Annotated in this window: 59 protein-coding genes, 4 tRNA genes, 1 pseudogene and 1 riboswitch (2 of these 65 only partly in view); of the genes and pseudogenes, 23 read left to right on the plus strand and 41 right to left on the minus strand. The window is 69.5% G+C overall.

All coding sequences use genetic code 11. The annotated features are described in order from the left end of the window. A protein-coding gene (locus tag ACAG20_RS12925; protein WP_112683468.1) for a HAMP domain-containing sensor histidine kinase crosses the window boundary here: on the plus strand, positions 1-996 show its 3' portion. The gene continues 339 nt to the left of window position 1, outside the view; 996 of the gene's 1,335 nt are visible here — the last part of the coding sequence; the start codon falls outside the window, past its left edge; the stop codon is at positions 994-996. A 16-nt stretch (positions 997-1,012) separates the two neighbouring features. Here ACAG20_RS12925 and ACAG20_RS12930 read toward each other — a convergent pair whose 3' ends face one another. The 8 genes from ACAG20_RS12930 to pdxH all read right to left on the minus strand — a co-directional run bounded on the left by ACAG20_RS12930 (position 1,013) and on the right by pdxH (position 6,894). Next, entirely contained in the window at positions 1,013-1,357 is a 345-nt protein-coding gene (locus ACAG20_RS12930) for a hypothetical protein (RefSeq protein ID WP_370492807.1), read from the minus strand. Further along, positions 1,357-1,509, minus strand: a complete 153-nt coding sequence (locus ACAG20_RS12935) for a hypothetical protein (RefSeq protein ID WP_165824875.1) — start codon at positions 1,507-1,509, stop codon at positions 1,357-1,359. Before ACAG20_RS12935 ends, ACAG20_RS12930 begins: the two co-directional genes overlap by 1 nt. Before the next feature lie 12 nt (positions 1,510-1,521). Further along, positions 1,522-2,508: an OmpA family protein gene (locus tag ACAG20_RS12940; RefSeq protein WP_370492808.1), complete on the minus strand. Its 987-nt coding sequence runs from the start codon at positions 2,506-2,508 to the stop codon at positions 1,522-1,524. Positions 2,509-2,692: 184 nt separating this feature from the next. Next, complete coding sequence (locus ACAG20_RS12945; RefSeq protein WP_370492809.1) at positions 2,693-3,166, minus strand: BON domain-containing protein; 474 nt, start codon at positions 3,164-3,166, stop codon at positions 2,693-2,695. Continuing rightward, positions 3,167-3,535, minus strand: coding sequence for an FKBP-type peptidyl-prolyl cis-trans isomerase (locus tag ACAG20_RS12950; protein ID WP_112683439.1), 369 nt, complete (start codon positions 3,533-3,535; stop codon positions 3,167-3,169). A gap of 5 nt (positions 3,536-3,540) precedes the next feature. Continuing rightward, positions 3,541-4,836: a citrate synthase gene (locus ACAG20_RS12955; RefSeq protein ID WP_112683440.1), complete on the minus strand. Its 1,296-nt coding sequence runs from the start codon at positions 4,834-4,836 to the stop codon at positions 3,541-3,543. Positions 4,837-4,946: 110 nt separating this feature from the next. Further along, the gene (locus ACAG20_RS12960; RefSeq protein WP_370492810.1) at positions 4,947-6,218 is read right to left on the minus strand and encodes an MFS transporter; all 1,272 of its coding nucleotides are present in this window, start codon (positions 6,216-6,218) and stop codon (positions 4,947-4,949) included. Positions 6,219-6,234: 16 nt separating this feature from the next. Next, the gene (gene pdxH, locus ACAG20_RS12965; RefSeq protein ID WP_286167695.1) at positions 6,235-6,894 is read right to left on the minus strand and encodes a pyridoxamine 5'-phosphate oxidase; all 660 of its coding nucleotides are present in this window, start codon (positions 6,892-6,894) and stop codon (positions 6,235-6,237) included. A gap of 86 nt (positions 6,895-6,980) precedes the next feature. Between pdxH and ACAG20_RS12970 the strand changes: the two genes are divergently transcribed. Continuing rightward, positions 6,981-8,096, plus strand: coding sequence for a citrate synthase 2 (locus ACAG20_RS12970; RefSeq protein ID WP_370492811.1), 1,116 nt, complete (start codon positions 6,981-6,983; stop codon positions 8,094-8,096). A 26-nt stretch (positions 8,097-8,122) separates the two neighbouring features. On the opposite strand, the gene ACAG20_RS12975 is transcribed toward ACAG20_RS12970, so the two are convergent. Together ACAG20_RS12975 and ACAG20_RS12980 are read right to left on the minus strand one after the other, a co-directional pair. Next, positions 8,123-9,823, minus strand: a complete 1,701-nt coding sequence (locus ACAG20_RS12975; RefSeq protein WP_370492812.1) for an FAD-dependent oxidoreductase — start codon at positions 9,821-9,823, stop codon at positions 8,123-8,125. 20 nt (positions 9,824-9,843) lie between these two features. Beyond that, positions 9,844-10,884: a diiron oxygenase gene (locus ACAG20_RS12980; RefSeq protein ID WP_205868782.1), complete on the minus strand. Its 1,041-nt coding sequence runs from the start codon at positions 10,882-10,884 to the stop codon at positions 9,844-9,846. A 185-nt stretch (positions 10,885-11,069) separates the two neighbouring features. On the opposite strand from ACAG20_RS12980, the gene serC reads away from it, so the two are divergent. Next, a complete protein-coding gene (gene serC / locus ACAG20_RS12985) occupies positions 11,070-12,188 on the plus strand; it encodes a phosphoserine transaminase (RefSeq protein ID WP_370492813.1) in 1,119 nt (372 codons plus the stop codon). A gap of 101 nt (positions 12,189-12,289) precedes the next feature. Further along, complete coding sequence (gene sepH, locus ACAG20_RS12990) at positions 12,290-13,066, plus strand: septation protein SepH (protein ID WP_112683446.1); 777 nt, start codon at positions 12,290-12,292, stop codon at positions 13,064-13,066. Here sepH and ACAG20_RS12995 read toward each other — a convergent pair. Together ACAG20_RS12995 and ACAG20_RS13000 are read right to left on the minus strand one after the other, a co-directional pair. After that, positions 13,057-13,332, minus strand: a complete 276-nt coding sequence (locus ACAG20_RS12995) for a DUF2537 domain-containing protein (protein WP_112683447.1) — start codon at positions 13,330-13,332, stop codon at positions 13,057-13,059. The genes sepH and ACAG20_RS12995 overlap by 10 nt on opposite strands. Then, positions 13,329-14,156, minus strand: a complete 828-nt coding sequence (locus tag ACAG20_RS13000; protein ID WP_112683448.1) for an RNA methyltransferase — start codon at positions 14,154-14,156, stop codon at positions 13,329-13,331. The genes ACAG20_RS12995 and ACAG20_RS13000 overlap by 4 nt, the downstream gene beginning before the upstream one ends. A 39-nt stretch (positions 14,157-14,195) precedes the next feature. Between ACAG20_RS13000 and ACAG20_RS13005 the strand changes: the two genes are divergently transcribed. Genes ACAG20_RS13005 through ACAG20_RS13015 form a run of 3 tightly spaced genes read left to right on the plus strand, consistent with a single transcriptional unit; the run spans position 14,196 to position 15,601 of the window. Then, positions 14,196-14,477: a DUF2530 domain-containing protein gene (locus ACAG20_RS13005; protein ID WP_112683449.1), complete on the plus strand. Its 282-nt coding sequence runs from the start codon at positions 14,196-14,198 to the stop codon at positions 14,475-14,477. Positions 14,478-14,506: 29 nt separating this feature from the next. After that, positions 14,507-14,962, plus strand: a complete 456-nt coding sequence (locus ACAG20_RS13010) for an SRPBCC family protein (protein WP_370492814.1) — start codon at positions 14,507-14,509, stop codon at positions 14,960-14,962. 60 nt (positions 14,963-15,022) lie between these two features. Continuing rightward, positions 15,023-15,601, plus strand: coding sequence for a hypothetical protein (locus ACAG20_RS13015; RefSeq protein ID WP_370492815.1), 579 nt, complete (start codon positions 15,023-15,025; stop codon positions 15,599-15,601). Positions 15,602-15,845: 244 nt separating this feature from the next. On the opposite strand, the gene ACAG20_RS13020 is transcribed toward ACAG20_RS13015, so the two are convergent. Then, positions 15,846-16,874 (minus strand): DUF3027 domain-containing protein, encoded by a 1,029-nt coding sequence (locus ACAG20_RS13020; RefSeq protein WP_370492816.1) that lies wholly within the window; start codon positions 16,872-16,874, stop codon positions 15,846-15,848. Between the two features lie 221 nt (positions 16,875-17,095). On the opposite strand from ACAG20_RS13020, the gene ACAG20_RS13025 reads away from it, so the two are divergent. Then, a complete protein-coding gene (locus tag ACAG20_RS13025; RefSeq protein ID WP_370492961.1) occupies positions 17,096-18,682 on the plus strand; it encodes an MFS transporter in 1,587 nt (528 codons plus the stop codon). 7 nt (positions 18,683-18,689) lie between these two features. Next, on the plus strand, positions 18,690-19,199 hold the full coding sequence (locus ACAG20_RS13030; RefSeq protein ID WP_165824877.1) for a DUF2771 domain-containing protein: 510 nt from the start codon (positions 18,690-18,692) through the stop codon (positions 19,197-19,199). A gap of 22 nt (positions 19,200-19,221) precedes the next feature. Here the strand turns inward: ACAG20_RS13030 and ACAG20_RS13035 are convergent, their stop codons facing one another. After that, positions 19,222-20,226 (minus strand): glutathione S-transferase family protein, encoded by a 1,005-nt coding sequence (locus ACAG20_RS13035; protein WP_370492817.1) that lies wholly within the window; start codon positions 20,224-20,226, stop codon positions 19,222-19,224. A gap of 65 nt (positions 20,227-20,291) precedes the next feature. Here ACAG20_RS13035 and ACAG20_RS13040 point away from each other — a divergent pair. Continuing rightward, positions 20,292-20,425: pseudogene (locus tag ACAG20_RS13040) on the plus strand (SRPBCC family protein); the annotation flags it as partial. Between the two features lie 5 nt (positions 20,426-20,430). On the opposite strand, the gene ACAG20_RS13045 reads toward ACAG20_RS13040, so the two are convergent. Continuing rightward, positions 20,431-22,371 (minus strand): acyl-CoA dehydrogenase family protein, encoded by a 1,941-nt coding sequence (locus ACAG20_RS13045; RefSeq protein ID WP_370492818.1) that lies wholly within the window; start codon positions 22,369-22,371, stop codon positions 20,431-20,433. 97 nt (positions 22,372-22,468) lie between these two features. Then, positions 22,469-22,879 carry a cold-shock protein gene (locus ACAG20_RS13050; RefSeq protein ID WP_112683455.1) on the minus strand — a complete coding sequence of 137 codons (411 nt, stop codon included), beginning with the start codon at positions 22,877-22,879 and terminating at the stop codon, positions 22,469-22,471. Between the two features lie 217 nt (positions 22,880-23,096). Between ACAG20_RS13050 and moaA the strand changes: the two genes are divergently transcribed. The 3 genes from moaA (at position 23,097) to ACAG20_RS13065 (ending at position 25,978) form a co-directional block, all read left to right on the plus strand. Beyond that, positions 23,097-24,233 (plus strand): GTP 3',8-cyclase MoaA, encoded by a 1,137-nt coding sequence (moaA, locus tag ACAG20_RS13055; RefSeq protein WP_370492819.1) that lies wholly within the window; start codon positions 23,097-23,099, stop codon positions 24,231-24,233. Between the two features lie 4 nt (positions 24,234-24,237). Continuing rightward, on the plus strand, positions 24,238-24,516 hold the full coding sequence (locus ACAG20_RS13060; RefSeq protein ID WP_370492820.1) for a MoaD/ThiS family protein: 279 nt from the start codon (positions 24,238-24,240) through the stop codon (positions 24,514-24,516). A gap of 265 nt (positions 24,517-24,781) precedes the next feature. Then, a riboswitch (cyclic di-AMP (ydaO/yuaA leader) is annotated at positions 24,782-24,964 on the plus strand. A 9-nt stretch (positions 24,965-24,973) separates the two neighbouring features. Continuing rightward, positions 24,974-25,978: a transglycosylase family protein gene (locus ACAG20_RS13065; RefSeq protein WP_370492821.1), complete on the plus strand. Its 1,005-nt coding sequence runs from the start codon at positions 24,974-24,976 to the stop codon at positions 25,976-25,978. 60 nt (positions 25,979-26,038) lie between these two features. Here the strand turns inward: ACAG20_RS13065 and ACAG20_RS13070 are convergent, their stop codons facing one another. From ACAG20_RS13070 to ACAG20_RS13085, 4 genes are read right to left on the minus strand one after another with little or no spacing between them, the layout of a single operon-like run. After that, positions 26,039-26,476, minus strand: coding sequence for a molybdenum cofactor biosynthesis protein MoaE (locus tag ACAG20_RS13070; RefSeq protein WP_370492822.1), 438 nt, complete (start codon positions 26,474-26,476; stop codon positions 26,039-26,041). Then, a complete protein-coding gene (locus ACAG20_RS13075) occupies positions 26,473-26,955 on the minus strand; it encodes a molybdenum cofactor biosynthesis protein B (protein WP_013827735.1) in 483 nt (160 codons plus the stop codon). The genes ACAG20_RS13070 and ACAG20_RS13075 overlap by 4 nt, the downstream gene beginning before the upstream one ends. Then, on the minus strand, positions 26,952-27,425 hold the full coding sequence (gene moaC, locus ACAG20_RS13080; RefSeq protein ID WP_370492823.1) for a cyclic pyranopterin monophosphate synthase MoaC: 474 nt from the start codon (positions 27,423-27,425) through the stop codon (positions 26,952-26,954). Before moaC ends, ACAG20_RS13075 begins: the two co-directional genes overlap by 4 nt. An 11-nt stretch (positions 27,426-27,436) precedes the next feature. Then, entirely contained in the window at positions 27,437-27,634 is a 198-nt protein-coding gene (locus tag ACAG20_RS13085) for a hypothetical protein (RefSeq protein WP_041317158.1), read from the minus strand. Positions 27,635-27,688: 54 nt separating this feature from the next. On the opposite strand from ACAG20_RS13085, the gene ACAG20_RS13090 reads away from it, so the two are divergent. Genes ACAG20_RS13090 through ACAG20_RS13105 form a run of 4 tightly spaced genes read left to right on the plus strand, consistent with a single transcriptional unit; the run spans position 27,689 to position 32,775 of the window. Next, positions 27,689-29,995, plus strand: coding sequence for a helicase-associated domain-containing protein (locus tag ACAG20_RS13090; RefSeq protein ID WP_370492824.1), 2,307 nt, complete (start codon positions 27,689-27,691; stop codon positions 29,993-29,995). A 34-nt stretch (positions 29,996-30,029) separates the two neighbouring features. Continuing rightward, a complete protein-coding gene (locus ACAG20_RS13095; RefSeq protein WP_112687710.1) occupies positions 30,030-31,682 on the plus strand; it encodes a DNA repair helicase XPB in 1,653 nt (550 codons plus the stop codon). A 56-nt stretch (positions 31,683-31,738) separates the two neighbouring features. Continuing rightward, positions 31,739-32,164 (plus strand): pyridoxamine 5'-phosphate oxidase family protein, encoded by a 426-nt coding sequence (locus ACAG20_RS13100; protein ID WP_370492825.1) that lies wholly within the window; start codon positions 31,739-31,741, stop codon positions 32,162-32,164. Between the two features lie 5 nt (positions 32,165-32,169). Further along, entirely contained in the window at positions 32,170-32,775 is a 606-nt protein-coding gene (locus tag ACAG20_RS13105) for a class I SAM-dependent methyltransferase (RefSeq protein WP_370492826.1), read from the plus strand. Between the two features lie 3 nt (positions 32,776-32,778). On the opposite strand, the gene ACAG20_RS13110 is transcribed toward ACAG20_RS13105, so the two are convergent. From ACAG20_RS13110 to ACAG20_RS13120, 3 genes are all read right to left on the minus strand, one after another. Beyond that, the gene (locus tag ACAG20_RS13110; RefSeq protein WP_112687704.1) at positions 32,779-33,069 is read right to left on the minus strand and encodes a hypothetical protein; all 291 of its coding nucleotides are present in this window, start codon (positions 33,067-33,069) and stop codon (positions 32,779-32,781) included. A gap of 128 nt (positions 33,070-33,197) precedes the next feature. Further along, complete coding sequence (locus ACAG20_RS13115) at positions 33,198-35,330, minus strand: 3-hydroxyacyl-CoA dehydrogenase NAD-binding domain-containing protein (RefSeq protein ID WP_112687702.1); 2,133 nt, start codon at positions 35,328-35,330, stop codon at positions 33,198-33,200. A gap of 14 nt (positions 35,331-35,344) precedes the next feature. Beyond that, on the minus strand, positions 35,345-36,556 hold the full coding sequence (locus tag ACAG20_RS13120; RefSeq protein ID WP_112687700.1) for an acetyl-CoA C-acetyltransferase: 1,212 nt from the start codon (positions 36,554-36,556) through the stop codon (positions 35,345-35,347). Between the two features lie 194 nt (positions 36,557-36,750). Here ACAG20_RS13120 and ACAG20_RS13125 point away from each other — a divergent pair, with 194 nt between their 5' ends. Beyond that, positions 36,751-37,944: a pyridoxal phosphate-dependent aminotransferase gene (locus ACAG20_RS13125; protein ID WP_370492827.1), complete on the plus strand. Its 1,194-nt coding sequence runs from the start codon at positions 36,751-36,753 to the stop codon at positions 37,942-37,944. Here ACAG20_RS13125 and ACAG20_RS13130 read toward each other — a convergent pair. Further along, positions 37,931-38,383: an SRPBCC family protein gene (locus tag ACAG20_RS13130; RefSeq protein ID WP_370492828.1), complete on the minus strand. Its 453-nt coding sequence runs from the start codon at positions 38,381-38,383 to the stop codon at positions 37,931-37,933. The genes ACAG20_RS13125 and ACAG20_RS13130 overlap by 14 nt on opposite strands. A gap of 56 nt (positions 38,384-38,439) precedes the next feature. Then, positions 38,440-38,883 (minus strand): SRPBCC family protein, encoded by a 444-nt coding sequence (locus ACAG20_RS13135; protein WP_112687694.1) that lies wholly within the window; start codon positions 38,881-38,883, stop codon positions 38,440-38,442. 87 nt (positions 38,884-38,970) lie between these two features. Here ACAG20_RS13135 and ACAG20_RS13140 point away from each other — a divergent pair, with 87 nt between their 5' ends. Then, a complete protein-coding gene (locus tag ACAG20_RS13140; RefSeq protein WP_112687692.1) occupies positions 38,971-39,312 on the plus strand; it encodes a DUF732 domain-containing protein in 342 nt (113 codons plus the stop codon). Between the two features lie 11 nt (positions 39,313-39,323). Here ACAG20_RS13140 and ACAG20_RS13145 read toward each other — a convergent pair whose 3' ends face one another. Further along, the gene (locus tag ACAG20_RS13145) at positions 39,324-40,136 is read right to left on the minus strand and encodes a serine protease (RefSeq protein WP_370492829.1); all 813 of its coding nucleotides are present in this window, start codon (positions 40,134-40,136) and stop codon (positions 39,324-39,326) included. Positions 40,137-40,348: 212 nt separating this feature from the next. On the opposite strand from ACAG20_RS13145, the gene ACAG20_RS13150 reads away from it, so the two are divergent. Next, entirely contained in the window at positions 40,349-40,837 is a 489-nt protein-coding gene (locus ACAG20_RS13150) for a DUF5994 family protein (protein WP_370492962.1), read from the plus strand. Between the two features lie 194 nt (positions 40,838-41,031). Here ACAG20_RS13150 and ACAG20_RS13155 read toward each other — a convergent pair. The 3 genes from ACAG20_RS13155 to ACAG20_RS13165 form a co-directional block, all read right to left on the minus strand. After that, positions 41,032-41,105, minus strand: a tRNA-Phe gene (locus tag ACAG20_RS13155). Between the two features lie 29 nt (positions 41,106-41,134). Then, a tRNA-Asp gene (locus ACAG20_RS13160) sits at positions 41,135-41,208 on the minus strand. 32 nt (positions 41,209-41,240) lie between these two features. Next, positions 41,241-41,313, minus strand: a tRNA-Glu gene (locus tag ACAG20_RS13165). Between the two features lie 134 nt (positions 41,314-41,447). Between ACAG20_RS13165 and ACAG20_RS13170 the strand changes: the two genes are divergently transcribed. Next, a tRNA-Lys gene (locus tag ACAG20_RS13170) sits at positions 41,448-41,520 on the plus strand. Positions 41,521-41,581: 61 nt separating this feature from the next. Here ACAG20_RS13170 and ACAG20_RS13175 read toward each other — a convergent pair. The 4 genes from ACAG20_RS13175 to ACAG20_RS13190 are packed head-to-tail and all read right to left on the minus strand — an operon-like array spanning position 41,582 to position 46,039. Beyond that, entirely contained in the window at positions 41,582-42,496 is a 915-nt protein-coding gene (locus ACAG20_RS13175) for a class I SAM-dependent methyltransferase (protein ID WP_370492830.1), read from the minus strand. A 44-nt stretch (positions 42,497-42,540) separates the two neighbouring features. Then, positions 42,541-43,881 carry an amidohydrolase family protein gene (locus ACAG20_RS13180; protein WP_370492831.1) on the minus strand — a complete coding sequence of 447 codons (1,341 nt, stop codon included), beginning with the start codon at positions 43,879-43,881 and terminating at the stop codon, positions 42,541-42,543. Further along, positions 43,875-45,095 (minus strand): CoA transferase, encoded by a 1,221-nt coding sequence (locus ACAG20_RS13185; RefSeq protein ID WP_370492832.1) that lies wholly within the window; start codon positions 45,093-45,095, stop codon positions 43,875-43,877. The genes ACAG20_RS13180 and ACAG20_RS13185 overlap by 7 nt, the downstream gene beginning before the upstream one ends. Beyond that, entirely contained in the window at positions 45,095-46,039 is a 945-nt protein-coding gene (locus tag ACAG20_RS13190; protein ID WP_112684345.1) for an enoyl-CoA hydratase/isomerase family protein, read from the minus strand. The genes ACAG20_RS13185 and ACAG20_RS13190 overlap by 1 nt, the downstream gene beginning before the upstream one ends. Before the next feature lie 112 nt (positions 46,040-46,151). On the opposite strand from ACAG20_RS13190, the gene ACAG20_RS13195 reads away from it, so the two are divergent. Together ACAG20_RS13195 and ACAG20_RS13200 are read left to right on the plus strand one after the other, a co-directional pair. Further along, positions 46,152-47,651, plus strand: a complete 1,500-nt coding sequence (locus ACAG20_RS13195; protein ID WP_370492833.1) for a class I adenylate-forming enzyme family protein — start codon at positions 46,152-46,154, stop codon at positions 47,649-47,651. A gap of 33 nt (positions 47,652-47,684) precedes the next feature. Further along, entirely contained in the window at positions 47,685-47,987 is a 303-nt protein-coding gene (locus tag ACAG20_RS13200) for a hypothetical protein (RefSeq protein ID WP_083037238.1), read from the plus strand. Positions 47,988-47,997: 10 nt separating this feature from the next. On the opposite strand, the gene ACAG20_RS13205 is transcribed toward ACAG20_RS13200, so the two are convergent. The 8 genes from ACAG20_RS13205 to ACAG20_RS13240 all read right to left on the minus strand — a co-directional run. Then, positions 47,998-48,504: a DoxX family protein gene (locus ACAG20_RS13205; protein ID WP_013827685.1), complete on the minus strand. Its 507-nt coding sequence runs from the start codon at positions 48,502-48,504 to the stop codon at positions 47,998-48,000. Further along, the gene (locus tag ACAG20_RS13210) at positions 48,501-49,343 is read right to left on the minus strand and encodes a fatty-acid--CoA ligase (protein ID WP_370492834.1); all 843 of its coding nucleotides are present in this window, start codon (positions 49,341-49,343) and stop codon (positions 48,501-48,503) included. Before ACAG20_RS13210 ends, ACAG20_RS13205 begins: the two co-directional genes overlap by 4 nt. 16 nt (positions 49,344-49,359) lie before the next feature. Continuing rightward, entirely contained in the window at positions 49,360-49,887 is a 528-nt protein-coding gene (locus ACAG20_RS13215) for a hypothetical protein (RefSeq protein WP_205868817.1), read from the minus strand. Then, the gene (locus ACAG20_RS13220; RefSeq protein WP_112684342.1) at positions 49,884-50,498 is read right to left on the minus strand and encodes a TetR/AcrR family transcriptional regulator; all 615 of its coding nucleotides are present in this window, start codon (positions 50,496-50,498) and stop codon (positions 49,884-49,886) included. Before ACAG20_RS13220 ends, ACAG20_RS13215 begins: the two co-directional genes overlap by 4 nt. A 116-nt stretch (positions 50,499-50,614) precedes the next feature. Beyond that, positions 50,615-51,763: an acyl-CoA dehydrogenase family protein gene (locus ACAG20_RS13225; RefSeq protein ID WP_370492835.1), complete on the minus strand. Its 1,149-nt coding sequence runs from the start codon at positions 51,761-51,763 to the stop codon at positions 50,615-50,617. Positions 51,764-51,793: 30 nt separating this feature from the next. Then, positions 51,794-52,939 carry a thiolase family protein gene (locus tag ACAG20_RS13230; protein WP_112684340.1) on the minus strand — a complete coding sequence of 382 codons (1,146 nt, stop codon included), beginning with the start codon at positions 52,937-52,939 and terminating at the stop codon, positions 51,794-51,796. Between the two features lie 13 nt (positions 52,940-52,952). Next, on the minus strand, positions 52,953-53,741 hold the full coding sequence (locus tag ACAG20_RS13235) for an enoyl-CoA hydratase/isomerase family protein (protein WP_370492836.1): 789 nt from the start codon (positions 53,739-53,741) through the stop codon (positions 52,953-52,955). Then, a protein-coding gene (locus ACAG20_RS13240) for a CaiB/BaiF CoA transferase family protein (protein WP_370492837.1) crosses the window boundary here: on the minus strand, positions 53,741-54,574 show its 3' portion. Its footprint extends 372 nt past the window's final position; the window shows 834 of its 1,206 coding nt (coding positions 373-1,206); its start codon lies beyond the right edge, outside the window — the gene reads right to left on this strand; the stop codon is at positions 53,741-53,743. The genes ACAG20_RS13235 and ACAG20_RS13240 overlap by 1 nt, the downstream gene beginning before the upstream one ends.

Below are 54,574 nucleotides of genomic sequence, written 5' to 3' on the forward strand. Positions count from 1 at the left end.
CGGGTGCGCACCGTCGACATTCCCGGGCCGGGCCCGCGGTCACTGGCGGTCGGCGCCACCTACGAGGCCACCATCGCCGACACCAACAACCTGCACCGCCGGGTGCTGCTGCTGTGCACGTTCGCGATCGGCGCGGCCGCGGTGCTGGGCTGGCTGCTGGCGGCGTTCGCGGTACGGCCGTTGCGACGGCTGGCCCAGCAGGCCCGGTCGATCGACGCCGGTGACGAACGACCGGAGATCGAGGTGCGTGGCGCCAGGGAGGCCGTGGAGATCGCCGAAGCGATGCGCGGCATGCTGCAGCGGATCTGGACCGAACAGGACCGCACCAAAGAGGCGTTGGCGTCCGCGCGCGACTTCGCCGCGGTGTCCTCGCATGAGCTGCGCACGCCGCTGACCGCCATGCGCACCAACCTCGAGGTGCTGACGACGCTCGACCTGCCCGAGGACCAGCGCAAAGAAGTCCTCAGCGACGTGGTCCGCACCCAGTCGCGGATCGAGGCGACCCTGTCGGCCCTGGAGCGGCTGGCCCAGGGGGAACTGTCCACGGCCGACGATCAGGTTCCGGTCGACATCACCGAACTGCTCGACCGGGCGGCGCACGACGCGATGCGGGTCTTCCCGGACCTGAACGTCTCGCTGGCGCCGTCACCCACCTGCATCATCGTCGGGCTGCCGGCCGGGTTGCGGCTGGCGGTCGACAACGCGATCGCCAACGCGGTCAAGCACGGCGGCGCCACCCAGGTGCAGCTCTCAGCGGTCACCTCGCGCGCCGGGGTCGAGATCGCCATCGACGACAACGGCAGCGGGCTTCCCGAAGAAGAGCGCCAGGTGGTGTTCGAGCGGTTCTCCCGCGGTTCGACGGCATCGCATTCCGGGTCCGGTCTCGGGCTGGCGCTGGTGGCTCAGCAGGCCGGGCTGCACGGCGGCACAGCGACCCTGGAGGACAGTCCGATGGGCGGGGTGCGGTTGGTGCTGCGACTGCCGCCGCCACGCTAGCGCACCCGCCGGGGCGTCAGGTCTGTTCGCGCCGACTGTCCCAGCGTTGGAAGCCGGCCGCCGCGGCGGTCTGCTCGTCCTTGAACCACACCTCGGCGATCGTCGCCTCATAGGACGGGCTGTCGGGGCCGTGGTAGAGCATCGAATCCTCGTTGCCTTTGATGGTCCAACCGGCCGGCCCACTACCACCCGCTCCCGCCCGCGCCGATCCGTCGCCGTAGGGCCTAGCCGCGACGGCGGCACCACCGGCTGCTGGAGGCGTCGGCACCTCGCGTTTGACCCGCCGGATGGCGAAGGCGAATGTCAGTGTCAACCCCAGCAGAAATGACAGGCCCATCAGCCAGCAATTAGCGCCGTGCATCAGTCGGCTCCCATCTCCGGCGAGCCGGGCAGGGCCGCGATGGCATCCTCCCGGCTGGTGCGGCGGATCGACACGATCGTCAGTAACCAGGCGATCGCCGAACCCACCACGAATGCCAGCAGATACCACAGCCACTGCATGACGAAATCCATCGCAGATTCTCCTTAGCTAACCGTGATCGCGACACGACGGTTGTGGGCGCGGCCGTCCGGTGTCGCGTTGCTGGCGACCGGGTCGGCCGACCCGAACCCTTTGGCGGTGACGCTGCTCGCCGGGACACCCTGGGCAACAAGGAAATCGGCGACCGATTTGGCCCGGTCGGTACTCAACGGCACGTTGATGCCGTCGTTGCCGGTGTTGTCGGTGTAACCGCTTACCGTCACCTGGGCGCTGCGACAACCCTTGAGCGTCTCCGCGACCCGACTCAGTTGCCGGCGGGTGTCCGGCGACAGGGCGTAACCGTTGGTCACGAAGGTGACGGGCGTGGCCATCAACGCGGTGACGTCGGCTTGTAGGTTGCCGCAGTCACCGGCTGGGGCAGGAGCCGGTGACCCGGGCGCTGCGGGCGTGCTGGGGGCCTCGCGACGTGGGATCTCTCGGCTGGGAGCCGCCGGGGTGGGAGCCTCCGGTGCATCGGGCAGGACCAGAATGTTGTTGGAGATCACCAGATTTGGCCAGGCCGCGGTCGCGGCCGCCTCGACGGCTGACCTGACCGCACCGGATGAGGCGGTACCGATCAGCGCGACGGTGCCACCGCTGATCCTGAATTTGAAGTCCGGCATGGTCGCCGAGGCCTTGAATACCGAGCCCAGGGCGGCGGCGTCGGGCACCTTGACACCCGGTTTGATGTTGAGGTTGTCCACCAATTGCACACTGCTGCCGTACAACCCGGTGAGCATGTCGATCAGTCCGGTTCGCGTGGCGATGTCGGGAAGCTCGCCGTTGAGAGTGATGACATTGCCGTTACGCAGAATCGACAACGGGGCAAACGATATTCCCGGTGCATTCGGCTCCGGTGCCGCCGGCATCGATAGCGACGGCACGGGGACCTCGGGCAGGGTGGCGTCGCCCGCGGTGATGCCGATTCTTCCTCGATCCGCCACTGCCAGTCCGATCAATGCCAGTAGCAACGGAATTGCCGCCAAGGCCACCAACCATCCGGGCCCGGGTGGTCGACGGTAAAAGCGCGATTTCGCTCGCCAGCCGGTCGCGGTCCGGTTTTCGGGGCCCGGCATGGATCCTCCTCGAAGGTCGAAAAAGCACCTCGTACCCAGGACACCGCGAGTGTAGGAGCTCTGAAGGACCCTCGGAGGTCTTCAGTCGATTTTTGCGGACTCAGCGCGTCCCGGGGGCGCCGATTGTGAGTTCGTTGATGATGTTGACGCGCGGCCAGGCGTCGCGGGCCGCGGCCTCGACGGCGGCCGCCTCGCCCGGCTTGGCCGCGGTGCCAGCCAGCGTCACGCTGTCACCGGCGGCGTGCAACGCGAAATCCCCGATCACCGCCGCCGCTTCGAATACCGGGGCCGACGCGGCCAGATCCGGTGTCGCGGCGCCCGGCGTCACGCCGAGCCGATCGACGACGGTGACATCGTCGGCCGAGGTGATCACGGCGTCCAACAACGCCCGTCTGGCCGCCGGATCCGGCACGTCACCGCTCAGGGTGATCTCGGTGCCCTGGCGGATCACCGACAGCGGCACCGGTATTGCGGCGGCGGGATCAGTGCCCTCCGGCGAAGCGCCCCGCAGCCCGCAACCGGTCGCGCCGAGCAGCACCGCGCCGAGCGCCGCCGCCGCCAGCCAGCCGCGCACTCAGCGGGTGCCGAGCAGATCGATCATGAACACCAGTGTCTTGCCGGCGAGTTGATGACCGGTGCCGGCCGGGCCGTAGGCCAGCTCGGGCGGGATGACCAATTGGCGCCGACCGCCCACCTTCATGCCCGGGATGCCGTCCTGCCAGCCGGCGATGAGCCCGTCAAGCGGAAACTCCAGCGGTTCCCCCCGGTTCCACGAGCTGTCGAACTCGGCGCCGGAGTCGTAGTCGACTCCGAGGTAGTGCACGTTGACGAGTGCGCCGGGAGCGGCCTCGGCCCCGTTTCCGACAACGATGTCGGAGATGACCAACTCGGTCGGCGGCGGGCCGGCCGGAACGGTGATCTGCGGTTTGCCCGGCTTCGTCACGGCGGTTACCGCCCGCCGATGGTGACGTAGTCGCGCTCGGTGGCACCGGTGTAGAGCTGACGCGGCCGGCCGATCTTGGAGTCGCCCTCGTCGTGCATCTCGCGCCAGTGCGCGATCCAGCCCGGCAGCCGGCCCAGCGCGAACAGCACGGTGAACATCCGGGCCGGGAAGCCGATCGCCCGATAGATCAGGCCGGTGTAGAAGTCGACGTTCGGGTAGAGCTTGCGCTCGATGAAGTAGTCGTCGGTCAGCGCCGCCTCTTCGAGATCCTTGGCGATGTTGAGCAGTTCGTCGTCGCCGCCGAGCTTGCCGAGGATCTTGTCGGCCTGCTCCTTGACGATGCGCGCCCGGGGGTCGTAGTTCTTGTAGACCCGGTGGCCGAAGCCCATCAGCTTGACGCCGTCCTCGCGGTTCTTGACCTTCGTGACGAAGTCGCCGACGTTGCCGTGCTGGTCACGGATCTGCTCCAGCATCTCCAGCACCGCCTGGTTCGCGCCGCCGTGCAGCGGCCCCCACAACGCGTTGATGCCGCCGGAGATCGAGGTGAACAGGTTGGCCCGCGACGAGCCGACCAGCCGCACCGTCGACGTCGAGCAGTTCTGCTCGTGGTCGGCGTGCAGGATGAACAGCATGTCGAGTGCCCGCACCACCTCGGGGTCGACCTCGTAGGGCTCGGCCGGCAGGCCGAAGGTCATCCGCAGGAAGTTCTCCACCAGGGAAAGCGAGTTGTCCGGGTACAGGAACGGCTGCCCCTCGGACTTCTTGAACGCGTAGGCGGCGATGGTGGGCAGTTTGCCCAGCAGCCGGATGGTCGACACCTCGACCTGCTCGTTATCGGAGGGGTCCAGCGAGTCCTGGTAGTAGGCGGAGAGCGCGTTGACCACGCTGGACAGCACCGGCATCGGGTGAGCATTGCGCGGGAAGCCATCGAAGAACCGCTTCAGGTCCTCGTGCAGCATGGTGTGCCGCTGGATCTTGCCGGTGAAGGTCGCCAACTGTTCGGCAGTGGGCAGTTCCCCGTAGATCAGCAGGTAGCTGACCTCGATGAAGGTGGACTTCTCGGCGAGCTGCTCGATCGGGTAGCCGCGGTAGCGCAGGATGCCGGCATCGCCGTCGATATAGGTGATGGCGCTCTTGACCGGCGCGGTGTTGGCGTAGCCGTTATCGAAGGTGGTGTAGCCGGTCTTGGCGAGCAGCGAACCGATGGCCAGCGCATCGGACCCGTCGGTGGCGTGGACGATCGGCAGCTCTAGCTCGCCTCCCGGGTACTTCAGGGTGGCGGTGTCGTCGGTTGCGGCCACAGGGAACCCCTTTGCACTATTCGGCGGACGAGTCGATCGAAGCGTGTACTAGGAAAAGGTAGTCGGTTCCGGGGCGAAGCGCCCGCCCGGGGCCGAGTATCACGGACCGGTCATTGCGCCGGTGCCGGTCCCGGCCGGTGATAGCGAATGAAGGCCGGTGCCGCGAGTGCGGCGAGCAGCACTCCGATGACTACCAGCACCCCACCGCCGGCGGCGGCCGCGGCCGTTCCCACCACCGCACCGGCCGCCCCGTGCACGGCATCGGCGAGGCGCGGCCCACCGGCCACGATCACGGTGAACACCCCCTGCAACCGCCCCCGGATCTCGTCGGAGGCGACCTGCTGCAGCATCGTCGAGCGGAACGCCGCCGACACCATGTCCGCGGCGCCGCCGACCGCCAGAAAGCCCAGCGCGACCCACAACACCGGACCCGGATGCCCGTCGGCCCGCGCGACCGCCAGCCCGAAGCCGGCCATCGCCGCGCCCCACACCACGATCGAGATGACGATCGCCAGGCCCTGGCGGCTGATCCGCGGCAGCCATCCGGAGAACACCCCGCCGGCCACCGCGCCGACCGCCATCGCCGCGGCCAGCAGCGCCATCGTGGTGCCGCCGTCGACCGGTCCGCCGAAGTCCGCAGCGGCGATCTGCGGGAACAGCGCCCGAGGCAGTCCCAGCACCATCGCGATCAGGTCCACCACGAACGACATCAGCACCACGGTGTTGCCGGCCAGATAGCGGAACCCGTCCAGCACCGCCGCCAACCCGAAACGTGAGCCGTCGGTTGATCCGGCGGGCGGCATGGGTGCCAGCCGAAAGGTCGCCCAGATCGGGAAGAGACAGGTGACAGCGTCGACCAGGTACAGCGTGGGCAGGTCCACCCAGCCGAGCAGCAGCCCGGCCAGCAAGGGCCCGACGATGGCCCCGAACTGCATCACGGTCATGTTCAGCGAGTTGGCTGCCGGTAGGTCGCCGCCGGCCACCAACCGCGGAATGGCGGCGGCGCGGGTGGGCGAATTGACCGCGTAGAACCCCTGCTGCACGGCCAGCAGCGAAAGCACCACCCAGACGTCGCCACCCAGCACCGCCTGCACCCAGAGCAGCAGCGACGCGGCCGCCAGCCCGCAGGAGGCGATGATCAGCAGCTTGCGGCGGTCCATGGCGTCGGCCCAGGCGCCGCCGAGGAGCCCGAAGACCACCAGCGGCACCAGCGCGAACAGACCCGACAAGCCGACATACGCCGAACTGCCGGTCAGCGCGTAGATCTGGACCGGGACTGCGAAGATGGTCAGGTTCGCGCCGATGACGGTCGGAATCCCGGCCAGCCACAGCCGCCGGAAATCCGGGTTGCGCAGCGGTGTGGTGTCGGCGAACAGCCTCACCGCAGCGGACCCGAGATCACGGCTGCAGACGCTCGACGCGTCCGCCGCTCACCCGAATCCGGTTGTGCAGCCGGCCTTCTCGGCCCTGCCAGAACTCCACCACCTCTGGCGCGATGACATAGCCGGCCCAGCTGGGCGCGACCGGAACGTCGTCGGTGTCGGCGAATCGGGCGGTCACCTCCACGAGCTGATCGAGCAGGGCCGCGCGCGAGGCGATCGGATGCGACTGGTGCGACGCCCAGAAACCCAGCTGCGAGGCCCGCGGCCGGTTCACCCAGTATTCGGCCGGGATCGCTGCGTCGGTCTTGGTGACCCGGCCGCGGATATGGACCTGGCGGCCCAGTTGATACCAGGGGAACGTCGCCGACGCGTACGGTGTCGCCGCCAACTGGGCGGCCTTGTCCGAGCCGTCGTCGGTGAAGAAGGTGACGCCGTCCTCGTCGAGGTTCTTACACAGCACCGAGCGGCTGGCCGGCCGGCCGTCTTCGACCGTGGCCAACACCATGGCGTTGGGCTCGGGGATGCCGGCGCGTTCGGCGTCGCCGATCCAGTTGCGCAGCAAAACCTGCCAGCCGTCCTCGAGCCAGTCGACGTCGAGGTCGCCGCAGTTGTCCTTCTCCCGGTATTCCACTCGCATCGCCGCCAGGTGCTCGTTGTCGGGGCCTGTCCTGTGCACCGCCCAACGCTACGCCGCAGCTCCGGTCCAGCCGGCGTTACCAGCCGGTAGGAACGGCCGGATGCCGGGGTGGGACAATGCCACACATGAGTGCTGCAGTCCCGGAGAATTTCGTAGCCGGCCTGGAGGGCACGGTGGCCTTCACCACCGAGATCGCCGAACCCGACAAGGACGGCGGCGCGCTGCGCTACCGCGGTGTCGACATCGAGGACCTGGCCGGAAAGGTCAGCTTCGGCGATGTGTGGGCGCTGCTGGTCGACGGCGACTTCACTCGTCCCCTGGCACCCGCTGAGCCGCTGGAACTGTCGGTGCGCACCGGCGACGTCCGCGTCGACGCCCAGGCCGGGGTGGCGATGCTGGCCCCGCAGTGGGGATTCCAGCCGCTGCTGGACACCGATGACGCCACCGCACGCGATCAGCTGGCGCGCGCCGCGGTGATGGTGCTGTCCTATGTCGCCCAATCGGCGCGCGGCTCACAGCCACCGGTCTCCCAGCAGACCATCGACGGCTGCGCCACCATCACCGAGCGGTTCATGACGCGCTGGCGCGGCGAGCCCGACCCGGCCCACATCGATGCCATCGACGCCTACTGGGTGTCCGCGGCCGAGCACGGCATGAACGCCTCGACGTTCACCGCCCGGGTGATCGCCTCCACCGGCGCCGACGTCGGCGCGGCGCTGTCCGGCGCGATCGGTGCGATGAGCGGCCCGCTGCACGGCGGCGCTCCGGCCCGGGTGATCCCGATGATCGAAGATGTGGAGCGCTCCGGGGACGCCCGCGCGGTGGTCAAGGGCATCTTGGACCGCAAAGAGAAGTTGATGGGCTTCGGCCACCGGGTGTACCGCGCCGAGGACCCGCGCGCCCGGGTGCTACGCGCCACCGCCAAACGGCTGGCCGCCCCCCGCTACGAGGTGGCCGCCGCCCTGGAGCAGGCGGCACTGGACGAGCTGCGGGAGCGCCGGCCGGACCGGGCCATCGAGACCAACGTGGAGTTCTGGGCGGCGGTGATCCTGGACTTCGCCGAAGTGCCCCCGGCGATGATGCCGGCGATGTTCACCTGTGGGCGTACCGCGGGCTGGTGCGCCCACATCATGGAGCAGAAGCGGCTGGGCAAGCTGGTGCGCCCATCGGCGATCTACGTCGGCCCGGGGCCGCGCGGCGCGGAGTCGGTGGCCGGCTGGGATCGGCTCGTCAAGGCCTGACCCGAACGCGATGTCCGCGCCGGGTTTCAGCGGCGCCGCAAGGCGCTGAGCAGGTTCTGCAGCAGCGGCACGTCGGAGTATTCCTCGACCTGCTCGAGCATGTCCGGGACCCGGGTGAACTTCACCCGGGGCCGGTTCTGCGCCTGACCGCGGGCGATCTCCGCCTTGTCGATGGCCTTCCAACCGGCGGCGTCGATCACCTCGGGCCGGCGGGCGCGCACCATCCGGGCGACCGCCCGCGGGCCGCCGATCGGCTCGCTGAGCTGGCCGGCGTTGTAATCGGCGACCAGGCTCTGGATCGTCTTGAGCGAATCGGACTTGTTGGTACCGATGAAACCATTGGTGCCACGCTTGATCCACCCGGATACATACGCGCCCGGAACCGGCTGTCCGGTGGCCGGGTCGACCACCCGGCCGCCCTCGTTGGGAACCACACCGGCGGCGTCGTCGAACGGCAGGTCGGCGATCGGGGTGCCGTGGTAGCCGATCGAGGTCAGCACCAGGCCGGCCTCCAGGCGACGCACCTCGCCGGTTCCGGTCACGGTGAATTCGACTGCGGTGGCCCGCTCTTCGCCGAGCACCCGGGCTGGGGTCAGCTGGTAGGCGAACCGGATGCGCGGCTTGGTGATCGGAGCCGACGCGTCCCCGAGTTTGGTCAGGATCTCCAGCTTCTGCCGGGTAGAAGCGTCCCCCACCCCGGAAAGGCCAGCCAGGTCGTTACGCACCCGGGCGTGGTCGTCGGCGTCGAGCACCACCTCGGCGGCCTGGGTCAACCCGACCAGTTCCGGCAGGGTGAACGCGGAGGCGATCGGGCCGCGGCGGGCGACGATCACCACTTCGTGCACCCGGGAGCCGCGCAGCACCGCCAGTGCGTTGTCGGCGATGTCGGTGCCGGCCAGCTTGTCGGGGTCGGCGGTGAGGATTCGGGCCACGTCGAGGGCCACGTTGCCGTTGCCGACGATCACCACCCGCTCGTGGCCGAGGTCGACCGATAGGTCGGTGAACTCCGGATGCCCGTTGTACCAGCCGACGACCTCGGTGGCGGTGCCGGTGCCGGGCAATCCCATGCCGTCGATCTCCAACCGTCGGTCGTGCAGCGCACCGGAGGCGTAGAGCACGGCGTGGTGATACTCCAGCAGGTCGGCATGGCGCAGGTGGGTGCCCACCTCGACGTTGAGGAAGAAGTTGAAGCCGCGCCGCCAGGAGATCTCGTCGAACAGCTTGGTGGCCAGCTTGGTGTGCTGGTGATCGGGAGCGACCCCGGCGCGCACCAGGCCGTAGGGGGTGGGCAGCTTCTCGAACACGTTGACCAGCACACCGGGCTGGGTCAGCAGTTCATCGGCGGCGTACATCGCGGCCGGCCCGGAGCCGACGATGGCCACCGTCAGCGGATACTTGCCGCGCCGGTGCACTTCGGCGGCCGGCAGGATCGGCGCCAGCTTGGACGTCGGCGGCAGCTTCACGCCCTCGGGGCGCTTGGGGTAGTACGACTTGTTGATCTCGATGAACGGCAGCTGCTGCGCCGGCAGCTGCGTATCGGGGTAGATCGCGTCGACCGGGCAGGCCCGGATGCAGGCGCCGCAGTCCACGCAGGCGTCCGGGTCGATGTAGAGCATCTCGCTGGTGGCGAAGTCCGGTTCATCCGGGCTGGGGTGGATGCAGTAGACCGGACAGGCGAAGACGCAGGATGCGTCGTTACAGCATGCCTGGCTGATGACGTGCGGCATGAGGCGGCGGGTTCGCTGACCTATGCGACGCGCGACAGGTGCGCGCGCTGCGGCTGGGCCCGGAAGCGCGACGGCGCCCCGTTGATCCGACACATCCGCCAGATCAGCTTGGCGACCGGGTTCATCAGCCCGGTGTCGTGGCAGAGCATTCGCACGTCGGCGAACATATCCTGCAGCATCCGCCGCGCGTCGGCCGACCCGAAGAAGACGTCCTTGCGCACCGAACGCGGAATGTCGAACTCCTGCCAGAACTCCTTCGGCGGAACGACGATTGCCGAACACAGCACCCGCATGGTGACCGGCACGAACAGCGACAGCCAGAACCGCTTGCGGCGCGGCAGGTTCGGGACACGCTTGTTGAGGTATTCGTGCGCGAACGAGATGTGCCGCGCCTCCTCGGCGACGTGGATCGCCATCACCTTCTCCATGATCGGGTGCAGCGTCTTGCCCTCGCGCAGGATGTCCTTCTGAATGTGGTCGATGGGCTCCTCACCGGCGAGGATGCCGAACCAGAACGGGATCGGCAGCGGGCCGGCGACCAGCGGAATGAACGCCGCCAGCCACTTGAGGAACCGCGGCATGCCGGGCACGTCGGCGCCGATGTGGTTCACCATCTCCTGGAACATCAGGGTGTGGTTGCACTCCTCGACCGACTCGTGCAGGCAGTACCGGTACTCCGGTGAGCCGTTGGGCACCCAGAACGCGTAGTTGAGCAGGCCGCGGATCAGGATGGACTCGAAGTGCAGGCCCACCTTGGCGACGTTGGCCTGACGCCACATCCCGATCTTGATCTGGCGTTCCTCGGGCTGCGCCTGGTACCAGGCGTGCTTACCCAGCGGGTCGGTGGCCGGCAGGATCCACCGCGGGTCATTCTCGAACACCTTGAATTCCGGGCTGTCCCAGTCGATGTCCAGGTACGGGTTGAAGTGGCGCCGCACCGAGCCTTCCGACAGCGTGTTGAGCATGTCGACGTAGGCGGCGTCGTCGGTGACCTCCATGTTGGCGCGCCAGCGCCGCACGATGCCGGTTCGCGCCGGCTTCTGAGCCGTCTTCTGAGCCATCGGGAACACCCCCACTGATGTTTTACATTTGGGCTTCGTATGTACAACGGTACCGCAGGTATCGGGTACCGTCCAGAGCTTGAATACCCGTTGTGGCCGTGACGGGTGTCAAGCGCCTCATGTGATTTATGTCACACGAAACCTGCTGTGCAGACCTCCGCCGGACGCTGTCTACGCTAGAGCCCATGGCTGAGCAGCTCACGATCCCGGACAACATGAAGCCCGCCGACGGACGGTTTGGCTGCGGACCCTCCAAGGTCCGGCCGGAGCAGCTGAACGCGCTGGTCACCACCGCGGCGCCACTGTTCGGCACCTCGCACCGGCAGGCGCCGGTCAAGAACCTGGTCGGCCGGGTCCGCAGCGGTCTGCGCGAGCTGTTCTCGGTGCCCGACGGCTACGAGGTGGTACTGGGCAACGGCGGCTCCACCGCGTTCTGGGACGCCGCGGCGTTCGGGCTGATCGACCAGCGCTCCTTGCACCTGACCTACGGCGAGTTCAGCGCGAAATTCGCCTCGGCGGTGGCCAAGAACCCGTTCGTGGGCGACCCGATCATCATCAAGGCCGAGCCCGGCAGCGCCCCGGAGCCGACATCCGACCCGTCTGTCGACGTGATCGCCTGGGCGCACAACGAGACCTCGACCGGCGTGGCGGTACCGGTGCGCCGGCCCGAGGGCGCCGGCGAGGCACTGATCGTGATCGACGCGACCTCCGGCGCGGGCGGTCTGCCGGTCGACATCACCGAGACCGACGCCTACTACTTCGCGCCGCAGAAGAACTTCGCCTCCGACGGCGGGCTGTGGCTGGCGATCATGAGCCCGGCCGCGCTGGCGCGCATCGAGGCGATCGCCGGCTCTGGCCGCTGGGTGCCGGAATTCCTGTCCTTGCCGATCGCGGTGGACAACAGCTCGAAGAACCAGACCTACAACACCCCTGCGATCGCCACGCTGGCGCTGCTGGCCGAGCAGCTGGACTGGCTGCTGGGCAACGGCGGGTTGGATTGGGCGGTGAAGCGCACCGCGGATTCGTCGCAGCGGCTGTACTCCTGGGCGGAGTCCCGGCCGTTCACCACCCCGTTCGTCGCCGACCCGGCGTTGCGGTCTCAGGTGGTGGGCACCATCGACTTCACCGACGACGTCGACGCGGCAGCGGTGGCGGCGGCGCTGCGGGCCAATGGCATCGTCGACACCGAGCCCTACCGCAAACTGGGCCGCAACCAGTTGCGGGTGGCGATGTTCCCGGCGGTCGATCCCGACGACGTCAGCGCGCTGACCCAGTGCGTGGACTGGGTCGTGGAGCGGCTCTGACCTCTCGTGATCAAGTCGTTATAACCCCAGCGTGTCACCGCCGTCCGGGCGGCTCACTGCACTAAAGTCCGCAGCTAACCGGGCCTGCGCAAGGAGAAGTCATGCGGGAACTAAGGGCGATCGGCCTCGACGCCGACGGCAAGCACATCATCTGCGAGAGTGTCGGCGACGACGATGACAGCACCGAGATGTTCCGGGTGCGGATCGACGACCGGCTGCGCGGCGCCGTCCGCGGCGAGGGCAACCGGGTGGGGCAGACCCAGATCGACCTGGGTATGAGCATGCTGCGCCCGAAGGACATCCAGGCCCGCATCCGCGCCGGTGCGTCGGTCGAGCAGGTGGCCGCAGCGGCCGGCGTCGACGTCTCCCGGGTGGAGCGGTTCGCCCACCCGGTGCTGCTGGAGCGCTCCCGAGCCGCGGAACTGGCCACCGCCGCCCACCCGGTGCTGGCCGACGGACCGGCCGTGCCGACCCTGCTCGAGGTCGTCACCAGCGCGCTGATGAGCCGCGGCCTCAACCCCGATCAGAGCAGCTGGGACGCCTGGCGCAACGACGACGGACGCTGGACGGTTCAGCTGGCCTGGAAGGCGGGCCGTTCGGACAACGTCGCCCACTTCTGGTTCGCCCCCGGCGCGCACGGCGGGACGGTGACGGCCCTCGATGATCCGGCGATGGAGCTCATCGACCCGGACTTCGACCGTCCGCTGCGGCCGGTCGCCCCGGTCGCCGAACTGGACTTCGAGGAGCCCGCAACCCCGCCGGCGGTCGACGAGCAGCCGTCACATCAGCGCCCGGCGCCCCGGGCCCGGCGCAGCAAGCCGCCGGTCCCGGGTTGGGAGGACGTACTGCTCGGGGTGCGCTCAAGCGGTCAACGCTGAGCAACCAGCACCAGCAGCACCAGCCACGCCCCAGCCACGCCAAGGCCGGCGCCCAGCGCGAACCAGCGCAGCACCGGGGTGCGTCGCCAGCCCCACACCGTGGGCGCCAGTCCGCCCACCGCGACCAGGTTGAGGACGACGGCCACCGCCAGGTGCACCCGGATCAGCCCCAGGCTCAGCACCGCGATCGCAGTCCCCGACACCGCCGCGACGAACGCCGCCACGGTCAACCCCGTCGCCCACGGCGTGGTCTGGCTGGGCGTCATGCCGGCAGCCTAGTGCGCTCGTAAAACGCCAGCGCCGCCGCCGTCGCCACGTTGAGGGAGTCGGTGCCACGCGACATCGGGATGCGCACTCGCAGGTCACTGGCCCGCATGGCCTGCTCCGACAGGCCCGGCCCCTCCGCGCCGACCAGCACCGCCACCGGGTCGTCCTGCACCTTCGCCATGGCCGTCGACAGCGCGTCGGCCCGCGGATCCGGTGTCATGGCCAACAGCCGAAACCCGCGATCACGCAGCATGGCCAGATCGGCCGGCCAGTGCGCCGAACGGGCGAACGGGACCAGCAGGGCGTGCCCCATCGACACCCGCACTGCGCGCCGGTACAACGGATCGGCGCAGCCGCTGCCGAAGATCACCGCATCCACTCCGAGGCCGGCGCCGTTGCGGAAAATCGAGCCCAGGTTCTCGTGGTCGTTGACGCCTTCGAGCACCGCGATGGTGCGAGCACCGGCGACCAGATCGGTCACCGTCGGCTCGGGCACCCGCGACGCAGCGGCCAGCACACCACGGTTGAGGTGAAATCCGACGACCTCGGCCATCACCTCCGGGCTCACCCGGTAGTAGGGCACGTCGGGCACAACGGCCAGATCATCCGCCAACTCCGCCAGCCGGCGGTCGGTGCCCAGCAGCGCCCGCGGCGAGTACCGCGAGACGAGCATCCGCCGCACCACCAGCACACCTTCGGCGATCACCAGCCCTTTACCCGTGGGCAGGTCCGGGCGGCGGTCGACACTGTTCAAATCGCGGAAATCGTCCAGCCGGGAATCGCGCGGATCATCGATATCCACGACGTCGAGGACCCTGGCCACCGGCCGAACATTACCGGCGAGGCGCTAACGTCAACGGCGATGACCCCCCAGCCGACCCCCGCGCCTGCGACGGAGCCCTCTCCCGAGCCGCCGCCGTTGCCGCCCGCCCTGCTGCGGGCATGGCCGGTGATCGGCGCCGGGGTGGCCGGCTTCGGTTGCGCGACCATCGCGGCGTTCGCGATTCCGGCACTGGAGTCGTGGCGGCCGGTGAGTGTGGCCGGGCTGGGGGTCGGTGCACTGGGCACCACGATCTTTCTGGTGCAGCGCGCCGCGGCGCGGCGCGGCGCGCGCGGCGCCCAGACTGGACTGGAACACGAATAGAAGTTGCGGCCGATTCAAGGAGGAACGAGATGGCAGCTCCGCTGCTCAAGGCTGAGATCGACATCAACGCGCCGGTCACCGAGGTCTGGAACTTGATCTCCGACTTCCGGCGGATGCCGGAGTGGAGCCCGCAGTGCCGGTGGATGAGACCGCTGGGCGCGGTGCGGCCGGGCACCCGCACCCTCAACTTCAACCGGCGGGGCCGGATGTTCTGGCCCACCAGCTCCGTCATCACCGAGTACGTCCCGGAGCGCAAACTGGCCTTCCGGGTCACCGAGAACCACAGCGTGTGGAGTTACGAACTCGAGCCGACCGCCGAGGGAACCCGGGTCACCGAGAGCCGCCACGCCGACGACGGGATCACCGGGGTCTCGACGTTTCTGACGAACAAGTTCATGGGTGGGGTCGAGAGCTTCGAGCAGGAGTTGCTCGACGGCATGAACGCCTCCTTGCAGCGGATCAAGGCGGCCGCCGAAAACCGCTGAAGCGCCCCGCAAGTGGGGTAACGTCCATCGTCACCGGCGAAACTGGAGGGAGCCCCGGACATGGTGGGAAGTGCGAGTTCCAGCCTTGGGATGCTGAGCGGCGTCGCAGCCACCGCGGTGCTGCTGGCCGCCGGTCTGACCCCGGTGGCCACGTCACCCGAAATCAGCACGCGCGCCCTGTCCGCGGTGTCGACCGAGGTGGCGCTGGCCACCAGCGCAGTCGTTGACAGCTTCGACGCCCTCGCCGGGCTCGCGCCTTTCGACATCTCCAGCGTTGCAGGTGGATCCGACGTCCCCGGTGATGTCGACGTGTTCAATGTGCTGCCCGGGGCCGCCGATGCCCTCGACGTTCCCGGCTCCGCCGATGCGTTCGACATCGTCGGCCTGTTCAACGCGGAGGTGGCAGCCGCGGTAGGACTGTTCAACCGCGTGATCAGCCTGCCCATAACGTTGTTCAACGACTTCGAGAACCTGATCACCAGCCTGATCAACCTCGACTTCGGGATGGCGTTCAGTCAGGCGTTCAGCATTCCGCAGGACATCGTCAACTACGCGCTCGGGCTACCGGGTGCGGTAGTCAATACGGCCTTCAACATGCTCTTCGTGCTTCCGGGCGAGTACCTGTTCAACTTCGGTTAGAGGACTGGTTGGCAATCGGCCTCGCTAGGGGTGAACGCCGCGGCGACGACTGGGCTTTCATCAGCTCCGCCTTTACACCACCATCCCGCATGATGGTCATGTTCTGGCGGGCCGCCAGGACTAACCGCGCGGCGGGAATCCGCTATCTGGCAAGGCGAGGACTCCAGCGGCCACAGGTGGATTGGGCTGCAATCAAGGAAATGCACCGTCGTGCACGACTCAGGTAGCAGCACTAGCGGTGGGCTTAGGTAGCCTCCGGCTCCCCCGGTCCAGCGGGGAGTTCAGCAGCCGTCTCGACGGCGGCGTCCGATTCGGTGACGTCCGATTCGGTGACGAGCGGTTTCCGCGCCACTTCAGTCTCGACGATGGCTTCGGCGGGTTCGGCCGGTGCGTCGGCCGGTTCGGCCGGTGCCTCAGCGGGCGGGGCCGCGGTGGCCTCAGCGTCGTCGGCACCCTCGGCATCGTCGGCACCCTCGGCATCGTCGGCACCCTCGGCATCATCAGCACCCTCGGCGTCGTCGACGATCTCGAACACCCCGTCGTCGTAGGGGTCGTGGACCGGGGAGCCGGTGCCCGCCGGTGCCGGGGTGTCACTGTGGGCGCCGCAGCCGTACTCGTTGTCGACGACCCGGCCGTCCGCGGACATCTCATTGCCGCATACCCCGAACCCGGTGCCGAGCACACCGGCAAGCGGCAGATAGAAGCCGCAGTCTCGGCAGACCCGCTTGGTCGAGCGCGCCATCGCCGAATCCGGCCCGTAGTCGCCGTCGTGCCAGCGTTGCGCCGCCTCGGCGCGACCCAGCGGGCTCAACAGCCAGCGCCGGCCCAGGCCGAGCTCGCCGGCCACCTCGTCGAGGTCCGGATCGCCACTGGAGGTGTAGCCCGGCACCAGTCGCGGATCGTCGGCCGCCGGCGCCAGCAGATCTCCCGGACCCAGGTCACCGGGGCGCACCCGCTGATCCCACGGCACCCATTCCGGCGACAACAGCGCGCCGGGACCCGGAACCAGCACCACCTCGCTGACCGTGGAGTGCGCTGCGCCCGGGACGGCGGCCACCACGACGGCCCACTGCCAGCCCTGATAACCGGGCAGCACGGCGCCGAACCGGTGGGTGGCGGCGGTCGCGTCCTCGTAGTCGACGCCCAAGTGCTCACCGACGGTGTCGGCGCCGCTGAACTCGACGACGGCCGCGCGGGCCTCGTCGACGGCCGCGGCCAGCACCGCGGGCACCGCGATGGCCGCGCTGGCTGAATCTGTGCCGGGAGACGTCACGGGGGTCCTTCCGTTCAATTACGCCCCTATACTGCCGCAGCGCGGCCTGCTCAGCCACAGGCAGGCACGATCGCGGCCTGCGCGGCCGGGCGGCGATGATAGGGAAGAATCGACGTGTGTCTGCACGGCGGCGTGATCTCCCCGACCCGGGCCGGCGTCGCCGCCCGATTTCGGCCACCGGCCGGGGGCACCGCGGCGGCTCGGCCGGCGAGCACCCCGGCATGGCCAATTACCCCAGCGACAGCGCCGGTGGCCGACGGCAGCGCAACCCGATGCCCAGCGCCAACCGCTACCTGCCGCCGCTGCATGACACCACCGAGGCGCCGCGCCGGCAGCGCCCGTCCGACGATCCCGGTACCGCCGACCGCGTCACGGTGACCCGGGCCGCCGCGGCCCGCAGCCGCGAAATGGGGTCTCGGATGTACGGGCTGGTGCAACGCGCCGCCACCGCCGACGGCGCCGACAAATCCGGGCTGACCGCGCTGACGTGGCCGGTGGTGGCCAACTTCGCGGTGGACGCGGCGATGGCGGTGGCGCTGGCCAACACCTTGTTCTTCGCCGCGGCCGCCGGGGAGAGCAAGGGGAGGGTGGCGCTCTACCTCCTGGTGACGATCGCACCGTTCGCGGTGGTGGCGCCGCTGATCGGTCCCGCGCTGGACCGCCTGCAGCACGGCAGGCGCGCGGCGCTCGCGATGTCCTTCGGGTTGCGCACCGCCCTGGCCCTGGTGCTCATCGGTAACTACGACGGCGTCGCGGGCACCTTCGGATCCTGGGTGCTCTACCCGTGTGCGCTGGCCATGATGGTGCTGTCGAAATCGTTCACGGTGCTGCGCAGTGCGGTGACCCCCCGAGTGATGCCGCCATCGATCGATCTGGTGCGAGTCAATTCCCGGCTGACGATGTTCGGGCTGCTCGGTGGAACGATCGTCGGCGGCGGCATCGCCGCGGGTGCCGAGTACGTCTTCACCCGGCTACTGCAGCTACCGGGGGCGCTGTTGGTGCTCGTCGCGGTGTCGGTGGCCGGGGCGGCACTGTCCATGCGGATCCCGCGGTGGGTCGAGGTGACCACCGGTGAGATTCCGACCACCTTGAGCTACCGCCTCGACGAACGGCCCCGCAGCTGGCCGGAGCAGGTCCGGCGAGCCGGTGGGGCGCTGAGCCAGCCGCTGCGCCAACCGCTGGGGCGCAACATCATCGCCGCCCTCTGGGGCAACTGCACCATCAAGGCCATGGTCGGTTTCCTGTTCCTGTACCCGGCTTTCGTGGCCAAGCAGCACGACGCCGACGGCTGGGTGCAGCTGGGCATTCTGGGGCTGATCGGCGCGGCCGCCGGGGTGGGTAACTTCGCCGGCAACTTCGCCAGCGCCCGGCTGCAACTGGGCCGCCCCGCGGTGCTGGTGGTGCGCTGCACCATGGCGGTGACCGCTGTCGCGCTGGCGGCCGCGGTGGCCGGAACCCTGGTGATGGCGGCGGTAGCCGCCCTGGTCACCTCCGGCGCCAGCGCGGTGGCCAAGGCATCGCTGGACGCCGCGCTGCAGGACGATCTGCCCGAGGAGTCGCGGGCCTCGGCGTTCGGCCGCACGGAGTCCACCCTGCAGCTGTGCTGGGTGCTCGGCGGTGCGCTGGGGGTGCTGGTATACACCGACCTGTGGGTGGGCTTCACCGCGATTTCCGCACTGCTGATCCCGGGCCTGGCCCAGACCATCCTTTCCTTCCACGGCGATTCGTTGATCCCCGGCCTGGGGGGCAACCGTCCGGTGCTGATCGAACAGGGCGGCGCCCGCCGGGATTCGGTGAGACAGGGGTGATGAGCAGGTGAAACGTCTGACGACCGTGTTGGTGACGGTGCTGGTGGTGGCCACGGCGGCGCTGGCCGGGTTCGCCACCTGGTGGTTCACCCGCGGCGGCGAGCCGACGCCGCCGCAGATCAGCGCCTACTCCAACGGGCGCGTCACCCACGCCGGGCCCTACATGTTCTGCGATGTGCTCGACCTCAACGAGTGCGTGCTGACCGAGACGCAGGGCACGCTCGCGGTCGACGAACGCAATCCGGTGCAACTGTCGGTCGACACGGTCATCGGGCGGGCACCGTGGCGGCTGCTGCGGCTCTACGACGATCCGGCCGACGCCACCGGCAAGATGTATCAGCCGGGCAGCACCCTGGCGGTCACCATCCCCACCGTCGACCCGCACCGCGGACCGCTACGCGGTCTGGTGGTGCAGTTGCTCACCCTGGTCGTCGATCGTGACACCGACGAGAAGTTTGCGGTGCCGCACGCCGAATGGGCGGTCGGGCTGCAGTGGCGGGATCAACGGCAGGATTGACGGCGCGGCCCGCTGCGCCCGGTTAAGCGCCGTGCCCGACGGTCACCCGCTCGGAGTCCGGCACCGGCCCCGGCGGGGTCCCGTCGCCGAATGGCCTGCCGCCCAGGGCTTCTCGGCCGTGGGGTGACAGCCAATTCGCCAGGTCCGGGCCGTCGGGGACGATCCCGGAGGGATTGATGTCGGCATGCACGATGTAGTAGTGCTGTTTGATCTGCACGAAGTCGATGGTGTCGCCGAACCCGGGCGTCTGGAACAGGTCTCGCGCGTAGGCCCACAGCACCGGCATCTCGGACAGCTTCTGCCGGTTGCATTTGAAGTGCCCGTGATAGACCGGATCGAACCGCGCCAGGGTGGTGAACAGCCGCACGTCGGCCTCGGTGATGGTGTCGCCCACCAGGTAGCGCTGATCCGCCAGGCGTTCGCTGACCCAGTCCAGTGCGGTGAACAACCGGTCATAGGCGCCGCTGTAGGCCTCCTGGCTGCCGGCGAAGCCGCACCGGTAGACGCCGTTGTTGATCTCGGTGTAGATCCGTTTGGACACCTCGTCGATCTCGGCGCGCAGCGGTGCGGGATACAGCTGTGGGGCACCGTCGCGATGGTAGGCCGTCCACTCGGTGGAGAAATCCAGCGTGATCTGGGCGAAGTCGTTGGTCACCACCGCACCGGTGGGCACGTCGACGATCGCGGGCACCGTGATGCCCTTCGGGTAGTCCGGAAACCGCTTGAAGTACGCATCGGCCAGCCGCGGGATCTGCAACACCGGGTCGACGCCGCCGGGGTCAAGATCGAACGTCCAGCTGCGCTGATCGTGCGTGGGCCCGCAGAACCCGATGGAGATGGCACTTTCCAGTCCGAGCAGCCGCCGCACGATGATGGTGCGATTGGCCCACGGGCAGGCCCGCGCCACGATCAGCCGGTAGCGGCCCGGCTCGACGGGGTACCCGTCGCGGCCGTCGGCGGTGATCCGGGTGGTGATGTAGTCGGTGTCGCGGTTGAATTCGCCACCGGCAGCAACATAGGAGGCCATGGTCACCAGCGTGCCAGCCCCGCGCCGCCTACGCTCGGGGAACGCGAGGCTCGGCAACCGTCCAGATGGACGCCCCGGCGGGCACGGTGTGGTCGGTGATCACCGGTGTGACGCAGATCGGCCGGTTCAGCCCGGAGCCTTCGAAGCGGAATGGTTTGGTGGCGCGACGGGGCCGGTCGTCGGCGCCCGGTTTCGAGGGTGACCTCAGCTTTGCTGCACAGCAGAGCCGACCGCGAAGCGCCGGGCCAGATCGGGCTCGTCCGAGGCGCCCGGCTCCCAGTGCGCGATCCACGGCCCGGTGCCCTCCGAGGGGTCGAGAATGCCGTCTTCCAGCCAGGTATAGCGGTCCTCGAGCACTGCGCGGGCCAGCGCGGCGTCGGTGTCGTCGGTGTTGGTCCACAGCGCGGCGAACAGCGCCTCGACCCGCAGCCGCGACTGCTGACAGAACGCGTCGGCAAGCTGGTAGGCCTGCTGCCCTTCGGCGGGATCAGCCACCCGTTGCGCTTCTGCGTGCACGCACACCGCTGCCATCGCGAACAGCTCCGCGCCGATGTCGACGACGCGGCCCAAAAAGCCCTGCTTCTTCTCCAAGCCAGCCTGCCAGCGCGCCGTGCCGTAGAACGTATTGCGCGCCAGCTTGCGCGAGTGCCGTTCGACAAAGCGCAGATGCGCCGCCAACCGGCCGAACTCGCGGTAACCAGTGGGACGCTGACCTTCGCCGAAAACCAACTGCGGCAACCACTTCGAATAGAATCCGCTGGCTCCGGCGGCCGATTGAGCCTTTTGCCGCAGATCGGCTTTGGGATTCGCGAGCTCGCCGGCGGCGCTCAGGTGCGGGTCGACCGCCTCGCGCGCGATCAGCAGCCGCATGATCTCACTGGAGCCTTCGAAGATGCGGTTGATCCGCAGGTCGCGCACCAGTTGTTCCACCGGTACCGCACGCTCCCCGCGGGCGGCCAGTGACTCCGCGGTCTCATAACCGCGGCCGCCGCGGATCTGCAGCAACTCATCGGCGATGACACAGGCCATCTCGCTGGACCACAGCTTGGCCAGCGCGGCCTCGATCCGGATGTCATTGCGGCCTTCGTCGGCCATCTGACCCGACAGCTCCAACACCGCCTCCAGCGCGTATCCGGTGGCGGCGATGAACGCGATCTTCTTGGCCACGGCCTCGTGCTCGCCGACCGGCTTGCCCCACTGCACCCGCTCCCGGGACCACTCCCGGGCGATCTTCAGCGACCACTTCGCCGATCCGGTGGCCATCGCAGGGATCGCCAGCCGCCCGGCGTTGAGGGTGGTCAACGCGATCTTCAGGCCGTCGCCCTCGCCCCCGATCAGGTTCTCTGCGGGCACCCGTACCGCATGCAGCCGGGTCACTCCGTTCTCGATGCCCCGCAGCCCCATGAACGCGTTGCGGCGTTCGACGGTGATCCCGGGTGAGTCGGCTTCCACCACGAAGGCGCTGACCCCGCCGCGGTGCCCGTCGGCCTTGGGCACCCGGGCCATCACCACCAACAGGTCGGCGACGACGCCGTTGGTGGTCCAGAGCTTCACGCCCTCCAGTTCGTAAGCGGCGCCGTCCTCGATCGGTGTCGCGGTCGAGGCCAGCCGCGCCGGATCCGAACCCACATCCGGTTCGGTGAGCAGAAACGCCGAGATCGCCCCCGCCGCACAGCGCGGCAGGAACTTCTTCTTCTGTTCCTCGGTTCCGGCCAGTTTGAGCGGCTCAGGCACCCCGATCGACTGGTGCGCGCTCAGCAGCGCCCCCAGGCTGGGATGCACACTGGACACCATCACCAGCGCCCGGTTGTAGGCGACCTGCGACATGCCCAGACCGCCATACTCGCCCGGGATCTTCAGCCCGAAACAGCCGAGCTCGGCCAGACCTTTGACGTATTCGTCCGGAATCCGGGCGTCACGTTCGATGACGGCGGCATCGACGGTTTCGAGGAACTCCCGCAGCCTGCCCAGGAATTCCTCGGTGCGCGCGGCGTCGTCATCCGACGGCCGGGGAAACGGGTGAATCAGCTCAAGCGGGAAGCGTCCCAAAAATAGCCCCTTGGCGAAGGACGGTTTATCCCAACCACTTTCGCGGGATTCCTCCGCGACGGCCCTGGCTTGCTCCTCGGTGACCTGTTGTGCCATTGGGCACCTCCCGGTTTTGACGGCGCTCGTCGTCGAGCGATTATCAAACCGGTGTTCCCCGATCGGGCCGACCGTTACACCTCGGTGCCGGCCTTGGCTAGGCGTCGAGCTCGCGGGCCACGGCCTTGACCACCTCAGAGATCTGCCGGGCGGTCTTGCGGTCGGGGTATTTGCCCTTACGCAGTTCGGGCTGCACGGTGCCTTCGAGCAGGGTGATCATGTCCTCGACCATGCCGTGCAGCTCGTCGGGGCTGTGCTTGTGCCCGGCCGGCGCCGCCTCCCGGCGGTTGCGGCTCAGGCTCGGCGGCGGATCGATCAGCGTGACGGTCAGCGCCTGCGGTCCGCGACGGCCGGCGGCGACGCCGAACTCCACCCGTTGGCCCGCCTTGAGACCCTCCACGCCGTCCGGAAGAGCCGAGGCACGAACATAGACGTCCTCGCCTTCCTCCTGGGACAAGAAGCCGAAGCCCTTCGCGGCGTCGTACCACTTCACCTTGCCGGTAGGCACTGGTCTCACCTGCTGTCTTACTGATCACGTACTGGGAGGACAAAAATGAAGCGTCCCGCCTTCGCAGGACGCGTCACCTGGTGATCCTACTCGGATGGCGGCCCGCGGAGCACCCCGGTTTCCTCGGTAAGCTGGGGGAGCCGCTGGAGAAGATGTGCGTCGGACGTTGACCGCGATCGGGACGCTCTCCGGCCGGCCGACCGAATCGGATACGCATATGACGTTGAGGCAACGGGGTCGGCAGACCCCACCACCGCAGGTGGACGCTGCCGGTGCGGCGGACAAGAAGGCCGCACGGCAGGCCTTCCACGCAGCGGTGGAGCGGGCCATCGCCGAGCAGATGCCGACCTCCGGGCCGTTGGTCGACACGTTCGGCCGGGTGCACACTGACCTGCGGATATCCCTGACCGACCGGTGCAACCTGCGCTGCACCTACTGCATGCCGGCCGAAGGCCTGGACTGGATTCCGAGCCAACACCTGCTGCAGGACGATGAGCTGATCCGGCTGATGCGCATCGGTGTCACCCGGCTGGGCATCACCGATATCCGGTTCACCGGCGGCGAGCCGCTGCTGGCCCGCCACCTCGAAGGGGTGATCGCCGCCGCCGCCGGCCTGCGGCCGCGTCCCGAGATCGCACTGACCACCAACGGGCTGGGACTGGCACGACGGGCCGGCGCCCTGGTGGCCGCCGGGCTCGACCGGATCAACGTGTCACTGGACACCGTCGACCGCGCCCACTTCGCCGAGATCACCCGGCGGGATCGGCTGCCCGATGTGCTCGACGGCCTGGCGGCCGCCGCGCAGGCCGGCATGGCCCCGATCAAGGTCAACGCCGTGCTCGATCCCAAGATCACCGGCGAGGACATCGTCAACCTGCTGCGCTTCTGCCTGCAGCACGGCTACCAACTGCGGGTCATCGAGATGATGCCGCTGGACGCCGACCACAACTGGAGCCGCGACGCCGGCCTCGGTGTCGAGCAGCTGCTGGAGCTGGTGCAGGCGCAGTTCGCGTTGCGCCCGGATCCGAAACCGCGCGGTTCGGCGCCGGCCGAAGTGTGGCTGGTCGACGAGGGCCCGGACAATCCGGCCGGCAGCTTCGGCATCATCGCCTCGGTGTCGCGCCCGTTCTGCGGGGACTGCGACCGGACCCGACTCACCGCCGACGGGCAGATCCGCAACTGCCTGTTCGCCGCCGAGGAGTCCGATCTGCGGGCGCTGCTGCGGGACGGCTCCGACGACGACGCCATCGAGCAGGCGTGGCGTGCCGCAATGTGGTCCAAGAAGGCCGGACACGGCATCAACGATCCGGATTTCATCCAGCCGGACCGGCCGATGAGTGCTATAGGAGGCTGAACTCATGACCCATCAGGTGAGCGACACCACCGCAGTCGCCGTAACGGTCCGCTACTTCGCCGCGGCGCGCGCGGCCGCGGGAACCGACTCCGAGACCGTCAGCGTGCCCGCCGGGGCCGGTGTGGCCGAACTCACCGAGACCCTCGCCGGCCGCAACGAGCGGCTGGCGACGGTGCTGGACCGATGCTCCTACCTGCGCGACGGGATCGCGGTGCGAGACCACGCGGCAGCGCTGCAGCCAGGCGAGACGATCGACGTCCTGCCCCCGTTCGCGGGCGGATGACGGCTGCCGGCTCGCCCGAACTGAAACATGATCTACGTCACATAACGAATCGATAACAGAGCGACAACGGCTTGATAGCGGGCGCTCTGACCTGCGCAAATGCCGCGGCTTCCTGGTGTTTTGAGAAGAACCAGCAGTGAAAACACCCGGGAGCCCTAAACGTGACGTTGCCCGTAAGACCCGTTACGGTACATCCCCGGGTGTATCGAAAGTCTTCCGGTCGATCCGCCTTTTCCCCTCTCGTAGCGCCGAGCTCCATCCAGCGGGCGGGGAAACCCCGAATACCTGATGGATGGAGGCGGGGGACCCACAGGGTCCGCCGCGAGCGGACCGGGGCCATCGCCGGCCCTCGGGGTGAAGCCACACGACGTACCGCGGTACGTCACGGCCGGGCGGTGCGATAGCCCGAACCCGACGCTGACCTCGCAGGCGTAGACAGAGAGGAATTCACCACCGTATGAGTGGACGGCATCGCAAGCCCACCCAGTCGAACGTCAACATCGCCAAGATCGCCTTCACCGGCGCCGTGATCGGTGGCGGCAGCCTGGCCCTCGCCGGGCACGCGGCCGCAGCCACCGATGACGAATGGGACCGCGTCGCCCGATGCGAGTCCGGCAACAATTGGGGCATCAACACCGGCAACGGTTACCACGGCGGCCTGCAGTTCTCGCCGAGCACCTGGAGCAGCAACGGCGGCGGCAAGTACGCCCCGGTCGCACACCAGGCCAGCCGCGAGCAGCAGATCGCGATCGCCGAGAACGTGCTGGCGACCCAGGGACGCGGCGCCTGGCCGGTCTGCGGTCGCGGCCTGTCCGGCCCGTCACCGCGCGACGTTCCGGCGGCGCCTGCTGACGCCCCCGTCGACCACCCGGACGCCAACGGCGAGACGGTGGCCATGGACAACCCGATGGCTCCGCCGCCCGCCCCCGAGCCGGCACCGTGGTGGGCTCCCCCGGCCCCCGAGCCGGCTCCCCCCGCCGAGGACGCCCCTGCGGCGGCTCCCGCGGGTTGGATGCCACCCGCACCGGAGGCCCCCGCGCCCGAAGCTCCCGCGCCCGAGGCCCCGGCACCGATCGCCGAGGACGTCCCACCGGCTCCCGAGGCCCCCTGGTGGATGCCGCCGGCACCCGAGGCCCCCGCGCCCGAGGCCCCGGCACCGGAGGCTCCGGCACCCGAGGCCCCGGCACCCGAGGCCCCGGCCCCGATCGCCGAGGATGTCCCGCCGGCTCCCGAGGCCCCGTGGTGGATGCCGCCGGCACCCGAGGCCCCCGCGCCCGAGGCCCCGGCACCCGAGGCCCCCGCGCCGGGCGATGAGGCCGTCCCGGCCCCCGAGGGCGACAAGCAGCAGGCGGTCTCCGTGGGCTTCCACCAGCAGTTGTGGCAGGCCATCCGGGCGGAGAACGTCAGCGGCAACGACGCGTTGGCCGCGTTCGCGCAGCAGCCCAGCCGGGTCGTCGTCTAAGCAGTAACGAGAAAGCGGGGCCGGTATGACACCGGCCCCGCTTTTTCGTCTCGGCGGCGGTCAGGCCGAACCGACCCATTCCTCGGTGCCGTCGTCGAAGAACTGGTGCTTCCAGACCGGCAGCCGCTCCTTGACGGTGTCGACCAATCGCGCGCAGGCGTCGAACGCCTCCCGGCGATGATCAGCGGCCACCGCGGCGACCAGCGCGGCGTCACCGATGTGCAGCACGCCGACCCGGTGGCTGGCCGCCACCGCGCGGATCCCGCGGGCCTGTTCGGCGACCTCGGCCAGCACCTCGGCCATCACCTGTTGCGCCGTCGGGTGCGCGGAATACTCCAGCCTCCGCACCTGCCGGCCGTGGTCGTGGTCGCGGATCATGCCGACGAAGCCGACGATCGCGCCGGCGGACCGGTGGCCCACCAGGTCCTCGTGTTCGCTCAGCACGATGGGCTCTTCGGTGACCGCTGCCCGCAGCACCAGCACGCCGGTGGATGTCATCGGTCGTGGTCCCCGCCGGCGAGTTGATCCAGGGCGTGGTCGAGCACGTCGGCGAGCACCCCGAGCCCGTCGCGCACCCCACCGGAAGAGCCGGGCAGATTGACGATCAGCGTCCGCCCGGCCACCCCGCACACGCCGCGGGACAACACCGCGGTCGGCACCTTCGGCAGCCCCGACCGGCGGATCGCGTCGGCCAGGCCGGGAATCTCGTAGTCGAGCAGCGCCGCCGTCTGCGCCGGGGTGTCGTCGGTCGGCGAGATGCCGGTCCCCCCGGAGGTGATGACCAGGTCGACCGGCGCTGCCACCGCGGCCCGCAGTGCGGTGCCCACGGCATCTCCGTCGGGCACCACCTCCGGTTGCGCCGGCGCGAAGCCGCGCTGCGTCAGCCACTCGGCGATGATCGGCCCGGTGCGGTCGGTGTACACGCCGGCCGAGGCACGGGTGGAGGCGATGATGACGTGGGCGGTCCGGGCGCTCATCCGCGTTCCCAGGATCCGGTGCGGCCGCCGGCTTTGCTCAGCACCCGGATGTCGTCGATCACGGCGGCGCGATCGACGGCCTTGATCATGTCGTAGAGGGTCAGTGCCGCCACGCTCACCGCGGTCAGCGCCTCCATCTCGACCCCGGTGCGGTCGGTGGTGCGTACCGCGGCGGTGATGTCGATCCGGGATTCACCGATGGTGAAGTCGACGTCGACTCCGGTGAGGGCCAGTTGGTGACAGAGCGGGATGAGGTCGCTGGTGCGTTTGGCCGCCATGATTCCCGCCACCCGGGCGGTGGCCAGCGCGTCACCCTTGGGCAGCCCGCCGGCCGAGATCAGCTGCACCACTTCGGCGGTGGTGCGCAACACGCCGCCGGCTACCGCAATACGCTTGGTGGTCGCCTTGGCGCTGACGTCGACCATGTGGGCCGCGCCCCGTTCGTCGAGGTGTGAGAGCGGCCCGGTCATGGCGTCCTCGCCTACCGGTTGACGACGGTGACCGGATGCAGGTAGGGCAGCTCCTCGGACGGGAGCGGAAAGACCAAGCTCCCGAACGGCGACAGGGCCCCGGCCCGGTCGGTGCGCAGCTCGCTCACTGCGGGTTCCCCGTCGGTCTCGGGCCACCCGTTGTCGACGTACCGATTCTTCTTGTCCTGGTTTGCAGCCACGGCGTCCATTCTGACAGGTCGCGATCGGCGACGCTCACCGGTTGGGCCTTACGCTGGTCGTCGATGACCGAACACGCCCGGGGTGTGCCGCTGGGATCGTGGCTTGCCGACCTGCCCGACGAGGGCCTGATCCGGCTACTGGAACTGCGGCCCGACCTCGCCCAACCGCCGCCGGGCAGTATCGCCGCCCTGGCGGCGCGGGCGCAGGCCCGCCAGTCGATGCGGGCGGCCACCGACGAGCTGGATTTTCTGCGGCTCGCGCTGATCGACGCGCTGCTGGTGCTGGAGGCCGACACGGCCGCGGTGCCGGTGGCCGACCTGCTGGCGCTGATCGGCGACCGGGCATCCGCCGACGCGGTGCACGAGGCGTTGAACGACCTGGTCGAACGGGCGCTGTGCTGGGGCGCGCTGCCCACCGGCGAGCTGCGAGTGGCCGCCGAGGCCGGTGCGGGCCTGCCGTGGCATCCGGGCCAGGTCACCCAGGAGGATCCCACCCAGCGCGGCGACCAGATCGCCGAGGCCATCGCCGCCCTCGACGCACCGCAACGCGACCTGCTGGACAAGCTACTGGCGGGCTCCCCGATCGGCCGCACCCGCGACGCCGCCCCCGGGGCACCGCCGGAGCGTCCGGTGCCGCGGCTGCTGGCGGCGGGCCTGCTGCGCCGTGTCGACGACGAAACGGTGATCCTGCCGCGGTTGGTCGGGCAGGTGCTGCGCGGCGAGCAACCCGGCCCGGCGGCCCTGCGGGCGCCCGATCCGGTGGTGTCGCAGACCACCGCGGCCGACGTCGATGCGACCGCTGCCGGCGCGGTGATCGACCTATTGCGCGAGCTCGACGCCATCCTGGCCAGCCTGGGTGAGATGCCGGTGCCGGAGTTGCGCAGCGGCGGGCTGGGCGTCCGCGAGGTCAAGCGACTGGCCAAGACGACCGGCATCGACGAAGCCCGGCTGGGTCTGCTGCTCGAACTGGCGGCCACCGCCCGGCTGATCGCCTCCGACTACCCCGACCCGGCGACGGTCGATCAGCGGGCGTGGCCCGACGCCGACGGCCCGTACTGGGCGCCGACGGTGCTCGCCGACCGGTTCGCCGAGCAACCGACCGCCGAGCGCTGGCAACTGCTGGCCGCCACCTGGCTGGAGCTGCCGGCCCGGCCGGGCCTGATCGGCAGCCGCGGCGCGGACGGTAAGCCGCGGGCGGCACTGTCCACGCCGCTGTTCTCCACCGCCGCCCCGCTGGATCGCCGGCTGCTGCTGGGCATGCTCGCCGAGCTGCCCGAGGGTGCCGGGGTCGACGCGGTCTCGGCATCGCAGGCATTGATCTGGCGGCGGCCGCGCTGGGCCAACCGGCTGCAGCCCGGCCCGCTGGGGGAACTGCTCGATGAGGCCCACGCGCTCGGGGTGCTGGGCCGCGGCGCGATCAGCACCCCGGGACGGGTGCTGTTCGCCGGTGCCACGCCCGGCGCCGAGACCACAGCTCCGGCCCCGGCGGCCGTTGCTGCCATGACCAAGGCCTTACCCGGGCCCATCGACCACTTCCTGGTACAGGCCGATCTGACCGTGGTGGTGCCCGGACCGCTGAAACGGGAACTCGCCGAGGAACTGGCCGTCGTCGCCACCGTCGAATCGGCCGGCGCCGCGATGGTGTACCGAGTCTCCGAACAGACCATCCGGGCTGCCCTGGACGTGGGCCGGACCGGCACGGGACTGCAGGCGTTCTTCGAGAAACACTCGAAGACGCCGGTGCCGCAAGGGCTCACCTATCTGATCGACGACGTCGCGCGTCGCCATGGCCAGCTGCGGATCGGGATGGCGGCGTCGTTCGTGCGCTGCGAGGATCCGGCCCTGCTGGCCCAGGCGGCCGCGGTTCCGGCCGCCGAGGCGCTCGGCCTGCGGGTGCTGGCCCCGACGGTGGCGGTGGCGCAGGCCCGGATCGCCGATGTGCTGGCGGCATTGCGCGACGCCGGTTTCGCCCCGGCCGCCGAAGACGCCACCGGAATGATCGTCGACATCCGGCCGCGCGGCGTGCGGGTGCCGACGCCGGCCGAGCGCCGCGGCCACCGGCCGGCGGCCGGGCCCAGCAGCGAAAGCCTCACGTCGCTGGTCCGGGTGCTGCGCACGGTGACGTCGGCGCCGTTCGACAACATCCGACTGGAGCCGGTCACCGCGATGATCATGTTGAAGCGGGCCGCGTCGGAGGGCTCCACGGTGCTGATCGGCTACGTCGACGCCGCCGGGGTGGCCACCCAGCGGGAGGTCTCCCCCGTGCTGGTTCGCGGCGGCCAACTGGTGGCGTTCGATTCCGCCTCCGGCCAGATGCGTGATTTCACCATCCACCGCATCACGTCGATCTCCTCGACCGAGCCGCAGTGAGCGCCAGTGTCGGAGCTCTCCGGATAATGGGCCCATGAGCACCAACGGGCCGTTGATCGTCCAATCCGACAAGACCGTGCTGCTCGAGGTCGATCATGAGCAGGCCGGCGCGGCCCGCGCCGCGATCGCGCCGTTCGCCGAGCTGGAACGCGCCCCCGAGCACGTGCACACCTACCGGATCACCCCGCTGGCGTTGTGGAACGCTCGCGCCGCCGGGCACGACGCCGAGCAGGTGGTCGACGCGCTGGTCTCCCACTCCCGCTACGCGGTGCCACAGCCGCTGCTGGTCGACATCGTCGACACCATGGCCCGCTACGGGCGGCTGCAGCTGGTGAAGAGTCCGGTGCACGGCCTGACCCTGGTGAGCCTGGACCGCGCGGTGCTCGAGGAGGTGCTGCGCAACAAGAAGATCGCCCCGATGCTCGGCGCCCGCATCGATGACGACACCGTGGTGGTGCATCCCAGCGAACGCGGCCGGGTCAAGCAGATGCTGCTCAAAATCGGCTGGCCCGCAGAGGATCTGGCCGGCTATGTCGACGGCGAGGCGCATCCGATCGAGCTGTGTCAGGACGGCTGGGCGCTGCGCGACTATCAGGAGATGGCGGCCGACTCGTTCTGGTCGGGTGGTTCCGGGGTGGTGGTGCTGCCGTGCGGCGCCGGCAAGACGCTGGTCGGCGCCGCCGCCATGGCCAAAGCGGGTGCGACCACCCTGATCCTGGTCACCAACACCGTCGCCGGCCGGCAGTGGAAACGCGAGCTGATCGCGCGGACCTCGCTGACCGAAGAGGAGATCGGCGAGTACTCCGGGGAGCGCAAGGAGATCCGGCCGGTCACCATCGCCACCTACCAGGTGATCACCCGGCGCACCAAGGGCGAGTACCGGCATCTGGAGCTGTTCGACAGCCGCGACTGGGGACTGATCATCTACGACGAGGTGCATCTGCTGCCGGCGCCGGTGTTCCGGATGACCGCCGACCTGCAGTCGCGGCGCCGGCTGGGGCTGACCGCCACGCTGATCCGCGAGGACGGCCGCGAGGGTGACGTGTTCAGCCTGATCGGACCCAAGCGCTACGACGCACCCTGGAAGGACATCGAGGCCCAGGGCTGGATCGCGCCGGCCGAATGCATCGAGGTGCGGGTCACCATGACCGAGAGCGAGCGGATGACCTACGCGATCGCCGAGCCGGAGGAACGCTACAAACTGTGCTCGACGGTGCACTCCAAGATCGCGGTGGTGCGCTCGATCCTCAAACAGCATCCCGGCGAGCAGACCCTGGTGATCGGCGCCTACCTCGATCAGCTCGAAGAACTGGGCGAGCAACTCGACGCCCCGGTGATCCAGGGCTCGACGCGCACCGCCGAGCGCGAGAAGCTGTTCGACGCATTCCGCCGCGGCGAGGTCTCCACCCTGGTGGTGTCCAAGGTCGCCAATTTTTCCATCGACCTGCCCGAGGCCTCGGTGGCCGTGCAGGTGTCGGGCACCTTCGGGTCTCGCCAGGAGGAGGCCCAGCGGCTGGGCCGGCTGCTGCGGCCCAAGGCCGACGGCGGTGGCGCGGTGTTCTACTCGGTGGTCGCCCGCGACAGCCTGGACGCCGAGTACGCCGCGCACCGGCAGCGGTTCCTGGCCGAGCAGGGCTACGGCTACATCATCCGCGACGCCGACGACCTGCTGGGACCGGCGATCTAGGCGACCCGCCCGCCCGGCGAACGCCCTGAGCGCGGTACTGCGGTTAGCCTCGGAACATGGCCCTGTCCAAGGACGAACGCGAACAGTTTCTGGTCGAGCCGCACATCGCGGCGCTGTCGGTGAGTGCGGGAGACGGCCGTGGCCCACTGACGGTCCCGATCTGGTATCAGTACACCCCGGGCGGCGAGCCCTGGGTCCTCACCGGCGTCGAGTCACGCAAGAGGCGGCTCATCGAGGCCGCCGGCCATTTCTCGCTCATGGTGGAGCGGACGGAGCCGACCGTCCGCTATGTCGCCGTCGACGGTGCCGTCAGCCGCATCGAACCCGGCACCGACGAGCAGCACGCCGAGCTGGCCCACCGTTACCTTCCCCCCGACCGGGCCGAGAAGTTCCTCAATTACGCGCTGACCGAACTGGGCGAGTACGTGGCAATTTATCTGCGTCCCCAGCACTGGGTCTCCGCTGATATGGGCACCATCTAGACGCTATGGGGGCCAGGAGGCTGCTTTTCCGGGGGATGTACCGGCTGGGCTTCACCCCGTGGGAGGGCCACGCGCTGGCCCGCGGGCTGCGCAATCTGGTCGAACTCGACGCCGGCGTGGGGTTGGCGCCGGGCACCGCGCTGGACCTGGGCTGCGGCACCGGGGACAACTCCATCTACCTGGCGCAGACCGGCTGGCGAGTCACCGGTGTCGACTTCGCCCCGCGGGCGCTGCGCGCCGCCCACGCCAAGGCCCGGGCCGGGAAGGTGTCGGTGCGGTTCGTCTGCGCCGACATCGCCCAACTGGACTCAGCCGGTCTCGGTGACGACTTCGACCTGGTGACAGACAGCGGTTGCCTGCACGGGATGAACGATCACGATCGGGCGGTCTACGCCCAGCAGGTCAACGCGGTGACCGGACCCGACTCGCGGCTGCTGATCGTCGCGTTCACCCCGGGCGCACTGTTCGGCGTCCGCGGCATCGACCAGGCCGAGATCGTCCGGCTTTTCGCTCCGCAGTGGGAGCTGATCAGCTCCGGCGACGAGCCGCACTACGTGCCCGCCAACGGCGGACAACCGGTGCGGCACTACCTACTGGCTCGCCGGGCCTGACCTTCAGCCCCCGCAGGCGGTGCCGGGCAGCAACATCATCAGCGGCCACAGCAGCACTCCGGCCACCGTCGCCAGCTCGTAGACACTGTTGGGCGGTATGCCGAACTGTTCCTCGGCCCGAGTCTGGAGGATCTCCACGCCGTCGGGCCGCAGGAACAGGCATACCACCCCGATGATCACGTAGACCAGGCCCAGCCACAACGCCGTCTCGAGCAGCTTGCCGACGGTGATGCTCAGCCGGTAGTCCAGCAGACGCGAGATCCCCCGAAGCCACGAGGGTTCCGGGGATGTCACGTCTGCAGCCTAATCGGAACGCACGGCCGCGGCGGGTCACCACCAGCGGCCACCCATGGCGAGCAGACGCGAGAGCCCCCCAAAACCGCGGTTTTGGGGGGCTCTCGCGTCTGCTCGCGCCGCCGGTACTACAGCAGCGACTGTGGCGGGTTGAACCGGTCGCCGTACTTGCCGGCCAGCTCCTTGGCCCGTGCGACGAAGCCGGCCTGTCCGCCGGGGTAGCCGACGATGAACTGGTGGGTGCCGCCGGTCCACGGCGGGAACCCGATGCCCATGATCGCGCCGATGTTGGCATCCGCGGTCGAGGTGAGCACGCCTTCGTCGAGGCACTTCTGGGTCTCCAGCGCCTCGGCGAACAGCATCCGGTCGATCATGTCCTGCAGCGGCGGGGTGGAGCTGCCCGAGTTGAAGGTCTCCCGCAGCCCCGGCCACAGCCCGGTGCGCTTGCCGTCGACGTACTCGTAGAAGCCGGCGCCCGACAGCCGCGACGGGCGGCCGATCTCGATCATCTTGTCGACGACCTCTTCGTTCGGCTGCCTCTCGAGCGTGCCGCCGGCCGCCTCGATGCCCTCGCGGGTGGCATTGGCGATCTTCTGCATCAGCTCCAGGTTGAGCTCATCGCAGAGCTGCAGCGGAGCCGCCGGGTAGCCGGCCTGCAGACCGGCCTGCTCGATGCTGGCCGGCTCCACACCTTCCCCGAGCATCCTCAGCGCCTCGTTGACGAAGGTGCCGATGACACGGCTGGTGTAGAAGCCGCGGCTGTCGTTGACCACGATCGGGGTCTTCTTGATGGCCAGCACGTAGTCGAACACCCGGGCCAGTGCCTCGTCGGAGGTCTTCTCGCCCTTGATGATCTCCACCAGCGGCATCTTGTCGACCGGCGAGAAGAAGTGGATGCCGATGAAGTCCTCCTGGCGCTTCACCCCGGTCGCCAGACCGGTGATCGGCAGTGTGGAGGTGTTGGATCCCAGCAGCGCGTTGGGCTCGACGATGTCCTCGATCTCCTGGAACACCTTGTGCTTGAGGTCCTGGTTCTCGAACACCGCCTCGATCACGAAGTCGACGCCCTTGAGGTCGGCCGGGTCACCGGTCGGGGTGATCTTGTCCAGCAGCGCCTTGGACTTCTCGGCGGTGGTGCGGCCCCGCTCGACGGCCTTGGCCTCCAGCTTCTCCGAGTAGCCCTTGCCCTTTTGCGCTGCTTCCAGGGAGACGTCTTTGAGCACCACGTCGTAGCCGGCCTTGGCCGACACGTAGGCGATGCCGGCGCCCATCATCCCGGCGCCGAGCACACCGATCTTCTTGATCGGGGTCTGCCCGATGCCCTCGGGCCGGCTGCCGCCGCCGTTGATGTGCTGCAGGTCGAAGAAGAACGCCTGGATCATGTTCTTGGCGACGTTGCCGGTGACCAGCGAGACGAAGTAACGGCTCTCGATGCGGCTGGCGGTGTCGAAGTCCACCGCCGCGCCCTCGACCGCGGTGGACAGGATGGCACGCGGCGCGGGCATTGGCGCACCCTTGAGCTGCTTGCGCAGCAACGCCGGGAACGACGGCAGGACCGCCGCCAGCGACGGCGTCGACGGGGTGCCGCCGGGCATCTTGTAGCCCTTGGCATCCCACGGCTGGGTGTGCGCCTCCGGGTTGGCCTTGATCCACGCCTTGGCGGCCGGCACCAGCTCCTCGACGCTTCCCACCACCTCATCGACCAGGCCGACCTCCTTGGCCTTGGCCGGCTTGAACCGGGTGCCCTGCGCCAACACGTTCATGAACGCGTTCTGGATGCCCAGCATGCGCACCGTGCGGGTGACCCCGCCGCCGGCGGGCAGCAGGCCCAGGGTGACCTCGGGCAGGCCGATCTGGCTGCCCTTGGCGTCGGCGGCGATGCGGTGGTGGCACGCCAGCGCGATCTCCAGGCCGCCGCCGAGTGCGGCGCCGTTGATGGCGGCCACGACGGGCCTGCCGAAGGTCTCCAAGGTGCGCAGGTCGGCCTTGATGGTCTCGACCTGGTCGAAGACGGCCTGAGCGTCCTCGGGGCCTACCTGGATCATCGCCTTGAGGTCACCGCCGGCGAAGAAGGTCTTCTTCGCGCTGGTGATGACCACACCGGTGATCGAATCCTTTTCCGCGACAAGGCGTTCCACGGCGTTGTGCATGGACTCGCGATAGTGCTCGTTCATCACGTTGGCCGACCCGGTCGGGTCGTCCAGGGTCAGCGTGACGATGCCGTCAGCGTCCTTGTCCCACTGAATGGTGTTCTCTGCCATTTTCAAAAACCCTCTCAGACGCGCTCGATGATGGTGGCGACGCCCATGCCACCGCCGATGCAGAGTGTGATCAGAGCGCGGCGGGCACCCCGGCGCTCCAGTTCGTCGACCATGGTGCCGGTGATCATCGCGCCGGTGGCGCCCAGCGGGTGGCCCATCGCGATGGCACCGCCGTTGACGTTGAGCTTCTCATCCGGAATGTTCAGGTCCTTCTGGAACTTCAACACCACGGAGGCGAACGCCTCGTTGAGCTCGAACAGGTCGATGTCATCGACGGTCAGCCCGGCGCGGTCGAGCACCCGCTGGGTGGCCGGGGTGGGGCCGGTGAGCATGATGACCGGGTCGGCGCCGGACGTGGCCGCGGCCACGATGCGGGCCCGCGGGGTCAGCCCCTGCTCCTTGCCGGCCTTCTCGGAACCGACGAGCACCAGGGCGGCGCCGTCGACGATTCCGGAGCTGTTGCCGCCGGTGTGCACGTGGTTGATCTTCTCGACGAAGTGGTACTTCTGCAGCGCCACGTCGTCGAAGCCGCCCATCGCGCCGACCCCGTCGAACGCGGTCTTCAGCTGACTCAGGCTCTCCACCGTGGTGCCGGGCCGCATGTGCTCGTCGTGGTCGAGGACGACCAGGCCGTTCTGGTCGCGCACCGGGACCACGGACTTGGCGAAGTAGCCGCCCGACCAGGCCGCGGCCGCCAGCTCCTGGGAGCGCGCCGCGTAGCGGTCGACGTCCTCGCGGGAGAAGCCCTCGATGGTCGCGATCAGGTCGGCGCCGATGCCCTGCGGCACGAAGCCGATCTCGTAGTTGGTGTCGGGGTCAGACGCCCAGGCGCCGCCGTCAGAACCCATCGGCACCCGGCTCATCGACTCCACGCCGCCGGCCAGCACCAGGTCATCGAACCCGGCCTTGACCTTGGCGGCGGCGGTGTTGATCGCCTCCAGACCCGACGCGCAGAACCGGTTGAGCTGCACGCCACCGGTGGTCTCGGGCATCCCGGCGGCCAGCATCGCGGTGCGGGCGATGCAACCACCCTGGTCACCGACCGGCGACACCACGCCGAACACGGCGTCGCTGATCTGGTTGACGTCCAGGTCGGGGTAGCGGCTACGCAGTTCGTTCACCAGGCCGACAGCCAGGCTGACAGGCTTGATCTCGTTCAGCGACCCGTTGCGCTGCTTGCCGCGCGGAGTGCGAATGGCCTCATAGATGAAGGCTTCTTCGGACATGGCTGGAATTCCTCTTCGGTTGGGATTCGACACGGATTTTCGATTGCGTCTGCTCGGAGCGTAGACCTCTGCTCACCACCCTAACAGGGCGGCCTATCAACCGGATGGTTGGGCCGGGTGCGACTGCGGCGCTGCGCGGCGGCGACGTGCGGGCACCGCGGCTGAACACTCCGCGGCTCCTAAGCTGGCCGGTTATGACGGTGTCGCGGTTACGGCCCTATGCCACCACGATCTTCGCCGAGATGTCGGCGCTGGCCACACGGATCGGCGCGGTCAACCTCGGCCAGGGCTTCCCCGATGAGGACGGGCCACCGGCCATGCTGGAGACCGCCCGGGCCGCGATCGCCGACGGCATCAACCAGTACCCGCCCGGCCCCGGCATGCCCGCGCTGCGGGAAGCCATCGCCGGGCAGCGCAAACGGCACTTCGGCATCGACTACGACCCGGACACCGAAGTCCTGGTGACGGTCGGGGCCACCGAGGCCATCGCGGCGGCGGTGTTCGGTCTGGTCGAGCCGGGCTCGGAGGTGGTGTTGATCGAGCCGTTCTACGACTCCTACTCGCCGGTGGTCGCGATGGCCGGGGCGCAGCGGGTCACTGTGCCGCTGGTTCCCGACGGCCGCGGATTCGCCTTGGACGTCGACCGGTTGCGCCGGGCCGTCACCCCGGCGACCCGGGCGCTGATCGTCAACTCACCGCACAACCCGACCGGCACGGTGTTCACCGAGTCCGAGCTGGCCGCGATCGCACGCATCGCGGTGGAGGCCGATCTGCTGGTCATCGCCGACGAGGTCTACGAGCACCTGGTCTTTGCCGGGCGGACCCACCTGCCGCTGGCCGGCTTCGAGGGCATGGCGCAGCGCACCGTCACCATCTCCAGCGCGGCGAAGATGTTCAACTGCACCGGCTGGAAGATCGGCTGGGCCTGCGGGCCCGCGGAACTGCTGGCCGGGGTGCGAGCCGCCAAGCAGTATCTGAGCTATGTCGGCGGGGCGCCGTTTCAGCCGGCGGTGGCGCTGGCGCTCAACACCGAGGACGCCTGGGTGGCGGGCCTGCGCGCGACGATGCAGGCCCGCCGGGACCGGCTCGCCGCCGGGTTGGCCGGGATCGGCTTCGAGGTGCACGACAGTTTCGGCACCTATTTCCTGTGTGCCGATCCGCGTCCGCTGGGTTATGACGACAGCACGGCGTTCTGCGCCGAACTGCCGCACCGGGCCGGGGTCGCGGCCATCCCGCTGTCGGCGTTCTGCCTGCCTCCGGGCGAGGCGACCGCACCTGACGTGTGGAATCACTTGGTGCGGTTCACCTTTGTCAAGCGTGAGGACACCCTCGATGAGGCGCTGCGACGTTTGGAGGTGCTGCGCGAGGGGCCGGTCACGGCTCGGTAGGCGCCCGGGTGCCCATCACCTGCTGCCGCAACCCCTCGGTGGCGGTGTCCAATACCAGCTTGCTGGCACGCCGGACCAGGAACGCCGGGATCGGCCCGGACGGCTCGACGGTGATGTCGAAGCGCACCCGGGTGGTGTCCGGGCCCTCCTTGGTGAGGGTGTACTCGACGTGCTGGGCGCGCTGCTGGGTTGTCGCCTTGGCGTCCCAGACCACCCAGTCCGGGCCCCAGTGGTATTCCAGGATCTCCTTGTCCACCAATCCCAGAACCTTGACGGTGGCACGCACGTGGTGGGGGCGGCCGTCCTCGTAGGTGTCGAGGATCTCGACCCGCTTGTGCACCGGTGACCAGGACACCAGGTCGCCAACATTGGCGAGCGCGTCGAGAATCTTCTCCGGCGGCGCGTCAATCACAATTTCCCGCGATGCTCGAACAGCCACTACGTCGAGCCTAGTCCGGTAGCCGGCGCTGAGCGGGGTTTGGGGCGAAACCGAAGTCAGCGCCCCTTTTTGACCTTGAGCACCTGCGTTCGCAGGCCGTCGGTGGCGGTCTTCATGCCGCCCTTGAGGGTGTTCTTGAGCAGGAAGCCCGGGATCGGGATCGACGGGTCGACCGCCATGTCGAAGCGGACCTTGGTTTTGTCACCCTGCGGGGTCAGCGTGTACTTGGCGTCCTGCGCCTTGAGTTGGCCAGCCGACACCAGCGTCCAGCCGACACTGTCGTCGGTCCAGCTGTATTCGACCACCTGCTCGTCGGTCAGACCGGCCGCCTTGATCCGCATCCGCACCCGGCGGGGCCGGCCGTCGTCATGGGTGTCGAGCACCTCGGCGCTCTGGTACTGCGGCGACCAGGACGGCACGGACTCGACGTCGGCGAGGACATCGAAGATCTCCTCCGGGCTGGCTTCGATGACCACTTCGCGGGAATCCTTGACTGCCATGGCTGGCACGATAGCCAGCCCCGCGGTGGTGCGCGGGGATTTGCGCCGTACCCGGATGTATCTCATCTGCCGGGCCGCGGTGGCACGATGGAAGTCATGCATGTGACCGCACGCCTCGCCGCGCCCCTGCTCGCCGCCACGGCATTGGTCGCCGCACCCGCCGCCCACGCCGACGACGCCAGTTATCTGGCGAAGGTCAACGCCTCGCCGGTGGCGATCCCGATCGCCGATGACGTCAAGGTGACGTCGGGCCACTACGTCTGCGCGCTGCTGCGGATGTACGGGCACACCGGCACCTACCGGTCCGGGCTCTCACCGGGCGACGTGGTGCGTCAGCTGACCAACACGTTCTATTACAGTCCCGAGGCCGCCGACGTCCAGATCGCCGCGGCGCAGTCCGAGCTCTGCCCGGAGACGTTGCGGCCCTGAGGTTTTGAGTACTAGCCGAGGCCGAACCCGGCGCCCGGGCCGCCCTTGGCGTTGACGCCGTCGAGGATCTCCTTGAACATCACGACCCCCGGCCCCGACTGGTCCAGCGGTACGGCCGGGACCGATCCGTCGCGGACCATGCCGACGAGCAGGTTGTCGATGGTGATCGGTGAGCCGTCGTCACCGGGTTGCCACCACTGCTCGCCGACGGAGTCCAGGCCGGCGGGGACGACGTCGAAGCAATTGAGCCCGGAGCCCCGGCCGAGTTTGCAGGCCTGTTTGGCCGGGACGGGTTCGGCCGCGGCGGGTTCCGGGCTCGCGGGGGCGGGGTCAGCGGGTTGCGAACCGGCCGGTTCCGGCTCGGCAGGCTCCGGGCCGGAACCGGCCGGTTCCGGCTCGGCAGGCTCCGGGCCGGCGGGTTCGGGGCCGGCGGGTTCCGGCTCTGGCGGCCAAAGACCGAAGATCCCGAAGCCTTCGTAGTCGGCGATCGGCTTCACCTTGGCCGACTCGAAGTCGATCACCGCATAGACGAGCGTGTCGTCGGCGGCCACGACCGTGCCGACGACCCCGCGTTCCTCGGCGCCCTCGGCGACAACCGGCGAGCCGGGTCCACCGCAATGAGCCGAGGTGAAACCGATCAGCCGGCCGGCGCTGTCGTGGCCGATGGCGGCCAGGGTGCACAGCGTGTCGTCGTTGAGCACGATCGCAGCCCCGCCGCCGAGCAGAATCTTGTCCCCTGCTGCGGCGCTCATCGGTGGTGCGACGGTGATGATCAGCGCGAACGCGGCGGCCGTAGCGGACAGCCGACGGGGGACACGGTGCACAACAGCGCAGTCTAGAGTCCCCTGGCGGTCGAACCGCCGCCAAAACGCTGCCGGGCGCGTACGGTCGAAGACGAGCCGCTTCATTGTCAGCGGTGGTCCACCCAGACTCGCCACGGGCGACCCCACGGGCAATTGTGATTCCTCCGCCTCCCGCGTCCGCGGGACAGCCAAATCCGACCGGTGAGGGAACGATCCGTGAATTGCAAGATGTCATGCGCCACTTGAACGTAACGGGACCGAAGTCGGATCGCTCCACTCCTGCCATCGCCGGCACCCGCCATGCCCGCCCAATCCGGCTGACCGTGGCGCACCAACTCGGCCGCGACATCGACGGCGCCTGGTGGCCCCGCGCAGATCGCATCACCCATGAATTACCGAACCTCGTCGCGGTCCTGACTCCTCTGCTGGGGAACATCACCAGCATCAACGTCAACTGGTCACCACTGCAACGGCCCCCTGATTTCAGCTGGCCGGGGTGGGAAGGCAAACGCCAACACGTGATGACCCTCAGCGGCACGCAGGCCTGCGTCAACTTGCTGGTCATCTCGTACGCGACCCACACCGCACTCGCGTTGATGGTGATGCGCTGCGCTGCGGGCCTGCCCATCGAGGCGGCAGACCTGAATAAACCCGCATGTCTGACCGCGGATTTGATTCTGCGGACCGCTCGACAACAACGTGTTCTCGGCTGTGGCACCTAGGGGTGGCGGCGACCGATCGTGCGGGCCCGACCCACGCGACGGCTTCCCGGTCGACGCCGTGCCGCCGTTGGGACCGAACCCGTTGGAGGGCCGCACGTTACCTCACCGGCTGTGGTCACATGTGTCAGGTTCGGGCCGCCGAGCAAGCGCCCCAGAAACGAGAAAAACCACCTGCCACCAGGTGGTTCTCAAAGTGGCCAGGGCCGGGATCGAACCGGCGACCTTCCGCTTTTCAGGCGGACGCTCGTACCAACTGAGCTACCTGGCCGGAAGGCACGTATGCCTCGCCGTATAAAGCGACCCTGACGGGACTTGAACCCGCGACCTCCGCCGTGACAGGGCGGCGCGCTAACCAACTGCGCCACAGGGCCTTGCTCTTCGCTCCGCGTCTCCGCGATACGAGTACCCCCTACGGGATTCGAACCCGCGCTACCGCCTTGAAAGGGCGGCGTCCTAGGCCGCTAGACGAAGGGGGCCAGAACCGAATCTCTCCGGGGACTCGCAACGTGGTCACGTTGGGAGCTTGGCTAGCTTAGGGCACGGCGGGCCCTTTCCTCAAACGCGGCCCCGATCGGGGCCCGCCGGCAAGGCAGTATTCTGTTCCGGCACGGCCCCTATAGCTCAGTTGGTAGAGCTACGGACTTTTAATCCGCAGGTCGTAGGTTCGAGTCCTACTGGGGGCACCCCACCAACGTCCGGCGGTGGCAGTACTGCGTATTGCCACCGCCCCGGCTGTGATGTTTTTCATACGCCCGCACCGGGCAATACCGCACTCAGATACGTCAGATCGCCGAACGCCACCGCCAGGGCGTCATCGCCGTACTCCAGGCCGGCCTCGGTGTAGAGGTCGCGAACCTCTCGGCCCGACACCGTCCAGCCGGCATGGGTCAGGTAGTCGACGACGTGGTTGCGTTCGCCGTGGTAGATCAGCTCGCCGATCTCCACCTCGCACCCGACGGATTGCAGCTTCTCGCGGTGCTCGCGCCATTCCGGGCCGGCGAACACCGTGGTGTCCTGGATGAATTCACACGCCAGCCGGCTGCCCGGCGCGCTCAGCGCGGTGATGGTGTCGAACAGCGCGTCCTGGGCGTCGGGCTGCAGGTAGACCAGCAGGCCCTCGGCGCTCCACACCGTCGGTGCCTGCGGGTCGAAACCGGCGGCCTTGAGCGCCGCCGGCCAGTCGTCGCGCAGGTCGACGGCGACGGTGCGGCGCTGCGCGGTCGGCTCCGCCCCCAGCTCGGCCAGTGTGTTGGTCTTGAAGTCGATTACCGCGGGCAGGTCGACCTCGTAGACCACGGTGCCGGCCGGCCAGTCCAGCCGGTAGGCACGCGAGTCCAGGCCGGCGGCGAGGATGACCGCCTGGCGGATGCCGCTCTGCGTCGCGGCCTGGAAGTGCTGGTCGAAGAACCGGGTCCGGATCCCCATGCCGTGCCCCATCCGGACCGGGTCGAAGTCGTCGCCTTCGGGCAGCGCGACGTCCCCGTCGATCAGCCGGGTGAAGAAGTCGATGCCGACGGCGCGCACCAGCGGCGCCGCGAACGGGTCGTCGATCAGCTTGTCGGGCCCGGCGGTGGCCAGCGCGCGCTGCGCCGCCACCATGGTCGCGGTCGCCCCCACGCTGCTGGCCAGGTCCCAGCTGTCACTGTCCGTACGCGTCATCCCATGCCTTCCGAATTTCTGAACCCACAAACTATCTAGATAGGCTACCGAATGTTGGGATGCTGGTGCACTACGGCGCCGGCGACGATGGTCGCAGCGACCAGGCCGGCGTCCAGCACGCCCGGATCACCGTCGAGCACACACAGGTCACCGGGCTCGCCGGGGCTGACCGTGCGCGGGGTCGCGGGCCGGTCGGGCCGGCCGGTGAACATGGCCAGCGCGGCGCGAGCCGTGACCCGCTCGGCCGGACCCAACACGAGGCCGCCGGGGGTAGTCCGGTGTACCGCGGCCCGCATGGCCGCCCAGGGGTCACCGTCGCCGAAGGGGGCATCGGTGGAGAGCGCCACCGCAATACCGTTGTCCCGCAACGACGCCAGCCGCCACAATTCGTGGTGCCGGTCGGGTGCGATCTCGGCCAGGTAGTCGGCGCCGCGTTCGGCGATGAAGTTGGGCTGGGTGACCACGGTGATGCCGAGCGCGGCAAGGTCGGCCAGTCGGTCATCGGGCACCACCGCGGCGTGCTCGATCCGATCGTCACGGTGGGGGCCGGCGGCCTGCCATGCCGCGATCGCGACGGTGAGCTGGGCGTCGGTGACGCAGTGCAGCGCCACACCGTGGTCGCGACCGTGGTTGTCGCGCAAGGCGTTCGCCAAGGCCTCGAGGTCCAGCCGGGCGTCGTCGAGGATGATCTTGGCCGGCCCGAGGCTGATGCCGGGCGCCGGGGCGGTTCCGGCCGGCACCATGCAGTGCAGTCGCTGCAGCAGCTCCCCGCTGCGGCGCGCGGCGGCGAACGTGGTGATGTCGGCGTCGGCGTGGCCCGGGGTGGCGTCGGTGATCCCGGTGACGCCGCACGCGGCCAGCTGCCGGCTCAGTCGCCGCAGCGACGGCTCCCGGCGCGGAAGCTTCGGCGCCGGATCACCGTGGGCCCGCAGCAGCCTGCCGTCGGGATGATCGGCCCGCCCGATGCGGGCCAGACCGGCGGAGTTGAGCATCCACAGCGCGCCGCTGCGATGCGCCACCCGCACCGGCACCTCGGGCGAGAGCCGGTCCAGCAGCGCGGCGTTGAGTTCTCCGGCCACCGATTCGTGGTAGCCGTAGCCGCGCACCCAGCCGTCGCTGTCCGCCGTCGCGGCCCGCAGCGCAGCGGCCAGCTCATCGAGTGTGCTCACGTGCGGCGGACCCAGACAGACCGAGTCCAGCGCTGCGGCCGCCGACCGCAGGTGCAGGTGGTGATCGTGCAGCCCGGGAATCACGGTGGCGTGGCGCGCATCCAGCACGTCTTCGCCGCGGCGGGCCGCCAGTACCGGCGCGATCTGTTCGATGGTGTCACCGAGCCGGATGTCGACCACCGAGCCGTCGAGCAGCGTCGCCCGCTGGATCAGCACCGCGACACCGCATCCACGAGTTCGCCGACCCGGGCGTTGTCGGCTCCCAACCGCGGGCCGGCACCCGCGATATGCGGGCGGGCCGGCGGGGACACCGGATCGTCGCCGGCGGCATGCAGCGGCAGCGCGGCGTAGCAAGCGGCGACGGCGGCCAGCGACAGCGTGATCACCTCACCGCCGCCGCGGGCCAGCGAGTCGAGCACCGCGGCGGCGGCTTCGATGCCGGTCAGCGGGTCGGCGATGGCGTCGCCGCAGAACACCGGGTCCGCGGTGCCATCGAAGCCCACCAATCCGCCCGCCACCGCTGTGTCGTCGCCGAACCCCGGCGGTTCAGCGAGGCTCGACGGAGGAGAGCTGAAGCTGGGACCGCCGTATGAACCGGGAGCTTCGCCGCCGTGCGCGGTGAGCTGCGCCCACACCCGCCCCGGCCGGCCCGCCACGTCGAACGGCCCGAGGCCGCGGCGGGCCAGCGCCGCCGGACGCGAGCCCTCCAGCACCACGTCGGCGGCATCGAGCAACCGGGCGAGAAAGTCCGCGTCATGATCGAAATCTGCTGTGCAGGATAGCTTTCCGCTGTTCATCCAGTCGAAGAAGGCACTCGGTCCCCGCCGCGTACCGTCGGGGCGGGACGGGTTTTCGACCTTGATGACGGTGGCCCCGGCCCGTGCCAACAGCTGCCCGCACAGCGGGCCGGCCCACAGTGAGGTCAGGTCGACGACCAGGGCACCGCGGGCGCCACGGGCCGGACCGCAAGGCCCGACCCGGCGGATCGACGGTGTGGCGGCGGCGCACTCCCCCAGCGCGGCGGCGGGCAGATCGAGCAACCGCGCCCGCTCGACGACCTCGGCCACCGGTCGCTGCGCAGCCCACCCGGCAACAGCTGGCCACGGCTCCGGGCAGTCGGCTTCGATGAGGGCGGGTACCGCGTCGATGTCGTCGGCGCGGGACAACGTGATCGCCCACCAGCCGTCGGCCCCGGCCAGCAGCCGCGAGGCGCCACCAGCCGAGACGCGCCCGGCGCGGCTGAAGCCCAGCAGGCCGGCGCGCCCGGCCAGCAGCGTCGCGGCGTCGGCGTCGACACCGGTGGCGGTGGTGAAGCGGCCCAGCACCTCGGTGGCATGCTGCAGCACCGCGGCGCGGGAGAAATCCGGCGGGCCGTCGGGCTGGCCGGTCAGCCAGGCCAATCCCGACGCACCCCAGGCGGCCCTGCCCATCAGGGCCTCCCGACCTCGTCGACGAGCCCCCACCGCAGCGCGGTCGACGCGTCGACGGTGCGCCCCGACAGGATCAGATAGCCGGTGCGCCATCGTCCGATTCGGCGGGTGACGCTGACGGTGCCCCCGGCGCCCGGAATCAGCCCGAGGTTGAGTTCGGGCAGGCCCAGCACCGCCTCGGGGTGTGCGCGCACCCGGCCGCAGAAGGCCGCCATCTCCAGTCCGCTGCCCAGCACCTGGCCGTGCACGTCGGCGCGGCAGCGCGCCCCGAGCCGGGCGGTCAGCGCGTCCAGCGCCAGCGCCGGGCTGTGACGGGTGCGGGCCAGGTGCGCACTGGCCACATCGGTGAAGCCGCCGAACTCGGCCAGGTCGCCGCCGCTGCAGAAGGAGCGGCCGGCCCCCGACAGCACCACTTCGTCGATCGAGGTGTCGGCTTCGGCCACGGCCAGGCCGTCGAGCAGCGCGGCGCGCATCGCATTGCTGAAGGCGTTGTGGCGCTGCGGCCGGTTGAACCGAAGCAGCAGCGTGTCGCCGTCCCGGTCGATCAGCACCGGATCGCTGGTGTCGGGCACGGTGGCCGGGCCGCGCTCAGCCAGCCAGCCGGCGAACTCCGGGCCGGCCTGCAGCACCGAGTAGGCCAGCGATTCGGTGAGCACCCCGTGTCGTGCGGGCGCGTTCGGGTCCACCGCGCGCAGCACGTCGTCGCAGATCGCGGCCGCATGCGGCCGGCGCCGGCAGTGATCGGCGATGTCGGCGAGTGCCTCGGCCACCGATCCGACGGTGATGATCCGGCGATCCGTGGCCTCGGCCTCCGAGAGGGTGAAGGTGGCGCGCTGCAGCCAGTGTTGCGCGTGCGCGGTGTCGAAGCGGCTGCCCGTCGCGATGATGATCCCGGCGCCGGGCTCGGCGTCGGGGTTGCCATCGAGGTCGACCACGCTGATCATGACGCACGTCAGCGTACCGATAGCGGTCCCCGCACCGACTCCGGCCGGTAGCGCAACTACCACAAAATGATAATGTCGTTCTCATCCACGACGGATTACGGGGAGCCGAGCGGTGAGCATTTCGTTATTGCTGGAAATGGCGGTTTCGGCCGACCCAGACCGGGTCGCTGTCGTCTCGGAGACCACCCGCTACACCACCGCCGAACTCAATGCCCTCGCCGACGCCGGCGCCGGGGTGATCAACGAGTCCGGCGCGAGCAGCGTGGCCTATATCGGGATGGGCGGCGACATGCTGCCGCTGCTGCTGTTCGCCGCGGCGCGGGCCGGGCGGCCCTTCGCCCCGCTCAACTACCGGCTCAGTGGTCCGGCGCTGCGCGAGCTGATCGGCCGGCTGCCGCAACCGCTGGTCGTCGTCGACAAGGAATACCTCGACCTGGTCGGCGAAGTGGGTGACATCGGGATCGGCCCGATCGATTCGGCCACCTTCTGCGCCCGGGCCCGCACCACCACCCCGGAGGTGCAGTGGCCGGATCCCGACGACGTGGCAGTCGTGCTGTTCACCTCGGGCACCACCTCCGCGCCCAAAGCCGTTGAGCTGACCCACAACAACCTGACCAGTTACATCACGCAGACCGTCGAGTTCGGTTCGGCGGCCCCGGCGGACGCGGCACTGATCTGCGTACCGCCGTATCACATCGCCGGAGTCGGAGCGGCGCTGAGCAACCTCTACGCCGGACGCAAGGCGGTCTATCTGCGTCGCTTCAGCCCCGCCGAGTGGATCCGGTTGGTCAAAGACGAGGCGGTGACCACCGCGACCGTCGTCCCGACGATGCTGGAGCGCATCGTGTCGGAACTGGAAGCCCACCCGGCCCCGCTGCCGACGCTGCGCAACCTGGCCTACGGTGGCTCCAAAGTAGCGCTGCCGCTGGTGCGCCGCGCGCTGGACCTGCTGCCCGACGTCGGCTTCGTCAACGCCTACGGCCTGACCGAGACCAGTTCGACGGTCGCGGTGCTCACCCCCGACGACCACCGCACGGCGTACGCGGCCACCGACGAAGCCGTCCGCAAGCGACTGGGGTCGGTCGGCCGCCCGGTCCCGGGCATCGAGGTGGTCATCCGCGACGACGAGGGCCGGCCGGTTGCGGCAGGAGAGCCGGGCGAGTTGTTCCTCCGGGGCGAGCAGGTCTCCGGCACCTACACCGGCATGGGGTCGGTGCTCGACGCCGACGGCTGGTTCCCGACCCGTGATCTCGCCGTGCTGGACGACGAGGGCTACCTGTTCATCGTCGGCCGCTCCGACGACACCATCATCCGCGGCGGCGAGAACATCGCGCCCGCCGAGATCGAGGACGTGCTGGTCGAGCACCCGCAGGTCCGCGAGGTCGCCGTCGTCGGCGCCCCGGATCCGGAGTGGGGCCAGATCATCGTCGCGTGCGTGGTTGCGGCGCCCGGTGCGTCACCGGAGCCGGAGGCGCTGCGCGAGTATGTTCGAGGACAGCTGCGAGGATCGCGCACCCCGGACCGGATCGTCTTCCGCTCGGAGCTGCCGACCACGCCGACCGGCAAGGTGCTGCGCCGAGAGCTCCTCGACGACCTGCAAGCCGCGAAGTAGTCCACATCGTTTCCCCCAAGCCGAAGGAACGCAATGATCAAGTCCGGTACCCGTCTGAAGAGCCAGGTGTGCGACACCCAGGTCATCGTGGTGAAGACCGCCGACAGCCTCGATGACCTGCGCGCCGGTGGGGCCCCGATGGTGCCCCTGGAGGACAGCGCGTCACCGGAGGCGACCCTGGATCCCGATTTCGCCGGCGGCGCGGTGATGGGTAAGCGCTACGTCGACGACGCCGGCGCCGAGGTGTTGGTGACCAAGGCCGGCGCCGGTGCCCTGAGCGTCGGCACCGTGCCGTTGGCCCTGAAGGAAGCCAAGCCGCTACCGGCCAGCGACTGACCGAGGGCGGTCAGGCCCGCTCGCGCACCGGCCGGTAGAACACCAGCAGTTGGCCGATGCCACCGGCGAGCCCGAGCCCGGCCGCGATCAGCAGCCCGGTCCACCCGTCGCACCAGTTCTGCCCGAACAGCAGGTGGTCCAGGCTGAGCGGCCCGGCGCCGAGCATGGCGATACCCACCGCGACGGCGGCCAGCACCAGGTTGTACTCCCAGCCGCTCTTGACGATGAAGAAGCCGTTGTCGCGGTGTACCGTCCAGGCCGCCACCAGCATCAGGGCGACGAAGCCCGCCGCGGGAATCGGCGTGAGCAGGCCGGCGGCCAGACCCAGCCCGGCGGCGATCTCGGTTCCGGCGGCCACCCGGGCGTGGAAGAGGCCGGGCCGCATGCCGATGCTGTCGAACCACCGTGCGGTGCCGGGGATCCGGCCCCCGGAGAAAATCTTGTTGTAGCCGTGCGCGGCCATGGTCAGGCCCAGGCAGAGCCGCACGATCAACAGTCCCACGCCGTAAGCGGTCATCGAATGGGTTCTCCTTCTGCTCGATCTTCTTGGTCCTCTTGCTGATCCGCCACGCGCATCAGGTGCGCCAGCCGGCCGACGAAAACCGGCGGGTAGACGCCGACGCCGGCCCGGGTGACCCACTCGGCGGCGAACTCGGGCTGGCTGATCCACTGCCCGGCGCCGGCCTCGCCCACTTCTTCAGCGGCCTCCTGCAGCATGAACACCTCGCGCGGATTGTCGAAGGCCTGGAATATCAAGACCTTCCGGATTCCGGCCGCAGCAAAGGCGCCCGCGGTGTCGTGGACATGGTCGATGAGCGCCTCGGCGTCCACCACTTCGGCCACCGCCGCGACCACTACCCCCGGCGGTTCGGCGAGGCTCGCCGGAGTCGGCCCCCGGGCCGGCGGAGGCGAGGCGAAGCCGGGACCGCCGCATGAACCCGGCGGTTCGGCGAGGCTCGCCGGAGTCGGCCCCCGGGCCGGCGGAGGCGAGGCGAAGCCGGGACCGCCGCCTGAACCGAGCGGTTCGGCGAGCCTCGCACTGTCGGCCAGCTCGATGCGCTCCACCAGCGAACCGGCGAAGACGGCGGGAATGTCGTCGACGCCGACCGCGTCGAACCAGGCCATGAACGCCTCGTCGCGGAGCAGATCGGTCACCGGCTGCGCGGCGCGGATCGACATCAGTGCCAGCACCCGGCCGGGATCGACCGACGAGGTGTAGACCAGCACGTGGCTGGCGCCCAGGTGAGCCAGGCTGTCGCGGTGGCGCCGCAATAGCGGCCAGACCCTGGCCGGATCCGGGACCCGATAATCCGTGACCAGCACCAGCGAACGCGACAGCGGCACGTTCTCGGTCAACGTGCGATCGCGCCGCTCAACTCGCCGGGCTCAGGTCTGCCGCGACCGACGCACACGCCGGCCCACAGCGGAACATCTCGATGTGACCCGATCCGGCGACACCCTTCGGGTCGAGGCCCGCCGCTCGCAGCGCCTGGGCCTTGAACGCGCGGGCTGCCGCGCTGAGCCGGTGCTGGCGGATGTCGACGTCGCGATCCAGCTCGGCCGGCACGTCGCCCCACAGCGTCACCTCGGTGCTGCTGTGTTCCAGCGCGTCGAGCACGCCCTGTCGCACGCGGGCGTGGCCGTCGAACATCTCGGCGCAGACGGCGATGGTCTGCGGGTTCGGCCACTGCTCCCATTGGGCGAGCACCGACTCCAGCTCCAGCACCTGCGCCCCGAGGATCTGCAGCGGCCGGGTGTCCTGCTCGTCCAGGATCATCACGGTGACGTCCCAGCCCGCCGTGGCGCGGTCGTAGAGCCAGCCACCGGCGGCCCTGACGACGTCGAGGACACCGCGGCCGACGATGTCGAACCGGTACCGCATGTCGGGGTCGGGGGTCATTGCAGGACGTCCTTTTCCAGTGGAGCGAAGTCGCGGGCCAGTGTTTCCGTGTAGGCCGTGAACACCTCGGCCAGCGGTATCGAGGGATCCAGTAGCCATGACATCTCCATTCCGTTGATAAAGGCGAGAATTTCCGCGGCCTTGATGGCCGCGTCGAAGTCGGTGCGGTAGCGGCCCGCGTCCTGCCCGCGCCGGATCAGGTCGGCGACGATGTCGACCGCGGCGTGGTAGCGCTTCAGCATCCGATCGTGCAGCGGCGCCTCGGGCAGTACGTTCTCGGCGAGCAGCACGGTGAAGGTTCCGACCAACTCGGGTGCCCGGGTGAATCGGTCGGCCACCCGCTGGATCTCCTCGATGAGGTCGCCGCTGCGGTCGGCGTGCGTGTCATCGTCGGCGTCGCGGGCGTCGAGCACCGCGTGCAGCAGCTGTTCCTTGGACGCGAAGTGGTGCAGTAGGCCCGCCGCGCTGACCCCGGCGTTGCGGGCGATCTGCGCCAGCGAGGTGTTGCGCCAGCCGTTGCGGGCCAACAGGTGCTCGGCTGCCAACAGAATCCGCTGCCTGCGGTCCTCGCCTTTGGCGAGCAGTGTGGCGTACGGCCGGGGTGAGGTCACCGGTCTCCTTCGATCAACCAACCAAGTGAACACACAGTAGGTTGGTTTGCGCGCTGTGACAAGGGTCTCATCGAAGAATCTTTGGTTACGGACTCACAACCGCGGCCGAGACCGCCTCACAGCCCCAGCGACTTGGCGATGATCATCTTCATCACCTCACTGGTCCCGGCATAGATCCGGGCCACCCGCGCGTCGGTGTAGAGCCGCGCGATCGGGTATTCCATCATGTAGCCGTAGCCACCGAACAACTGCAGACAGCGATCGATGACCCGGGCCTGCATCTCGGTGCAGAACAGTTTCACCCGAGCGGCGTCGGCGCCCGAGAGCGTGCCGTCGACGTGCTCGATGACCGCCCGGTCGAGCATGCATTGGGCGGCCTCGATCTCGGTGGAGACCGCCGCCAGCTCGAACTTGGTGTTCTGGAACGAGGCGACCGGTGAGCCGAACACGTTCCGGTTCTTCACATAATCGATGGTGGCGGCCAGCGCCGAGCGGGACTGCGCCACCGAGCCGACCGCCACGGTGAGCCGTTCCTGGGCCAGGTTGTGGCCCAGGTAGCTGAAGGCCTGGCCCTCGTCCCCCAGCCGGTTGGCCATCGGAACCCGCACATCGGTGAAGGACAACTCGGCGGTGTCCTGAACCTTGCAGCCCATCTTGTCCAGTTCGCGGCCCCGGGCGAAGCCGGGCATGCCGTCCTCGACCACCAGCAGCGTCAGCCCGGCGCGGCGGTTGTCGGGGTCGGTGGCGGTGCGGGCCACCACGATCACCAGATCCGCCTGAATGCCGCCGGTGATGAACGTCTTCGCCCCATTGAGGACGTAGTCGTCGCCGTCGCGCACTGCGGTGGTGCGCATCCCGGCCAGATCCGATCCGGTGCCCGATTCGGTCATCGCGATCGCCGTCAGCAGCTTGCCGGCCGCCAGCCCGGGGAACCAGCGCGCCCGCTGTTCGTCGTTGGCGTAGTGCAGGAAGTACGGCAGGATCACTTCGAGCTGGGTGCGCACCGTGGAGAGCGTCACCAAAGCGCGCGCCGCCTCCTCCTGCAGCACCACGTTGTAGCGGTAGTCGTCGATGCCCGCGCCGCCGTACTCCTCGGGGATCGCCATGCCGAGCATCCCCAGCGAGCCCAGCTGCTCGAACACCTCGCGGGGCATCCGGCCGGCCTTCTCCCAGTTGGGGTACTCGGGCACCACGTGCTTCTCGACGAAGTCGCGGGCCAGAGCCCGGAACGCCTCGTGGTCTTCGGTGAACAGCACGCGCTGCATGACGGTGTCTCCTTAGCCGACCCGGCCGGCCTAGCCGACGAGTTCGACGATCGTGGCGTTGGCGGTTCCGCCGCCTTCACACATGGTCTGCAATCCGTAACGAATCCCGTTGTCGCGCATGTGGTTGATCATCCGGGTCATCAATACCGCGCCGGAGGCGCCGAGCGGATGGCCCAGTGCGATCGCCCCGCCCACCGGGTTGAGCAGCTTCTCGTCGGCGCCGGTCTCGGCCAGCCACGCCAGCGGCACCGGCGCGAACGCCTCGTTGACCTCGAACACACCGATGTCGTCGATGCCCAGCCCCGCGCGCTTGAGCACCTTCTCGGTGGCCGGAATGGGTCCGGTGAGCATCAGCACCGGGTCGGCGCCGGTCACCGCGCCGGCGGTGTAGCGCACCAGCGGGGTCAGCCCCCGGCGGGCAGCATCGTCCTCGCTCATCACCAAAAGTGCTGCGGCGCCGTCAGATATCTGCGAGGAGTTGCCGGCGTGGATCATTCCGTCGTCCCGGAAGGCCGGTTTGAGTCCGGCCAGTTTCTCGACGGTGGTGCCGCGGCGGATGCCTTCGTCGGCGTCCACCACCCCGCCTTCGGTGGTGACCGGAACAATCTGGTCGCGAAACGCCCCGGCGTCCTGCGCGGCGGCGGCCCGCTCATGCGAGCGCGCCGAGTACTCGTCGACCCGGGCGCGGTCGAACCCCCACCGCTGGCAGATCATCTCCGCGCCGATGCCCTGGTTGAACTGAAAACCGTCATAGCGCGCAAGAGCTTTGGGGCCGTAGGGCTCTCCGGTGGCCCGGGCGGCGCCGAGCGGGACCCGACTCATGACCTCGACACCGCCGGCGACGACGACGTCCTGCTGCCCCGACATCACCGCCTGTACGGCGAAGTCCAGCGCCTGCTGACTCGAGCCGCAGGCCCGGTTGACCGTGGTGCCCGGGATGGTCTCGGGCCAGCCCGCGGCCAGCACCGCGTATCGGCCGATGTTGGAGGACTGGTCGCCCACCTGCGACACACACCCCCACACCACGTCGTCGACGACGTCCGGGTCGACCCCGGTGCGGGTCATCAGCTCGTTGAGCACGATCGCGGACAGGTCCGCGGCGTGCGTGCCGGCCAGGCCGCCGTTGCGTTTGCCGACCGGGGTGCGCACCGCCCCGACGATCACTGTTGGTCGCATCTCTACTCCGATCTCACTTGGCGGGCCACCCGCCGGTGAAGCGCGGTGTGCGCTTCTCGGCGAAGGCCGCATAGGCTTCCGCGGCATCGGTGCCCGCGAAATTGACTAGCTGGGCTCGGGATTCGTTGAGCAGTGCCTCGGGCAGGGTGCAGTCGGCACCCTGATTGAGCAGCATTTTGGTCTGCGCCAGCGCCCGCGGCGGGCCGGCAGCCAGCCGGTCGGCGAGATCGTCGACGAACCCGTCGATCTCACCGGCGCCGATCACCCACGTCACCAGGTTCAGCGCCTGGGCCTCGGTGGCGTCGATGGTCTCGGCCAGCAGCGCCAGCCGCTTGGCCTGCTGCAGGCCGACGATCTTGGGCAATAACCACGAGCCGGCCAGGTCGACCGACAGACCCCGCTTCGAGAAGATCTGGCAGAACGTCGATTCCGGGGTGGCGACCACCAGATCGCAGCCCAGCGCCAGATTCCAGCCCGCCCCGACCGCCACCCCGGTCACCTTGGCGATGGTCGGCACTGACAGCTCGTGCAGCGCCAGCGCGACATCGGTGAGCCGCTGCAGCTTGTGGACCGGGTGGGTGTCGTCACCGGTGCCGATGTCCGCACCCGAACAGAACGCGCCGCCCGCGCCGGTGATGATCAGCGCGCGCAGGTCGCGGTCGTCGGCGGCATCGCGCAGCGCATCACGCAGCGCCCGCCACAGCTGCGGGTTGATCGCGTTCTTGCGGGCGGGCCGGTTCAGGATGAGGGTCCGCACCCCGTCGCGATCGGTACGCAGCAGAACGTCGGTCTCGGGCGCCATCAGCTGCCAGCCTGCCCGATCGCCCCCTGGCCGCGCAGCTCGGCGATCTCGGTGTCGGTGAAACCCAGTTCGCCCAGCACCACCTCGGTGTGCTCGCCGAGCGCGGGCACCGACCCCATCGGCGGCTCGAACCCGGCGATCACCGGTGGCGGCAGCAACGACGGGATCGGCCCGGCCGGGGTGTCGATCGAGCGCCACCGGTCGCGCTCGACCAGCTGCGGGTGTGCCAGCACGTCGCCGGCGGTGTTGTAGCGCGCGTTGCCGATTCCGGCGGCATCGGCCGCGTCCTGGATCTTGGCCAGGTCGTGCCGGGCGCACCACTGGCCGATCGCCTCGTCCAGGATCGCCCGGTTCGCCACCCGGTCGGCGTTGCCGGTGAAACGCGGATCGTCGGCCAAGTCGTCGCGGCCCAGCAACTCGCGGGCCAGCCGCTGCCACTCCCGGTCGTTGGTGGTGCCCAGCACCACGGTGTGGCCGTCGGCGGTCGCATACGCGCCGTAGGGCGCCACGGCCGGCGAGCTCATGCCCAGCGGCTGCTGTTCGATGCCGGAGTGTCGCGCATAGGTGAGGTGATAGCCCATCATCTCGGCCATGGTGTCGAACAGGCTGACGGTCACCGACGGCGCCGGCTCATCGGTGCCCGCACCCTTGCGGCCGATCAGCAGCGCCATGATCGACAACGCCGAGTACAGGCCGCTGGTCACATCGGCCACCGGCGGGCCGGGCTTGGCCGGCTCCCCCGCCCGGCCGGTCACCGAACACACCCCGGACTCGGCCTGCACCAGCAGATCGTAGGCCCGCTTGTGCGACAGCGGTCCGCCACTGCCGTAGCC

Source organism: Mycobacterium sp. pW045 (assembly GCF_041287085.1).
Taxonomy (GTDB): Bacteria; Actinomycetota; Actinomycetes; order Mycobacteriales; family Mycobacteriaceae; genus Mycobacterium; species Mycobacterium algericum_A.

Excerpts from the sequence above, each read along its gene's own strand:
- ACAG20_RS13070 (WP_370492822.1), bottom strand. The coding sequence starts at position 26,476 with ATGACATCCACCGGCGTGCTGGTGCTGCGGGCAGCGGTCACCGAAGAG.
- ACAG20_RS13140 (WP_112687692.1), top strand. The coding sequence starts at position 38,971 with ATGGAAGTCATGCATGTGACCGCACGCCTCGCCGCGCCCCTGCTCGCC.
- ACAG20_RS13185 (WP_370492832.1), bottom strand. The coding sequence starts at position 45,095 with ATGGGCAGGGCCGCCTGGGGTGCGTCGGGATTGGCCTGGCTGACCGGC.
- ACAG20_RS13005 (WP_112683449.1), top strand. The coding sequence starts at position 14,196 with ATGACCCCCCAGCCGACCCCCGCGCCTGCGACGGAGCCCTCTCCCGAG.
- ACAG20_RS12980 (WP_205868782.1), bottom strand. The coding sequence starts at position 10,884 with ATGGCTCAGAAGACGGCTCAGAAGCCGGCGCGAACCGGCATCGTGCGG.
- ACAG20_RS13090 (WP_370492824.1), top strand. The coding sequence starts at position 27,689 with ATGACCGAACACGCCCGGGGTGTGCCGCTGGGATCGTGGCTTGCCGAC.
- ACAG20_RS13230 (WP_112684340.1), bottom strand. The coding sequence starts at position 52,939 with ATGCGACCAACAGTGATCGTCGGGGCGGTGCGCACCCCGGTCGGCAAA.
- ACAG20_RS13190 (WP_112684345.1), bottom strand. The coding sequence starts at position 46,039 with ATGATCAGCGTGGTCGACCTCGATGGCAACCCCGACGCCGAGCCCGGC.
- serC (WP_370492813.1), top strand. The coding sequence starts at position 11,070 with ATGGCTGAGCAGCTCACGATCCCGGACAACATGAAGCCCGCCGACGGA.
- ACAG20_RS13010 (WP_370492814.1), top strand. The coding sequence starts at position 14,507 with ATGGCAGCTCCGCTGCTCAAGGCTGAGATCGACATCAACGCGCCGGTC.
- ACAG20_RS13135 (WP_112687694.1), bottom strand. The coding sequence starts at position 38,883 with ATGGCAGTCAAGGATTCCCGCGAAGTGGTCATCGAAGCCAGCCCGGAG.
- ACAG20_RS13215 (WP_205868817.1), bottom strand. The coding sequence starts at position 49,887 with ATGACCCCCGACCCCGACATGCGGTACCGGTTCGACATCGTCGGCCGC.
- ACAG20_RS12970 (WP_370492811.1), top strand. The coding sequence starts at position 6,981 with ATGAGTGCTGCAGTCCCGGAGAATTTCGTAGCCGGCCTGGAGGGCACG.
- ACAG20_RS13085 (WP_041317158.1), bottom strand. The coding sequence starts at position 27,634 with ATGGACGCCGTGGCTGCAAACCAGGACAAGAAGAATCGGTACGTCGAC.
- sepH (WP_112683446.1), top strand. The coding sequence starts at position 12,290 with ATGCGGGAACTAAGGGCGATCGGCCTCGACGCCGACGGCAAGCACATC.
- ACAG20_RS12975 (WP_370492812.1), bottom strand. The coding sequence starts at position 9,823 with ATGCCGCACGTCATCAGCCAGGCATGCTGTAACGACGCATCCTGCGTC.
- ACAG20_RS13205 (WP_013827685.1), bottom strand. The coding sequence starts at position 48,504 with ATGACCGCTTACGGCGTGGGACTGTTGATCGTGCGGCTCTGCCTGGGC.
- ACAG20_RS13015 (WP_370492815.1), top strand. The coding sequence starts at position 15,023 with ATGGTGGGAAGTGCGAGTTCCAGCCTTGGGATGCTGAGCGGCGTCGCA.
- ACAG20_RS13075 (WP_013827735.1), bottom strand. The coding sequence starts at position 26,955 with ATGAGCGCCCGGACCGCCCACGTCATCATCGCCTCCACCCGTGCCTCG.
- ACAG20_RS13060 (WP_370492820.1), top strand. The coding sequence starts at position 24,238 with ATGACCCATCAGGTGAGCGACACCACCGCAGTCGCCGTAACGGTCCGC.
- ACAG20_RS13025 (WP_370492961.1), top strand. The coding sequence starts at position 17,096 with ATGGCCAATTACCCCAGCGACAGCGCCGGTGGCCGACGGCAGCGCAAC.
- ACAG20_RS13045 (WP_370492818.1), bottom strand. The coding sequence starts at position 22,371 with ATGGCACAACAGGTCACCGAGGAGCAAGCCAGGGCCGTCGCGGAGGAA.
- ACAG20_RS13100 (WP_370492825.1), top strand. The coding sequence starts at position 31,739 with ATGGCCCTGTCCAAGGACGAACGCGAACAGTTTCTGGTCGAGCCGCAC.
- ACAG20_RS12930 (WP_370492807.1), bottom strand. The coding sequence starts at position 1,357 with ATGCACGGCGCTAATTGCTGGCTGATGGGCCTGTCATTTCTGCTGGGG.
- ACAG20_RS13095 (WP_112687710.1), top strand. The coding sequence starts at position 30,030 with ATGAGCACCAACGGGCCGTTGATCGTCCAATCCGACAAGACCGTGCTG.
- ACAG20_RS13035 (WP_370492817.1), bottom strand. The coding sequence starts at position 20,226 with ATGGCCTCCTATGTTGCTGCCGGTGGCGAATTCAACCGCGACACCGAC.
- ACAG20_RS12995 (WP_112683447.1), bottom strand. The coding sequence starts at position 13,332 with ATGACGCCCAGCCAGACCACGCCGTGGGCGACGGGGTTGACCGTGGCG.
- ACAG20_RS13125 (WP_370492827.1), top strand. The coding sequence starts at position 36,751 with ATGACGGTGTCGCGGTTACGGCCCTATGCCACCACGATCTTCGCCGAG.
- ACAG20_RS13065 (WP_370492821.1), top strand. The coding sequence starts at position 24,974 with ATGAGTGGACGGCATCGCAAGCCCACCCAGTCGAACGTCAACATCGCC.
- ACAG20_RS13235 (WP_370492836.1), bottom strand. The coding sequence starts at position 53,741 with ATGGCGCCCGAGACCGACGTTCTGCTGCGTACCGATCGCGACGGGGTG.
- ACAG20_RS13150 (WP_370492962.1), top strand. The coding sequence starts at position 40,349 with ATGCGCCACTTGAACGTAACGGGACCGAAGTCGGATCGCTCCACTCCT.
- moaC (WP_370492823.1), bottom strand. The coding sequence starts at position 27,425 with ATGACCGGGCCGCTCTCACACCTCGACGAACGGGGCGCGGCCCACATG.
- ACAG20_RS13225 (WP_370492835.1), bottom strand. The coding sequence starts at position 51,763 with ATGCAGCGCGTGCTGTTCACCGAAGACCACGAGGCGTTCCGGGCTCTG.
- ACAG20_RS13120 (WP_112687700.1), bottom strand. The coding sequence starts at position 36,556 with ATGTCCGAAGAAGCCTTCATCTATGAGGCCATTCGCACTCCGCGCGGC.
- moaA (WP_370492819.1), top strand. The coding sequence starts at position 23,097 with ATGACGTTGAGGCAACGGGGTCGGCAGACCCCACCACCGCAGGTGGAC.
- ACAG20_RS13115 (WP_112687702.1), bottom strand. The coding sequence starts at position 35,330 with ATGGCAGAGAACACCATTCAGTGGGACAAGGACGCTGACGGCATCGTC.
- ACAG20_RS13175 (WP_370492830.1), bottom strand. The coding sequence starts at position 42,496 with ATGACGCGTACGGACAGTGACAGCTGGGACCTGGCCAGCAGCGTGGGG.
- ACAG20_RS13105 (WP_370492826.1), top strand. The coding sequence starts at position 32,170 with ATGGGGGCCAGGAGGCTGCTTTTCCGGGGGATGTACCGGCTGGGCTTC.
- ACAG20_RS13200 (WP_083037238.1), top strand. The coding sequence starts at position 47,685 with ATGATCAAGTCCGGTACCCGTCTGAAGAGCCAGGTGTGCGACACCCAG.
- ACAG20_RS12935 (WP_165824875.1), bottom strand. The coding sequence starts at position 1,509 with ATGGATTTCGTCATGCAGTGGCTGTGGTATCTGCTGGCATTCGTGGTG.